Annotated in this window: 49 protein-coding genes (1 of these 49 running past the window's edge); 24 read left to right on the top strand and 25 right to left on the bottom strand. The window is 67.3% G+C overall.

Annotation, left to right across the window (positions count from 1 at the left end):
* Window positions 1-747, bottom strand: the 5' portion of a protein-coding gene (locus BST13_RS21895) for a (Fe-S)-binding protein (protein ID WP_083166118.1). The gene continues 18 nt to the left of window position 1, outside the view; only the first 747 of its 765 coding nucleotides appear in the window; its start codon is at window positions 745-747; the stop codon falls past the left edge of the window.
* A 180-nt stretch (window positions 748-927) separates the two neighbouring features.
* Window positions 928-2,157, bottom strand: coding sequence for a non-homologous end-joining DNA ligase (gene ligD, locus BST13_RS21890; RefSeq protein ID WP_083166159.1), 1,230 nt, complete (start codon window positions 2,155-2,157; stop codon window positions 928-930).
* 56 nt (window positions 2,158-2,213) lie between these two features.
* Here ligD and fadD2 point away from each other — a divergent pair, with 56 nt between their 5' ends.
* Both fadD2 and BST13_RS21880 read left to right on the top strand, forming a co-directional pair.
* Window positions 2,214-3,893 carry a long-chain-fatty-acid--CoA ligase FadD2 gene (gene fadD2, locus BST13_RS21885; protein WP_083166117.1) on the top strand — a complete coding sequence of 560 codons (1,680 nt, stop codon included), beginning with the start codon at window positions 2,214-2,216 and terminating at the stop codon, window positions 3,891-3,893.
* 116 nt (window positions 3,894-4,009) lie between these two features.
* Window positions 4,010-4,792, top strand: coding sequence for an SDR family NAD(P)-dependent oxidoreductase (locus BST13_RS21880; RefSeq protein WP_083166116.1), 783 nt, complete (start codon window positions 4,010-4,012; stop codon window positions 4,790-4,792).
* 67 nt (window positions 4,793-4,859) lie between these two features.
* Here the strand turns inward: BST13_RS21880 and BST13_RS21875 are convergent, their stop codons facing one another.
* The 6 genes from BST13_RS21875 to BST13_RS21850 all read right to left on the bottom strand — a co-directional run bounded on the left by BST13_RS21875 (window position 4,860) and on the right by BST13_RS21850 (window position 10,619).
* Window positions 4,860-5,171, bottom strand: coding sequence for a hypothetical protein (locus tag BST13_RS21875; protein WP_083166115.1), 312 nt, complete (start codon window positions 5,169-5,171; stop codon window positions 4,860-4,862).
* A 5-nt stretch (window positions 5,172-5,176) separates the two neighbouring features.
* A complete protein-coding gene (locus tag BST13_RS21870; RefSeq protein ID WP_342744311.1) occupies window positions 5,177-5,455 on the bottom strand; it encodes a hypothetical protein in 279 nt (92 codons plus the stop codon).
* A 134-nt stretch (window positions 5,456-5,589) separates the two neighbouring features.
* A complete protein-coding gene (locus BST13_RS21865; RefSeq protein ID WP_083166113.1) occupies window positions 5,590-7,809 on the bottom strand; it encodes an acyl-CoA dehydrogenase family protein in 2,220 nt (739 codons plus the stop codon).
* An 85-nt stretch (window positions 7,810-7,894) separates the two neighbouring features.
* Entirely contained in the window at window positions 7,895-8,860 is a 966-nt protein-coding gene (locus tag BST13_RS21860) for a 2-hydroxyacid dehydrogenase (protein ID WP_083166112.1), read from the bottom strand.
* The gene (locus BST13_RS21855; protein ID WP_083166111.1) at window positions 8,851-9,993 is read right to left on the bottom strand and encodes an alpha/beta hydrolase; all 1,143 of its coding nucleotides are present in this window, start codon (window positions 9,991-9,993) and stop codon (window positions 8,851-8,853) included. Before BST13_RS21855 ends, BST13_RS21860 begins: the two co-directional genes overlap by 10 nt.
* Window positions 9,990-10,619, bottom strand: a complete 630-nt coding sequence (locus tag BST13_RS21850; RefSeq protein ID WP_083166110.1) for a TetR/AcrR family transcriptional regulator — start codon at window positions 10,617-10,619, stop codon at window positions 9,990-9,992. The genes BST13_RS21855 and BST13_RS21850 overlap by 4 nt, the downstream gene beginning before the upstream one ends.
* A gap of 101 nt (window positions 10,620-10,720) precedes the next feature.
* On the opposite strand from BST13_RS21850, the gene BST13_RS21845 reads away from it, so the two are divergent.
* The gene (locus BST13_RS21845) at window positions 10,721-11,314 is read left to right on the top strand and encodes a VOC family protein (RefSeq protein ID WP_083166109.1); all 594 of its coding nucleotides are present in this window, start codon (window positions 10,721-10,723) and stop codon (window positions 11,312-11,314) included.
* Here the strand turns inward: BST13_RS21845 and BST13_RS21840 are convergent.
* From BST13_RS21840 to BST13_RS21795, 9 genes are all read right to left on the bottom strand, one after another.
* Complete coding sequence (locus BST13_RS21840) at window positions 11,284-12,108, bottom strand: SAM-dependent methyltransferase (protein ID WP_083166158.1); 825 nt, start codon at window positions 12,106-12,108, stop codon at window positions 11,284-11,286. The two genes, BST13_RS21845 and BST13_RS21840, sit on opposite strands and share 31 nt — an antisense overlap.
* Window positions 12,109-12,383: 275 nt before the next feature.
* The gene (gene guaD / locus BST13_RS21835) at window positions 12,384-13,667 is read right to left on the bottom strand and encodes a guanine deaminase (protein ID WP_083166108.1); all 1,284 of its coding nucleotides are present in this window, start codon (window positions 13,665-13,667) and stop codon (window positions 12,384-12,386) included.
* The gene (gene xdhC / locus BST13_RS21830) at window positions 13,664-14,569 is read right to left on the bottom strand and encodes a xanthine dehydrogenase accessory protein XdhC (protein WP_245839765.1); all 906 of its coding nucleotides are present in this window, start codon (window positions 14,567-14,569) and stop codon (window positions 13,664-13,666) included. The genes guaD and xdhC overlap by 4 nt, the downstream gene beginning before the upstream one ends.
* Before the next feature lie 11 nt (window positions 14,570-14,580).
* Window positions 14,581-16,971: a xanthine dehydrogenase molybdopterin binding subunit gene (gene xdhB / locus BST13_RS21825; RefSeq protein WP_083166106.1), complete on the bottom strand. Its 2,391-nt coding sequence runs from the start codon at window positions 16,969-16,971 to the stop codon at window positions 14,581-14,583.
* The gene (locus BST13_RS21820) at window positions 16,968-18,428 is read right to left on the bottom strand and encodes a xanthine dehydrogenase small subunit (protein WP_083166105.1); all 1,461 of its coding nucleotides are present in this window, start codon (window positions 18,426-18,428) and stop codon (window positions 16,968-16,970) included. Before BST13_RS21820 ends, xdhB begins: the two co-directional genes overlap by 4 nt.
* A complete protein-coding gene (locus tag BST13_RS21815; protein WP_083166104.1) occupies window positions 18,425-19,840 on the bottom strand; it encodes an 8-oxoguanine deaminase in 1,416 nt (471 codons plus the stop codon). The genes BST13_RS21820 and BST13_RS21815 overlap by 4 nt, the downstream gene beginning before the upstream one ends.
* Window positions 19,841-19,881: 41 nt before the next feature.
* Window positions 19,882-21,816, bottom strand: a complete 1,935-nt coding sequence (uraD, locus tag BST13_RS21810) for a 2-oxo-4-hydroxy-4-carboxy-5-ureidoimidazoline decarboxylase (RefSeq protein WP_083166103.1) — start codon at window positions 21,814-21,816, stop codon at window positions 19,882-19,884.
* A gap of 570 nt (window positions 21,817-22,386) precedes the next feature.
* Window positions 22,387-23,193, bottom strand: a complete 807-nt coding sequence (locus BST13_RS21800; protein ID WP_083166101.1) for a helix-turn-helix domain-containing protein — start codon at window positions 23,191-23,193, stop codon at window positions 22,387-22,389.
* Window positions 23,190-23,837 (bottom strand): TetR/AcrR family transcriptional regulator, encoded by a 648-nt coding sequence (locus BST13_RS21795; protein ID WP_245839764.1) that lies wholly within the window; start codon window positions 23,835-23,837, stop codon window positions 23,190-23,192. Before BST13_RS21795 ends, BST13_RS21800 begins: the two co-directional genes overlap by 4 nt.
* Before the next feature lie 69 nt (window positions 23,838-23,906).
* Here BST13_RS21795 and BST13_RS21790 point away from each other — a divergent pair, with 69 nt between their 5' ends.
* From BST13_RS21790 to BST13_RS21715, 16 genes are all read left to right on the top strand, one after another.
* Window positions 23,907-24,809, top strand: a complete 903-nt coding sequence (locus tag BST13_RS21790; protein WP_083166156.1) for an oxygenase MpaB family protein — start codon at window positions 23,907-23,909, stop codon at window positions 24,807-24,809.
* Window positions 24,810-24,844: 35 nt separating this feature from the next.
* Window positions 24,845-25,744 carry a class I SAM-dependent methyltransferase gene (locus tag BST13_RS21785; protein WP_083166100.1) on the top strand — a complete coding sequence of 300 codons (900 nt, stop codon included), beginning with the start codon at window positions 24,845-24,847 and terminating at the stop codon, window positions 25,742-25,744.
* 188 nt (window positions 25,745-25,932) lie between these two features.
* Window positions 25,933-27,702, top strand: coding sequence for a type VII secretion AAA-ATPase EccA (gene eccA, locus BST13_RS21780; protein ID WP_083166155.1), 1,770 nt, complete (start codon window positions 25,933-25,935; stop codon window positions 27,700-27,702).
* On the top strand, window positions 27,699-29,249 hold the full coding sequence (gene eccB, locus BST13_RS21775) for a type VII secretion protein EccB (protein WP_083166099.1): 1,551 nt from the start codon (window positions 27,699-27,701) through the stop codon (window positions 29,247-29,249). Before eccA ends, eccB begins: the two co-directional genes overlap by 4 nt.
* Entirely contained in the window at window positions 29,246-33,223 is a 3,978-nt protein-coding gene (eccCa, locus tag BST13_RS21770; RefSeq protein WP_083166098.1) for a type VII secretion protein EccCa, read from the top strand. The genes eccB and eccCa overlap by 4 nt, the downstream gene beginning before the upstream one ends.
* Complete coding sequence (locus BST13_RS21765) at window positions 33,220-33,531, top strand: PE family protein (protein WP_083166097.1); 312 nt, start codon at window positions 33,220-33,222, stop codon at window positions 33,529-33,531. The genes eccCa and BST13_RS21765 overlap by 4 nt, the downstream gene beginning before the upstream one ends.
* 1 nt (window position 33,532) lies before the next feature.
* Window positions 33,533-35,101 carry a PPE family protein gene (locus BST13_RS21760; protein ID WP_083166096.1) on the top strand — a complete coding sequence of 523 codons (1,569 nt, stop codon included), beginning with the start codon at window positions 33,533-33,535 and terminating at the stop codon, window positions 35,099-35,101.
* A gap of 55 nt (window positions 35,102-35,156) precedes the next feature.
* On the top strand, window positions 35,157-35,450 hold the full coding sequence (gene esxG, locus BST13_RS21755; RefSeq protein WP_029373989.1) for a type VII secretion system protein EsxG: 294 nt from the start codon (window positions 35,157-35,159) through the stop codon (window positions 35,448-35,450).
* 31 nt (window positions 35,451-35,481) lie between these two features.
* Window positions 35,482-35,769 (top strand): WXG100 family type VII secretion target, encoded by a 288-nt coding sequence (locus BST13_RS21750; protein WP_083166095.1) that lies wholly within the window; start codon window positions 35,482-35,484, stop codon window positions 35,767-35,769.
* A gap of 24 nt (window positions 35,770-35,793) precedes the next feature.
* Complete coding sequence (locus tag BST13_RS21745; RefSeq protein ID WP_083166094.1) at window positions 35,794-36,678, top strand: ESX secretion-associated protein EspG; 885 nt, start codon at window positions 35,794-35,796, stop codon at window positions 36,676-36,678.
* On the top strand, window positions 36,660-38,069 hold the full coding sequence (gene eccD, locus BST13_RS21740) for a type VII secretion integral membrane protein EccD (protein WP_083166093.1): 1,410 nt from the start codon (window positions 36,660-36,662) through the stop codon (window positions 38,067-38,069). Before BST13_RS21745 ends, eccD begins: the two co-directional genes overlap by 19 nt.
* Before the next feature lie 4 nt (window positions 38,070-38,073).
* Window positions 38,074-39,447, top strand: coding sequence for a type VII secretion-associated serine protease mycosin (gene mycP, locus BST13_RS21735; RefSeq protein ID WP_083166092.1), 1,374 nt, complete (start codon window positions 38,074-38,076; stop codon window positions 39,445-39,447).
* Window positions 39,444-40,373: a type VII secretion protein EccE gene (gene eccE, locus BST13_RS21730; RefSeq protein WP_083166091.1), complete on the top strand. Its 930-nt coding sequence runs from the start codon at window positions 39,444-39,446 to the stop codon at window positions 40,371-40,373. The genes mycP and eccE overlap by 4 nt, the downstream gene beginning before the upstream one ends.
* Before the next feature lie 648 nt (window positions 40,374-41,021).
* Complete coding sequence (locus tag BST13_RS21725) at window positions 41,022-41,459, top strand: universal stress protein (RefSeq protein WP_083166154.1); 438 nt, start codon at window positions 41,022-41,024, stop codon at window positions 41,457-41,459.
* Window positions 41,460-41,998: 539 nt separating this feature from the next.
* Window positions 41,999-43,531 carry an APC family permease gene (locus BST13_RS21720; RefSeq protein ID WP_083166090.1) on the top strand — a complete coding sequence of 511 codons (1,533 nt, stop codon included), beginning with the start codon at window positions 41,999-42,001 and terminating at the stop codon, window positions 43,529-43,531.
* Between the two features lie 47 nt (window positions 43,532-43,578).
* Window positions 43,579-44,031 (top strand): universal stress protein, encoded by a 453-nt coding sequence (locus tag BST13_RS21715; RefSeq protein WP_158087179.1) that lies wholly within the window; start codon window positions 43,579-43,581, stop codon window positions 44,029-44,031.
* Window positions 44,032-44,122: 91 nt separating this feature from the next.
* Here BST13_RS21715 and BST13_RS21710 read toward each other — a convergent pair whose 3' ends face one another.
* The gene (locus BST13_RS21710) at window positions 44,123-45,001 is read right to left on the bottom strand and encodes an amidohydrolase family protein (protein WP_083166088.1); all 879 of its coding nucleotides are present in this window, start codon (window positions 44,999-45,001) and stop codon (window positions 44,123-44,125) included.
* A gap of 99 nt (window positions 45,002-45,100) precedes the next feature.
* On the opposite strand from BST13_RS21710, the gene BST13_RS21705 reads away from it, so the two are divergent.
* Window positions 45,101-45,865 carry a trans-aconitate 2-methyltransferase gene (locus tag BST13_RS21705; protein ID WP_083166087.1) on the top strand — a complete coding sequence of 255 codons (765 nt, stop codon included), beginning with the start codon at window positions 45,101-45,103 and terminating at the stop codon, window positions 45,863-45,865.
* Window positions 45,866-45,915: 50 nt separating this feature from the next.
* Window positions 45,916-46,779: an alpha/beta fold hydrolase gene (locus BST13_RS21700; protein WP_083166086.1), complete on the top strand. Its 864-nt coding sequence runs from the start codon at window positions 45,916-45,918 to the stop codon at window positions 46,777-46,779.
* Here the strand turns inward: BST13_RS21700 and cysC are convergent.
* The 5 genes from cysC to BST13_RS21675 all read right to left on the bottom strand — a co-directional run bounded on the left by cysC (window position 46,746) and on the right by BST13_RS21675 (window position 52,643).
* Complete coding sequence (gene cysC, locus BST13_RS21695; protein ID WP_083166085.1) at window positions 46,746-48,605, bottom strand: adenylyl-sulfate kinase; 1,860 nt, start codon at window positions 48,603-48,605, stop codon at window positions 46,746-46,748. The genes BST13_RS21700 and cysC overlap by 34 nt on opposite strands.
* Before the next feature lie 43 nt (window positions 48,606-48,648).
* The gene (cysD, locus tag BST13_RS21690; protein ID WP_083166084.1) at window positions 48,649-49,569 is read right to left on the bottom strand and encodes a sulfate adenylyltransferase subunit CysD; all 921 of its coding nucleotides are present in this window, start codon (window positions 49,567-49,569) and stop codon (window positions 48,649-48,651) included.
* Window positions 49,566-50,369: a trehalose 2-sulfotransferase gene (gene stf0, locus BST13_RS21685; protein ID WP_083166083.1), complete on the bottom strand. Its 804-nt coding sequence runs from the start codon at window positions 50,367-50,369 to the stop codon at window positions 49,566-49,568. Before stf0 ends, cysD begins: the two co-directional genes overlap by 4 nt.
* A 78-nt stretch (window positions 50,370-50,447) precedes the next feature.
* A complete protein-coding gene (locus BST13_RS21680) occupies window positions 50,448-51,851 on the bottom strand; it encodes a sulfatase family protein (RefSeq protein ID WP_083166082.1) in 1,404 nt (467 codons plus the stop codon).
* Window positions 51,852-51,923: 72 nt separating this feature from the next.
* A complete protein-coding gene (locus BST13_RS21675; RefSeq protein WP_083166153.1) occupies window positions 51,924-52,643 on the bottom strand; it encodes an NUDIX hydrolase in 720 nt (239 codons plus the stop codon).
* Window positions 52,644-52,698: 55 nt separating this feature from the next.
* Here BST13_RS21675 and BST13_RS21670 point away from each other — a divergent pair, with 55 nt between their 5' ends.
* Window positions 52,699-53,370 (top strand): phosphatase PAP2 family protein, encoded by a 672-nt coding sequence (locus BST13_RS21670; protein WP_095533654.1) that lies wholly within the window; start codon window positions 52,699-52,701, stop codon window positions 53,368-53,370.
* Here the strand turns inward: BST13_RS21670 and BST13_RS21665 are convergent.
* A complete protein-coding gene (locus BST13_RS21665; protein WP_083166081.1) occupies window positions 53,324-54,787 on the bottom strand; it encodes a bifunctional phosphatase PAP2/diacylglycerol kinase family protein in 1,464 nt (487 codons plus the stop codon). The genes BST13_RS21670 and BST13_RS21665 overlap by 47 nt on opposite strands.
* Window positions 54,788-54,869: 82 nt before the next feature.
* On the opposite strand from BST13_RS21665, the gene BST13_RS21660 reads away from it, so the two are divergent.
* Complete coding sequence (locus tag BST13_RS21660) at window positions 54,870-55,523, top strand: L,D-transpeptidase family protein (protein WP_211296154.1); 654 nt, start codon at window positions 54,870-54,872, stop codon at window positions 55,521-55,523.
* Window positions 55,524-55,526: 3 nt separating this feature from the next.
* Here the strand turns inward: BST13_RS21660 and BST13_RS21655 are convergent, their stop codons facing one another.
* Complete coding sequence (locus BST13_RS21655) at window positions 55,527-55,994, bottom strand: nuclear transport factor 2 family protein (protein ID WP_211296153.1); 468 nt, start codon at window positions 55,992-55,994, stop codon at window positions 55,527-55,529.
* Between the two features lie 214 nt (window positions 55,995-56,208).
* Between BST13_RS21655 and BST13_RS21650 the strand changes: the two genes are divergently transcribed.
* A partial coding sequence (locus BST13_RS21650; RefSeq protein WP_083166079.1) for an Hsp70 family protein occupies window positions 56,209-57,671 on the top strand: 1,463 nt, incomplete at its 3' end.

Raw genomic sequence — 57,671 nt, 5'->3', positions numbered from 1 at the left:
CGCGTCGCTGCGCTCGTCCCGCGCCGCCAGGATCTCCGCCAGATGCACGGTGCGCACCCCGCTGCGCAACCGGCTGAGGCCGCCGCCGATGTGCATCAGGCACGACGAATCGCCGGCGCTGCATGCCTCGGCGCCGGTTTCGAGGATGTTGGTCATCTTGTCGGTGAGCATGGCCGTGGAGGTGTCGGAATTCTTCAGAGCGAAGGTTCCGCCGAAACCGCAACAGGATTCGGCTTCGGGTAGCTCCAGCAGGGTCAGGCCGCGGACATGGCGCAGCAGGCGCAGCGGCTTGTCGCCTACGCCAAGCATGCGCAGCGAGTGGCATGTCGGGTGATAGGTGACCCGGTGCGGGTAGTAAGCGCCGACATCTTCGACACCGAGCACATCGATGAGGAATTCCGACAGTTCGTAGGTGCGCGCCGCGATCGCCTCGGCGCGGGTGGCCAGTTCCTCGTCGCCTGCTCGGCGTGCGACCATGGCGTGCTGGTGACGCACCGACCCCACGCAGGACCCGGATGGCGCGACGACGGCGTCGCAGTCCGCAGCGTCGAACACCTGCACGTGGTTGCGTACCACGGCGGTGGCCTCTCTGAGGTATCCGGTGTTGACATGCATTTGGCCACAACAGGTTTGGCCGGGTGGAAACACGACTTCGTGCCCGAGTCGCTCCAGCAACTCGACCGTCGCGATGGCGGCAGGCGGGAACAGGGCGTCAGCCAGGCAGGTCGCGAACAGCGCGATTCGCATGACGCCTCAGGCTACCGGCGGCGCCGCGCCCGCGGCTGCAAACTCGTGGGACCACAGGGTCATGCCGGAGGCCTCCCACGATCGTTGAAACGTTTCAATCATCTGTGACGAACGTAGTGTGACGGCAGTCAGGTGTCAACGTGGGACCCGCGTTCGACACACGCCGGGACAACGGCACGATCAGCCCTGCCGCCACTGCTTGCCCGAATAGTTCTCCCACGGGCTGTAATCGGCGATCAGCTCCTCTTGCGGCGGGCGCTCGGCCTCCGGCACGTGCTGCAGATTGATCCGGATGCGGTACCAGATGGAGCTGGGGCCGCGCATGCCGTCGACCAGGATGTCCACTGGTTCAAGCCGTTGAGCGACAGCCGGATACCGCTCGCGCCACACGTCCAGCGCCGCCATCGCCTCGTCACGGGTCTTGGTGCGGGCGATCTCGATGAGCGGCATCGTCGAAACCCGCCGCCCGTCGCGGGATGCGCCCGTGGGGGCTTTCTCGGCGGGGCCGAGTTTCTCGGCCAACTCCAGCAGCGCGTCCAGGCTGCCTGGTGCGTCGTCCATGCCTTCCCACGGATCGCCGATGTCGGCGAACCGGGCAGGCACCGTGGAGATCGTGAATCGTTCGGGCCGGCAATCCGGCACCTCGTCCCACCGCAATGGCGTGGACACCCGTGCATCGGCCGTAGCGCGCACCGAGTAGGCCGAGGCGACGGTACGGTCCTTGGCGTTCTGGTTGAAATCGACGAAGACGCCTTCGCGCTCCTCTTTCCACCAGTGCGCCGTCGCCAGCTCCGGAGCGCGTCGCTCCACCTCCCGCGCCACGGTCTGGGCGGCGAGGCGAACCTGCTTGAACGGCCAGCGGGGGTGGATGCGGGCGTAGATGTGAAAGCCCCGCGAGCCCGATGTCTTCGGCCACGAGGTCAGGCCGTGATCTTGCAGCACGTCGCGCGCTATGAGTGCCACCTCGACGATCTGGCGCCAGTCGACGCCCGGCATCGGGTCCAGATCGACGCGCAGTTCGTCGGGGTGGTCGAGATCTGTCGCCAGCACGGGGTGCGGGTTGAGGTCGACGCAGCCGAGGTTCACCGCCCACACCAGCCCGGCGGCGTTGTCGATGACGGCTTCCTTGGCCGATGTGCCCGACCGGTATTTGAGCTCGGCGACATCGATGTAGTCCGGGCGTTTCTCTGGCGCGCGCTTCTGAAAAATCGCCTCGGCGGTGATGCCCTTGACGAACCGTTTGAGAATCATCGGACGCCCGGAAACCCCGCGCAGCGCACCGTCGGCAACCGCGAGGTAGTAGTCGATCAGATCCCGTTTGGTGACGCCGGCGTCAGGGAAAATCACCTTGTCCGGGTTGCTGACCGACACCTGCAGACCATCCACATCCAGTGTCACACCACCGGCCATCAGCTCATGGTAGCCATCCCACCCGACTGCGACCCGCGTCACATATTGTGGGCCCCATGCCAAGTCTTTCTGACCTGCCGGCGCAGGTCGCGGGGAAAGCCCAGCGATACCTTGACCGCGGTGCCGCGGAGTTGCACTACGCACGCAAGATGTTCGAGGCAGGCGCGTTACGCCTGGAACCGCCGCAGAACATGGCGGCGATGCTGGCCGACATCGTGCGCTGGGGCGAGTTCGGCATGATTCCCGCGCTCAACGCGCGTCGTCACCCCAACCGCACCGCGGTCATCGACGACGACGGCGAGCTGACCTTCGGCGAACTCGACCAGGCCGCCCATGCGGTTGCCAACGGCTTGCTGACCATGGGGATCACGGGCGGAGACGGCGTCGCGATCCTCGCTCGCAACCATCGGTGGTTCCTGATCGCGGTGTACGGCGCTGCCCGCGCAGGCGCCCGGATCATCCTGCTCAACAGCGAGTTCTCCGGGCCGCAGATCAAGGAGGTCGCCGAGCGCGAAGGCGCCAAGGTGATCATCTACGACGACGAGTACACCGCGGCGGTCGCGCAGGCCGAACCAGAGCTGGGCAAGCTGCGCGCCCTGGGCAAGAACCCGGATAAGGAGGAACCGTCGGGCAGCACCGACGAGACCTTGGCCGATCTCATCGCCCGCAGCAGCGGCAACCCCGCGCCCAAGGTCACCAAGCATTCGTCGATCATCATCCTGACCAGCGGCACCACTGGCACGCCGAAGGGCGCCAACCGCAGCACTCCGCCGTCGCTCGCACCGATCGGCGGCGTCCTGTCGCACGTTCCGTTCAAGGCCGGCGAGGTGACCTCGCTGCCCGCCCCGATGTTCCACGCGCTGGGCTTCCTGCACGGCACCATCGCGATGATGCTCGGCACCACGCTGGTGCTGCGCCGCCGCTTCAAACCGGCCACGGTGCTCGCGGACATCGAGAAGCACAAGGTGACGGCCATGGTGGTGGTGCCGGTCATGCTGTCGCGCATCCTCGACGCCCTCGACCAGACCTCGCCCAAACCAAATCTGTCGTCGCTGCGCATCGTGTTCGTCTCCGGTTCGCAGCTGGGTGCCGAGCTGGCGACGCGCGCGCTCAAGGATCTCGGGCCGGTCGTCTACAACCTGTACGGCTCCACCGAGATCGCGTTCGCGACCATCGCGCGGCCCAAGGATCTCTCGATCAACCCCGCGACGGTCGGTCCCGTGGTCAAGGGCGTGCGGGTGAAGATCTTCGACGACAACGGCAACGAGGTGCCGCAGGGTGAGGTCGGGCGGATCTTCGTCGGCAACACCTTCCCGTTCGAGGGCTACACCGGCGGAGGCGGCAAGCAGATCATCGACGGCATGCTGTCTTCGGGCGACGTCGGCTACTTCGACGAACACGGCCTGCTCTACGTGAGCGGCCGCGACGACGAGATGATCGTCTCCGGCGGCGAGAACGTGTTCCCGGCCGAGGTCGAGGACCTGATCAGCGGGCATCCCGAGGTCGTCGAGGCCACGGCGCTCGGTGTCGAGGACAAGGACTGGGGTGCGCGGCTGCGTGCCTTCGTGGTCAAGGCCGAGGGCGCCACCATCGACGAGGACGCCATCAAGACCTACGTCAAAGACCACCTCGCCCGGTACAAGGTGCCCCGCGAAGTGGTGTTCCTCGACGAGCTGCCCCGCAATCCGACCGGCAAGATCCTCAAACGCGAGCTGCGGGACATCGAGCTGGACTGACTTTCTCCGGCGAGCAGACACTGCGGTGCCCGACACGCCGTCGTTCGAGTACCGCCACGTCTGCTCGCCGTGAGCATCGGGGAATAGCCGGGACCGCCGAGAGGTAGTACTGCGACGTGAACATCGACCTCACGGGAAAGACCGCACTCGTCACCGGCTCGACGCAGGGCATCGGGCTGGCCATCGCAGAACACCTCGCCCGCAGCGGCGCCCGCGTCGCCGTCAACGGCCGCACCGCGGAGCGGGTCGACGAGGCCGTGTCCAAACTGGCGGGCCTCGACGTGATCGGCGTGGCCGCCGACGTGTCCACCGAGGAGGGGACGGCCGAACTGCTGCGGCAGCTGCCCGCCGTCGACGTCCTGGTGAACAACCTCGGCATCTTCGGCGCGGTGCCGCCCATGGAGATTACCGACGAACAGTGGCGCACCTACTTCGACGTGAATGTCCTTGTCTCGGTACGACTCATCCGCAGCTACCTGCCCGGGATGATCGAGCGGGGGTGGGGCCGGGCGATCCAGATCGCCAGTGACTCGGCGATCGTGATCCCTGCCGAGATGATCCACTACGGCGTGTCGAAAACTGCACTGCTGGCGGTATCGCGTGGTTTCGCCAAGGAGGCCGCCGGTACCGGCGTGACGGTCAACTCGGTGATCGCCGGGCCGACGCACACCGCGGGTGTCGAGGATTTCGTCTATCAGCTCGTCGACAAGTCGCTCCCGTGGGATGCGGCGCAGCGGGAGTTCATGATCAAGTACCGGCCGCAGTCGCTGCTGCAGCGGTTGATCGAGCCGGAAGAGATCGCGAACATGGTGGCCTATCTGGCGTCGCCGCTGGCCTCCGCGACCACGGGCGGCGCGTTGAGGGTCGACGGCGGTTACGTCGACTCGATTCTGCCCTAGGCCCAATGGCCAGTTGTTGCACGGATTTTCGTGGATTGCGTGCCACAACTGGCCGCTGGGCACTGTCCTACGACGACAGTATCGCTGAACCCGGCACGGCCAGGCAGACGAGCGAGAGGGCCAAGAGGAACCAGCCTGCGCCATGCCAGATGGGCCACGTCCCGCCGGCTTTCCACACCTGATACGTGCGCACGAATGCGCCCACACCGCCGACGAACAGCACAGTGGGGACCAGAACGGCGGACAGTATCGAGTGGTCGCCGATGAGTGCGTACGACGCAAGAGCCACGCCTGCCACGGCCACGACACACACCACGTACGTGACGGCCGACCGGAACATCTGTGGGTCGTGCCAACGCTTTTCGACGTCGTTGGTCATCGTTCTCACGGCCCGTTCACGTACCACGACAGGCATCCCGGCTTGCCGCGGCACGCGATGATGGCTCCGGCGTCGGGAGCCGCGCCGCGCACCCGCGGCATCCTGGGCTGTAGGTTACAGTTCACGATGTAGGGGTTCCACGGAATGACGCCGTCTACACATGGGTCGGCACGAGTTTCGGTGGGCCCTGGAGAGATCTGCTGAATCACCGCCGTCGGTGCGATCACAACCGACAGCGCTGCGGCGCCCACGAACACCGGGCGCAGTACACGTTGCCTGAACATCTTCATCACCAATGCCAACCGTCTGTGACGTCCGCCTATTTCGACGGTAGCACCGGATATGCCCGGCGAGCAGACACAGAATCGCACTCTGGAGGCACTCAAAGTGCGATTCTGCGACTGCTCGCGGGAAAAGATTAGGGATCGCGGGGCAGGCCCAGCAACCGTTCGGCGATGATGTTGAGCTGCACCTCCGAGGTGCCGCCGTAGATGGTGGTGGCCCGGCTGGCCAGCAGGTAGTCGGCCCACCGGCCGGGTTCGCCGGTGCCGATCGCACCCTCGGTGCCGAAAGAGGCCACGGCGAATTCGGCATAGCCCTGACCGGTTTTCATCGACAACAGCTTGGAGATCGCGGCGGCGGGCATCGCGTCGCCACCGGCCAGCGTGAGCAGGGTCGAACGGAGGTTGAGCACCTTGGCCGCGTGCCCTTCGGCGATCAACTGGCCTGCCCGGTTCTGCTCGATCTGGTCGAACTGGCCGTCTCGCACAAACTCCACGAACTGGTCCAGGTTGGCCAAGAAGGGCGGTTCGCTGCTGCCGATCGACACCCGTTCGTTGGTGAGGGTGTTGCGGCTGACCTCCCAGCCACGGTTCACCTCGCCCAGCACCATGCTGTCGGGTACGAACACGTCGTCGATGAACACCGTGTTGAACATCGCGTTGCCGGTCAGCTCGCGCAGCGGCTTGACCTCGATACCCGGCGACTTCATGTCGAGCAGGAAGTAGGTGATGCCTTGGTGTTTTGGAGCGCTTGGGTTCGTTCTGGCCAGCAGCGCGCCCCACGCCGAGTACTGCGCACCCGTCGTCCAGATCTTCTGCCCGGTGATGCGCCAGCCGCCGTCGACCTTGGTGGCCTTGGTGGTCAGGCTCGCCAGGTCCGATCCCGCGCCCGGCTCGGAAAACAGCTGGCACCAGATTATTTCGCCGCGGAAGGTGGGCGGCAGGAACCGTTGCTTCTGCTCGTCGGTGCCGAACGCCACGATGGACGGGATGATCCAGGCGGCGATGCCCATCTGTGGCCGCTTCACCCGGCCCGCGGAGAACTCCTGGGCGATGATGATCTGTTCGATCGGTTCGGCGGCGCGGCCCCATGGCTTGGGCAGATGCGGCTGCACCCAGCCGCCCTCGGCGATGGCGATGTTGCGTTCCTCGCGCGGAATCGCTTTGAGGGCATCGACTTCCGCGCGGATCTCCGCCCGCAGTTTCTCGGTATCGGGGTCGAGGTCGATGTCGACGGGGCGCATCCCGGTGGTGGTCGCGGTGTCGACCACGCGCTGGGGGTATTCGGCGGCCCGGCCGAAAGAGGCCGCCAGCACCAGTGCGCGGCGGTAGTAGACGTTGGCGTCGTGTTCCCAGGTGAAGCCGATGCCACCATGCACCTGGATGCAGTCTTGCGTGCAGTGCTGTGCCGCGGCAGGGGCGAGCGTGGCAGCGACGGCTGCGGCGAATTCGAAATGCGCCTCCGCTGAATCGTTCTCGCGCAGGTCGTGCGCCTCGTCCAGGGCTCGCGCGGCGTCCCAGACCGCCGCGGTGGCCCGCTCGGTCTCGGCGATCATCCCGGCGCACTTGTGTTTGATGGCCTGGAACTGACCGATCGGCCTGCCGAACTGCTCACGGATCTTGGCGTACGCCGCGGCGGTATCGGTGGCCCAGCGCGCCACACCGATGGCCTCGGCGGCGAGCAGGGTGGATATCACTGCGTGGGCCAGTGGCCGGCTGAGGTGCGTGAGGACGCGGGTGGCTTCGTCGTCGGAGCTCAGTTCGACCGCGTTGGCCCGCACGTGGGCCAACGGACGCAGTGGGTCGACGCTCTTGACCGGCTCGATCTCCAGCCTGTCGGCGTCAAGGACCACCCACTCCTCGCCGGAGTCGATCGCGACCGGAAGCACCAGGACCGAGGCCTGTGCGGCGGCGGGCACCGCCCGCACTTCGCCGCGGATCACGAGTCCGTCGCCGTGCCGCGTCGCGGTCAGCCCGGAATCGATGGCGTATGCCGCGATCGCGTCTCCGGAGGCGAGCCCGGCCAGCACGTTGGCCACCGGATCGTGCGCTGCGATCAGGGCGCTGGCTATCGCCGACGAGACGAACGGCCCAGGCACCGCGCCGTAGCCGAACTCGGCCAGCACGATGGCCAACTCGAGGATTCCAAATCCTTGTCCACCAACGAATTCCGACAAGTGCACGCCCTGCAGGCCTTGCTCGGCCGCGGCCTTCCAGAACGGCGGGGGATTGGGGATCGGGTTTACCCAGTCGGCGTCCAACGCCTCGTGCAGCACCTCGGACGGTGCCACGCGGGCCACGAACGATCGGACCGAATCGGCGAGGTCGGTGTGCTCAGACGTGATGGCAATGGGCATGCGGTTCCTCCGTTGGCGGCATTTCCCGATTAACCGGTGGGTCGGGTTCGAGGGTACGCCGGGGTGATCGGCGCCACGCCGGGGCCTAGGTCACCTTGTTCACTACGTTGACCAACGGCTGTCCATCGTGGATGCGCCGGCAGTTGTCCACTGCCGCCTTCAGATAGCGCCGCATGGTGTCGACGGTGTACCAGGCCACGTGTGGCGTGAGCACCACGTTCTCCAAACCCAGCAACGGGTGCCCTGGCGGAATCGGCTCGACTTCGAACACGTCGAGCCCGGCTGCGGCGATCTGTCCGGTGCCCAGGGCTTCGAGCAGGGCGGTCTCGTCGATGATGGGACCGCGCGCGGTGTTGACGATGACCGAGCCAGGCTTCATCGACGCCAGCGCGTCGGCGTCGAGCAACCCGCGGGTGGCGTCGGTCAGCGGCACATGCAGAGACACGATGTCGCTGGTGGACAACAACTCTGGAAGATTGCGCCAGCGGGGATGGCCGGTGTTGCGGGTGCTGGTGTGCAATACATCGGCGTCCATGGCCGTGACGATCCGCTCGACCCGGTGCGCGACATTGCCGTAGCCGATCAGCCCGACCGTGCAGCCGCCGATGTCGCGGACCGTCTCACCCAGGGTCGGATCGGTCGGCCAGCCGTCGCCCTCGCGGGTGTACTGGTCGAGTTCGATCAGCCGCCGCAGCGCGGCCAGCATCAGCAGTACCGTGCCCTCGGCGACGGAGGCCGCGTTGGCGCCGGGCATGTTGGCCACCAGGATCCCCAATTGCGTGGCGGTGTCCACGTCGATGGTGTTCACCCCGGCGCCCATCTTGTGCACGAGTCGCAGCCGCAAAGCGCGGTTCAGATCATCGCCGGTGATCGGCCGCAGCACGTGCCAGAGCACCTCGGCCTCGGGCAGCTCCCGGTAGAACGTCGCGTCGTCGTCCTCGGCGCAGAACCGGACGTCGAGCCAATCAAGATGGGGCGCAAGGAAATCCAGTACCTTCTCGCCTGGCTCGAAGTGTGCGAGGACCCGGATCGGGCCCGGATTCACCGCCATCTCTTGCCGATCCAGCGTGCGATGGTGTCGGCTTGCTCGCTGCGGGCACCCGGCGTGGTGAAGTAGTGGTCGGTGTTGATCGAGCACTGCGTCTTGTCGGTGCTTGCGAGCGCGCCGTAGATGCGCTGCGCATCGGAGGGGTAAACCCCCGTGTCCTGGTCGGCGTTGATCACCAACGCGGGACAGTGGATGCGGGCCAGGTGCGGTTCGGCCCTGGTCTGGGCGTGGCGCAGGCTCCACATCCCGAGCCAGTTCCGCAGCGTGGTGGCCGCGGCGATGCCCCGCGCCGAGCGGTTGGCCTTGACCGGAACCCCGGCGTAGCACAGGTTGGCCTGCCGTGCCGTCGGCTCGATGGTCGGGTCGACCATCCTGGGGTCGGCCCACGTGCGCAGCACTGTGAACGGGCGGTCCGAAAATCCGGCGGCCTGGACGTGTTCGAGTTCCTGCTCGACCCAGTCGGTGATGGCGTCGTTGCGGGCGATCTGGGCGGTCCGGTAGCGGGCGACGAACTCGGGTGCGAAGGGTGGGCCGTTGCGCTGGTCGAACAGATCCAGTGCGGGATCGCTGGCCACCGCGTCGTTCTCGTCGATCACCGACGCGTCCATCCACGCCGTGAGCACGTCGGGGCGTCCCGGGTGGGCGGCGCTGGCGATGTATCCGTCGGCCGGTGGCAGATCGCCGACGCCTGCCGCCGGGCGCATGCCCTCGAGCGGCGTGATGTGCCGGTCGACTGCCTGGGCCTGGTAGGCGGCCATCAGCGAGCCGCCGCCCGAATTGCCGAGCAGCACCACGGTTTCGATGCCCTGGACCTCACGCAGCCAGCGCACCCCGACGCCGATGTCCACCAGTGCGTGGTCGAGCATGAAACTGCTCTCGAAGCCGCGGAAGCGGGTGTTCCACCCGAGGAAGCCGATGCCTCGGGTGGCCATGTAATCGGCGAGATAGTGCTCGGAGAAGTCGATCTGGTAGTGGGTGGCGATCATTGCCACCTTGGGTTTGCGGCCGACGCCGCGGTAGTAGATGCCCTGACACGGGTGTCCGCCTGCGCCGGCGCGACGTGCGGTGGGGGACTCCAGTCCGACGAACTCACGGACCACACCCGCAGCCACCGATGCCCCGGAGGTTCTGCTCATGGACGCGCGCTCTCCTTGTAGTAGATGGTCCGGTAGAAGATGTTGGCCAGGGTGGTCACGCAGGCCTGGTCATCGACATCGGCCGCGTTGCCTCCCGATAGCTGCGTGTAGCAGAACTGGTTGAGTGTCGACACCAGTGCGACGGCGGTCAGGTGTGGATCGTCGTCCGGGCAGAAGCCCTGGCGCTGAGCATGTTTGACCATATCGGTGATCAACCCTATGGGCAGTTCGCAGATCTCGGCCCAGTACCGGGCGAAATCCTCGTTGACCATGGCGAGCTGGTACACGCTGATGATCTCGGCGAGCCGGTGCCGGTAGGTCTGCCAGTGGGCGGCCGCGGCTTCGTACGAGCGTTCCCAGCCGGACAACCCGGGCTTGGCGCCGGCACGCGCGCGGTCGCGGGCCTCGTCGCGGAAGCGCAGAGCCCATTCGCGGACCATGGCCTCCTTGGAGTCGTAATAGTTGTAGAACGATGCCGTGGACCGGCCCGCTTCCGAGGCGATATCGGCGATGGTCGTGGCCAGAATGCCCTTGCGGGCGATCACTTCCCGCGCGGCCGCATCGATGGCGGCCTGGGTCTGCCTGCCGCGTGCGGTCGGCAGTTGCTCACGGGGGCTGACGGTCACAGGACTCCTTGTTCGAGCGTTGATCCAATCTGAATCTGATGTTAGATTCAGATTGGGAGCCACGCCAGTGCTCGGCGGGTTCGCAGCGGAGGAGTCGCGACGTGATCAAGCCCAACTATCCCAATTCCGAGTTCGAGCTCGGCGGCATCAACCATGTGGCACTGGTGTGTTCGGACATGGAACGGACCGTCGACTTCTACACCAATGTGCTGGGCATGCCCCTGGTGAAATCGCTGGATCTGCCCGGCGCCATGGGGCAGCACTTCTTCTTCGACGCGGGCAATGGTGACTGCGTCGCGTTCTTCTGGTTCCGTGACGCGCCTGACGGCGTACCCGGGGTGTCGGCGCCTGCCGCGATCCCCGGTATCGGCGAGATCGTCAGTGCCACCGGCTCGATGAACCACCTGGCGCTGCATGTGCCCGCCGAGAAGTTCGATGAGTACCGGCAGAAGCTCAAGGACAAAGGCGTGCGGGTGGGCCCGGTGCTCAACCATGACACCAGCGCCATGCAGGTCTCGCCGACCGTGCATCCGGGTGTGTACGTGCGCTCGTTCTACTTCTTCGACCCGGACGGCATCACGCTCGAATTTGCCTGCTGGACCAAGGAATTCAGCGACGAAGACGCCCACGTGCCACCGAAGACGGCGGCGGACCGCCAGCCGGCTCAGGCGCCTTTGGCTGCCTCGACGAAGTAGCCGCGCGGTACGTTCGGCACGTCCAGCGGCACCGCGGGCGCGAACCACCGGTTCCAGCGGTTGCCGGGTTCGGCGACGTCCGTGACGACGGCCGACCAGCCCAGCCGTTCGCTCAGCTCGCCGGGCTCATCGGTGCCGAACAGCCATGGCGCGCTGTTGCGCGCCATGTGCTCGCGGACCGCCGTCAGCATCACGTTGTCCAGCAGGGTCTTGCCGACCACGTCGTACAGCAGCACCGATCCCGGTGCCGAGACCGCATCGATCCGCTCGAACAGGGTGCGCACCGCGGACTCGTCGAGGTACTGCAGCAGCCCTTCGATCAGCCAGACCGCCGGGCGCTGGGGATCGAAGCCGTCCGCCTGCAGTGCGGCGGGCCAGTCCTCGGCCAGGTCGATGCCGATGGCGACGCGGCGGCAGCGCGGCTGCTCACTGCCCAGTGCCTCGGCCTTGGCGGCGATCACCGCAGGTTGGTCCAGTTCGTAGACCGTGGTGTTGTCGGGCCACGGCAGGCGATAGGCCCGGGCGTCCATCCCGGCGGCGAGGATCACCACCTGATCCACCGTCGCGACCGCGCGGAGCAGGGCCTCGTCCCAGAAGCGGGTACGCACCACGATCTGCAGCGTGCTCTTGTCGCCTGCGGTGGCGATGGCCTCCTCGAGCAGGCGTTGCCCGGATTCACCGGCGAGCTTCTCGGCGAACGGATCGGTGAACAGTCGGTCGTCGCGGCGGGATTCCTCGGCGCGGATGGCGGCCACCATCAGCCCGGTGTCGGCCACGCCTTGTCCAGAACTCATGACGCCATCATGCGGCTCTGTTCGGCGAGCGTCTTGGATATTTTTGCCGTACGGCGCAAGCTGATCGGCGCTGCCCCGAACGGTGGCCGTGGTGCCCAGGCCGTAGAGAACGCCCGTAAGTAGTTCGAGCAGAGTCGGATTCGAGACTTCGTGCCACTCCTGGTGGAGCGATGCGTCCACGTCGGCGGCCAGGCGCATGCGTCGAGCGACCGTGCTTGTCGCACAAAGCGGTCACCGTGTTCGAGGATGAGATCGCGGCGGCGCTGGGTGCGGTGTCAGCGGAGCCGGTCGCCGCTGACCCAGACCCCACGCACGTCGGACGGCCCGGCCAGCGCGAAAACTTTGGCGAGGGCGTCGTCAGAATCGGCGGCGTGCGCCAGCACCAGGCCCAGGGTGCTGCCGGGGTCCGGATCGACCCACACCGCGTCGAATTGTTTGCCCACCGACAGATCGCCGATCTCGCTGTCCATCTCGAGCGCGGCTGCTCCAGCCGCGGTGGCCAGGTACAGCATGTGCGCTGCGGTGAGCGGCAGGCCGTCCGCCCCGAGCAGGGCCTGCATGAAGTAGGACTGGAGGCCCTCGCGCAGCAGTGAAAAGCTGGTGCCCGCGCCCACGTCGGTGCCCAGCGCCACCCGCACCCCGCGTTCGACGTGCCGGCGCAGCGGGAACAGCCCGCTGCCCAATGCACTGTTCGACGACGGGCAGTGCGCCACGCTCGCTCCCGCCGCGGCCAACTGGTCCAGTTCGGCATCGTCAGGGTGCACGTTGTGCGCCAGCACGCTGCGCCGCCCGAGCAACCGGTGGCGGCCGTAGGTGTCCACGTAGGAGTCGCATGTTGGGAACAGCCCGCGCACGGTGTCGACCTCCGCGGTGTTCTCATTGACGTGCGAGGTGAACAGTGCGCCGTCGACGTCGCTCAGCAGCTCCGCGCAGGACTCCAACATCGCGTCACTGGTCGAGAGCGAGAACCGGGGCGTGACGGCATAGCGCAGTCGGTCCTTTCGATGCCAGCGACCGGCCAGCGCCAACCCGTCCGCGTGCGCCTGCTCCGGGGTGGTCAGCAGCTCAGGGCGCAGCAGCCGGTCGCTGACCACCAGCCCGGCGCTGACCCGCAGCCCTCCCGCTGCGGCCTGCTCGAACAGGCAGTCCACCGCGGGCGCGAAGTGTGCCCCGAACACCAGTGCGGTCGTGGTACCGGCGCGGATCAGCCCGTCGACGAACTCGGCCGCCACCGTGCGCGCGTAGTCGGCGTCGGCCATCTTGGCCTCCTCCGGCAGCGCGCACCGGTCCAGCCAGTCCAGCAGCGGCATGCCGAGCGCGCCGATCACCCGCACTTGGGGGAAGTGGACGTGGGTGTCCACCAGACCGGGCAGCACCACGCCGCCGGTCATTTCGACCACCTCGGCATCCGGGTTGGCCGCACGGACTTGGGCGAACGGTCCCCGGTGGGTGATCACACCGTCGGTCACCGCGATCCCGGCGTCGGCCTCGACCCGCAGAACCCCGCCGGTGAACGGCGATTCGGGGGTGTCCAGTACGGTCCCGCGGTAGATCGTCATCGGGTCACCTCCGCTTCCTCGGAGCTCACCTCGGCGCTCACCTCGGTATCTCGTCCTCCTCGCGTGCGGTCGGTATCTCGTCCTCCTCGCGTGCGGTCGGTACTCGCCGGACGTTCGCGCTGGAACCGCAACAACAGGTCGGCGGCCACGCTCACCGCGATGGTCGCCGGCTCCTTACCGGTGATCTCCGGAAGCCCGATCGGTGTGGTGATGCGAGCCAGCGCCGCCTCGCCGTGGCCTTCCTCAGACAGCCGCTTGGCGAACCGGCGCCACTTCACCGAAGACCCGATCAGACCGATCGAGCCCAGATGTCCGCAGCACAAGGCGGCGTCGCAGAGCGCGATGTCCTCGGCGTGGTCGTGGGTCATGAGCAGCACGTGGCAGCCGGCCGGCAGCTCGCCGAGCACCAGCTCCGGCACCACCGCGTGGTGGGTGTGCACCCGGGCCTCGGCATCGACGGTGAGCGCGGCCAACCGCTCCGGCTCGACGTGCCGCGCGCGGGAGTCCACCAGGTGCAGCTCGATGTCGTGGCGGGCCAGGATCCGGGCCAGCTCACAGCCGACGTGACCCATCCCGAAGATCGCCACCGCAGGTACCGGGTGCAGCGGCTCGAACAGCACGCTCACCTCACCGCCGCAGCACTGGACGCCGTGCTTGGCCGGAGCCCGTTCGGTGAGGCCCCAGGTCTGGGTCTCCGGCTCCCGGCGGCCCGCGGTCAGCAACTCGCGCGCCGCGAGCAGCGCGGACTGCTCGAGGTTGCCGCCCCCGATGCTGCCCCAGCACTCGTGTGCGGATACGAGCATCTTCGCGCCGGCCTCCCGGGGCGCATGCCCGCGCACGGCCGAAACGGTGACCAGCACCGCCGGCACCCGCTGCTCACGCAGCCGCGCCATCGCGCTCATCCAGTGCATGGTTAGGCGCCGCCTCCGGCGACCTGGACGGCGGGTGCATCCTTGGGCCGCATGGGGGCCTCCGGGGAGCGGGCACGCTGGATGGCCCAGAACACCTGCTCCGGGGTGGACGGGCAGCCCAGCTCGACGCAGTGCCCGACCGGGCCGAACGCGGCGACCGCCTCGCGCAGTGCCTCCCGCACGCTGAAGGCCAGCATCAGGGGCGGCTCGCCGACCGCCTTCGACCCGTAGACGGCGCCGTCTTCGTGCGCCTTCTCCAGCAGCGTGACGTTGAACTCCTGGGGCATCTCCGAGAAGCTCGGCAGCTTGTAGGTGCTCGCGGCCTGGGTGGCCAGTCGGCCGCGGGACGGCCCGTCGCCGGTGTCCCATCGCAGGTCCTCCAGGGTCAGCCAGCCGGCGCCCTGCACGAAGCCGCCCTCCACCTGGCCGAGGTCGATCAGCGGGGACAGGCTGTCACCGACGTCGTGCACGATGTCCACTCGGCGCAGCCGGTAGGCCCCGGTGAACCCGTCCACCTCCACCTCGCTGGCGGCCACCCCGTAGGCGAAGTACTTGAACGGCGAACCCTGCATCCGCTTGCCGTCCCAGTACAGCCCCGCGGTGCGGTAGAAACCGGCCGCCCACAGCTGCACCCGCTGGTGGTAGGCGAGGTTCACCAGCTCGGCGAAATCGAGAACGCGGTCGGTTTCCGCCAGCCCCGTCACCTTGCCGTCGGCGAACCGGACGTCGGCCGGGTGCACGCCGCCGAGCTCTTCGGCGGCCACCTCGGCCAGCCGCGCCTTGATCTGCTCGCAGGCGTTCTTCACCGCGCCGCCGTTGAGGTCGGCGCCCGAACTGGCCGCGGTGGCCGACGTGTTGGGCACCTTGTCGGTACGGGTCGGCGCCAGCCGTACGCTGGACAGCGGCACCCCGAGGGCGGTCGCTGCGACCTGCAGCATCTTGGTGTGCAGGCCCTGGCCCATCTCGGTGCCGCCGTGGTTGATCAGCACCGAGCCGTCCTTGTACACGTGCACCAGCGCGCCGGCCTGGTTGAACGCGGTCAGGTTGAACGAGATGCCGAACTTGACCGGGGTGATTGCCAGCCCCCGCTTGGTGTGTTCGTGGGTGGCGTTGAACGCCTCGATCTCGACCAGCCGCCGATCGACGTCGCCGCTCTCCAGCACCTGGTTCCAGGCCCGCTCGATGCGCTCCGGATGGCGTACTTCCTGCCCGTACGGGGTGGTCTGCCCCGCAGTGTAGAAGTTGCGGCGGCGCAGCTCGCGGGCGCTCAGGCCGAGCGCGGGTGCACACTCGCCGAGGATGTTCTCGATCACGAGCATTCCTTGCGGACCGCCGAACCCGCGGAACGCGGTCTGCGACGTCTTGTTCGTCTTGGAGATCCGCCCGTGCACCTCGATGTTCGGAATCCAGTAGGCGTTGTCGATATGGCACAGTGCGCGGCCCTGCACCGGCTCAGACAGGTCCAGGCTCCAGCCGCCGTCCGCCGTCAGCGTGGCGATCAACGCCTGGATCGTGCCGTCCTCGGCGAAGCCGCATTTCCACACCGAGTGGAAGCCGTGCCGCTTGCCGGAGATGGTGATGTCCTGCGTTCGGTTGAATCGGACCCGCACCGGACGTCCGGTGATCACGGCACCCAGCGCCGCGACAGCCGCGTAGCCGTGCGGCTGCATCTCCTTGCCGCCGAAGCCCCCACCCATGCGCAGGCACTGCACGGTGACTTCGTGATTCGCCTTGCCCAGCACGTGCGACACGATGTCCTGAGTCTCGGTCGGGTGCTGCGTCGAGGACTGGACGAAGATCTGCCCGTTCTCGTCGATGCTGGCCAGCGCCGCGTGGGTCTCCAAATAGAAGTGTTCCTGCCCGGCAAACTCGAACTCGCCTTCGAAGACGTGCGCGCAGCCTGCGAAGGCCGCATCCGGGTCGCCGCGGCGCAGCACGGGCCGAGCACCCTGATAGCTCTCCGCGGCAATGGCCTCCTTGATCGTGATCAACGATGGCAGCGGTTCGTATTCGACGGCGACCTTGGTTGCGCCGATCCTGGCTGCTTCCAGGGTCTCGGCGAGCACCCAGCACACCGGGTGCCCGTAGTACATGACCTCGCTGGGGAACAGGGGCTCGTCGTGCTTGACCCCGGCGTCGTTCACCCCGGGCACATCGGCCACGGTGAGCACGTACACCACCCCGGGCACTGCCAGCGCCGGTGCGGTGTCCAGCGCGCGCACCCGGGCGTGCGCGTGCGGGGCTTGCACCGGGTAGGCGTGCAGCGTGCCCGGGTAGCGGCTGACCAGGTCGTCTGTGTAGAGGGCCAACCCAGTGACGTGCAGGTCCGCGGCCTCGTGGGGCATCTCGATGCCGACGACCGGCTGCGGTGGGCGGGTGCTGAGATCACTCATGACGCTTTCCCCTCTGGTACTGCAGATTCGGCGTGGAACTTGAGCAGCGACTGCTCGAGCATCGCCGCGCGGAATGCGGCACTGGCCCGGTGGTCGTCGATGGGGGTGCCCTCGCGGCCGAGCACGGCGGCGGCCTCCCGTGCGATGTCAGCGGTCCACGGGCGACCGCGCAGCGCGTCCTCGGTGGCGGTGGCCCGAATCGGGGTCGCCGCCACCCCGCCGAGGCCGATGGCGACGCGTTCGACGACACCTTCGGCGACCTCAAGGGCGAACGCGATGGCCACGCTGGAAATGTCGTCGAACCGTCGCTTGGCGATCTTGTGGAAGGCAACCATCGAGGCCAACGGCAGCGGGATGCGTACCGCCCGGATCAGCTCGGCGGGCTGTTTCGCCGTCTGTCGGTAGCCGGTGAAGTAGTCGGCCAGCGCGACCTCGCGCTCGCCGCCTGGTCCGGCCAGGACCAGCGTCGCCTCCAGGGCCAGGAGCGCAGGCGGGGCGTCACCGACGGGCGAGGCGGTGCCCAGGTTGCCGCCAAGGGTCGCGCCGTTGCGGATCAGCCGGGACGCGAACTGCGGCCACAGCTGGTCCAACAGCGGGATCCGCCCTGCCAGCAGCCGCTCGGCTTCGGACAGGGTGAGCGCCGCACCGAGCTCGATTTCGGAAGGGCCGACCTCGAAGGTGCGCAACTCAGGGAGCCGGTCGACGGCCACCGCGAACGGGGCACGGGTGCCTCGCAGGTTGACCTCGACGCCCCAGTCGGTGCAGCCGGCGATCACGGTGGCGTCCGGCCGCTCGGCCAGCAGCGCGACCGCCGCGGCCAGGTCGGCGGGTCGGACGAATTCGGTGTCGCCGACCCGCACCCGGGTGGCAGGCGCGGTAGGCGCCGGCGTCGCGCAGCGCTGCACGAACGGGTCGTCAGCGGCCGGAACGTCCAACGCATAGGCGGCATCCCGGATCGGGCGGTATCCGGTGCACCGGCACAGGTTTCCGCTCAGCGCGTGCAGATCGAACCCGTTCGGCCCGTGCTCGTGATCGGCTGCCTGATGGCCGTTGCTGCTGGGGTCGGTCGGGGCGCGGTCCGGCCGGTAGTACTCGGCGGCCATCGAGCAGATGAAGCCGGGCGTGCAGTAGCCACATTGGGAGCCGCCGCGATGCGCCATCTCCTCCTGCACCGGGTGCAGAGCACCCGGCTTGCCGAGACCCTCGGCCGTCACCACCTCCTGGCCGTCCAACAGCAGCACCGGCACCAGGCACGCGTTGAGCGCGGTCCACCGGGTGCGGCCATCCCCGTCGGGCCGGGTCACCATGATTGAGCAGGCGCCGCACTCGCCTTCGGCGCAGCCCTCTTTGGCGCCCGTCAGCCCTTGATCGCGCAGCCAGTCCAATGCGGTGACGTACGGCTCGATATCGACGACCGGGCGCTTTTCACCGTTGACCGTGACACTGGGTGTCGTCATGACGCCGTTCCTTCCTTGCAGGTCACGGTACTCGCGCGAGCCAGGAGCGTGCGGTGTGCGCGGACCGCGGATTGGGTGAGTGCGTGCTCGTCGACGGTGACCACGCGGTCCCGCTCGACCACTGTTCGGCCGCCGACCATGAGCAGTTCAAGTGGCGGGGCCGCGCCCAACACCAGGGCGGCGACCGGGTCCACAACGTCGGCGTGCCCGAGACCGTCGACCCGCCACACCGCGATGTCGGCCAGCTTGCCCGGCTCGAGCGATCCGATCTGGTCATCCCAGCCGAGCAGCCGGGCCCCGCCGATGGTGGCCAGCTCGAGCGCGTCCCGCACCGCCAGCGCCTGCGGGCCGCCGCGGGCGCGGGCGAACAGCAGGGCGTGCCGGACCTCCTCGATCAGCGAGCAGGCCTCATTGCTGGCCGCGCCGTCCACGCCGAGGCCGACCGGAACCCCGGCCGCGCGGAGGTCGGCGGTGCGCGCGATGCCGGCGCCGAGCCGGGCGTTGGACGACGGGCAGTGCGCGACGCCGGTCCCGGCGGCCGCCAGCTTCTTGATGGCCGGGTCGTCGAAGTGGATGCCGTGGGCCAGCCAGACGTCGTCACCCAGCCAGTCCAGCGTCTCCATGTACTCGACCGGGGTGCGACCGAACCGCTCCCGGCAAAAGTCCTCCTCGTCGATGGTCTCCGCGAGATGGGTGTGCAGACGCACCCCCTTGTCCCGGGCGAGAGCTGCGGATTGCCGCAGCAGGTCCCCGGTCACCGAGAACGGCGAGCACGGCGCGAGCCCGATGCGCAGCATCGAGTCGGGGCCCGGGTCGTGGTGCGTGTCGATCGCGGCGACGCTCGCGGCCAGGATGGTGTCGATGTCCTCGACGACGTGGTCGGGCGGCAATCCTCCGTCGCGGCGACCGAGATCCATCGAACCGCGCGTAGGCATGAAGCGCAGACCGACCCGGCGGGCCGCGTGAATCTCCGCACCGAGTACGTCCCCGCCGTCGGCTGGGAACACATAGTGGTGATCAGTCGAGGTGGTGCAGCCCGTGCGGGCCAGCCAGGTCAGGCCGGCGGCTGCCGCGGCCCCGACGATGTCCTCGTCGATGCCGCCCCAGACCGGGTACAGCGTGGTCAGCCAGCCGAACAGGCCGTCGTCGACGGCCAGCCCCCGGGTCACCCATTGGTAGAGATGGTGGTGGGTATTCACCAGACCCGGAGTGACCAGGCAGCCGGTCACGTCGATGCGCGTGCCGTCCAGCTCCGCCGGAGCCCGACCCGACCCGACCGCCACGATCCGGCCGTTCTCGATCACCACGTGCCCGGTCGGGTGCTCGGTCCGTGCGCCGTCCATGGTCACCACGGCGGCACCGTCGAGGATGGTGCGGGCAGGTGGCACGGTAGATCCCGCAGCCGATGTCATCCTGTTGCCTTCCAATGTGTCTCAGTGTCGACGTCGACGGGTCAGGTGTCGAGACGCCGGGACCGGGCGGAGTGGATCGGGTTCGCGTCGGCCACCAGCCGGTCGAATCGGTAGGTGGCGATCTTCGCGATCTCGATCAGCGCGGCCGCGTGTTCCTGGGTCGGCGAGTTGTTCAGTCGCTCCCAGCCGTGGCTCAGCAGTTGGTCGATATTCGCGTTGTCGCGCACGGCCATGATCAGTGTGAAGCCGAATCGGTCCCGGTAGGCCTTTGTCAGCGCCGCCAACTCCTGGTGCTCCGCCTCGGCGAGCCGGGTCAGCCCCAGCACCGACTGGTCGGCCTGGGAAGCGTCACCCTCCACGCCCATGGCCACCGACACCGCCCCGAGATCGGGGTAGGAATTGATGAGCTGCGCCTGCTCCTCCGGCGTGGCCGCGAACAGCGCCTCCTGGAACGACCGGCGCAGGTGGTTGGTGTCGCTGAACGGGCGCCGGGCGTAGGCCCGCTCAACCACCCAGTCCGGGCCCTGGAACAACTTCGAGAAGGTGCGCACGAACTCCTCGGATGACATGTTGTTCACTTCGGACAGCCGTACCAGGTTCTCGCCGGGTGTGCCGGCCACGGCCGGGCCACGACCCTTGCCGATGTGGTGGAACACCACGTTGAGCACGATCGCGGTGATGCTGCCCAGGGTGATCCCGCTGCCCAGGATGATCTGTGCCCACTGTGGCACTGCCTTGGCAACGTCGGGCTGGACGGTCACGTACATGGCCAGGCCAACGCTGGTGGCCACGATGACCACGTTGCGGTGGTCATGGAAGTCCACCCTGGACAGTGTCTGGAAGCCGACCACGGCCACCGTGGCAAACATGGCCAGCGCGGCCCCACCGAGCACTGGGTGCGGGATGCCGGCCACGATTGCCGCCGCCTTTGGCAGCAGGCCGAGGACGATCATGATCAACCCGGCCGAGGCCACCACGTAACGGCTCTTGATCCGGGTCAGCCGAACCAATCCGACGTTCTCGGCAAAGCAGGTGTACGGGAACGAGTTCAGGACGCCGCCGATCATGGTGGACAGGCCGTCGGCGCGCAGCGCGCGGGCGATGTCCTCGCGCACGATCCGCTTCTCCACGATCTCGCCGGTGGCGAACACGTCACCGGTGGTCTCGACGGCGGTGATCAGCATCACCACGATCATCGAGACGACGGCGGCCAGCGCGAACTTCGGCCAACCGAAGTAGAACGGCGTGGTCACGCCGAACCAGGACGAGATGGCCACGTCGCTGAAGTGGGCGTCGCCCAGGATCCAGGCCACCACGGTCCCGACGACCAGGCCGGTCAGCACCGCGACCGTGGCCATGAACCCCTTGAACACGCGCTGGATGATGACGATCAGAGCCAGCGTGCCCATCGCGTATGCCATGTTCTTGGCGCTGGTCGGCTCAAGGGTTGGCCCGGCCCCGCCAGCCGCGTCCGCCGCGGCCACCGGCAGCAGCGCGATACCGATGATGGTGATCACCGAGCCTGTCACGACCGGCGGGAAGAAGCGGATCAGCTTGGAGAAGAACGGGGCGATCAGGAAGGTGAACAGCCCGGCCACAATGACTGCACCGTAGATCACCAGCAGCCCGTCGACGCCGCCGCCTGCGGCCATGCCGATGGCGATCATCGGTGAGACCGCGGTGAAGGTGACTCCCTGCAGCAGCGGTAGCCGCACGCCGACCTTCCAGAACCCGACAGACTGGATGATCGAGGCGATGCCACAGGTGAACAGATCCGCGTTGATCAGATGGATGAGCTGGGTGGTGGTCAGCCCTATCGAATTTGCCAGGAGGATCGGGACGATGACCGCGCCGGCATAGAACGCCAGCACGTGTTGAAAGCCGTACACCGCAAGTTTCGGGACCGGCAGGATCTCATCGACTGGGTGCTTCTGCGGGCGCTTTACATCAACGCTCGCGGCACTGGATTTAGTCATGGTAATTACCGTCGCCGTCCTCAGCAGAAACCGGGCGTGCAAAGGCGCGCCACCCGGTTTTCCACCTTCCCGTACTGATTTGGTCCGAGCGTGATGCGCAAAGCTGCTCCCTTGCTGTGGCGTCGATCACTTTTTCGTATCGCGGAAAATTATCTCCGTTCATCGAAAATCGTAAGTGTGGTGTGGGGCATGGTCAAGTGGTATTTGTGATCCCCAACACATTCCGTGTTCGGCCTGCATCGCACTACGGATGCGCTCGTCTCGCCGAGGTGAGACTCACGGCGCAGAGACTTCGGCGCGTGTACGAGGAGCGGTTCCGGCACATGGATGCCATTGGTCGTCAAATCGACTCGTCACGAAACCGACTGACGCAAAACCGTTGCCGCGCAACGTACGTACGGGCCTCACGGGAAAGTAGGCACCTGCCCGGCACCAGTGCCGAGGGCCGATTCGCCTGCCTGGACACCGAATTCGACCAGGGCACGGTGATCGAGATCAGTGGTATCAGTGGCTCCAAGGGCCAGGTGTTCTCCTGCGCCCGAGAACGCGGCGCGATGAACGAGGCGACCGCTACGACGGGTTACTGAGCCCGACGTGGCTGGGCAGCCACATGCGCCGGTGCGCGTACTGCTTGGGCGTCATCGCGGTGAATTCCCGGAATTCCCTAGCGAAATGGGCTTGATCGAAGTAACCGAGGAGCGCGGCGACGTCAGCGCCGCGGGTCGCGCCACCGTCGAGTAGGCGCAACGAGGCTTGCAGTCGCCGCACCCGCAGGTACGCCTTGGGCGGTAATCCCACCTCGCTGCGGAACAGCGCGATCAGGCGCTTCGGCGAAAGTCCGGTCAGCGCAACGGCTTGCGCGACACGCATCGACGGGTCGCGTTCAGCGGCGGCGAGCACCGCGCTCACCTCGGCATGCCGTGGCCGGATCCTGGGTAACAGAAACTGTTCCACGAGTGCGATGCGGGACGTAGGCGATGATGCGTCGAGCAGCCGCGCGTGCAGGCCGGCTCCGGCCGAACCCCAGACGTCGGTCAGCGCCACACAGCTGTTCTCCAAGTCGCTCAGCTCAGCGGCGAATATCACCCCGGGCCGGAAGTGGATCGTCAAAACGGTTTGGGCAGTGTCGATCTGGGTGACATACGAGATGCTGCCCGCTCCTGCGATGAAGGCGGGCGGTACGTCGAGGCGCGTGGTGCCGTCGGCGGCGTAGAAATCGACCTGCTGGCGCGGGCTGAGGTCGATGATCACCGTGGCCGCCCCGCGGGGCAGTGCCCGGCTGCGATGCGTCGGCCCGCGGGCGCGATCCCAGTAGCCGAAGAAGTCGACGTGCGACGCCAGCGCTGCGCTGGGCCGGAACAGCTGGGGGCCGCTCACGGCACCTTTCGCTGCGACTCGATGCCCGCCAGTCCGTCGAGCATCAACCGTAGTTGCTCAACGAGTTGCTCGGGGCTCAGCCGCAGCTCGCCCGCCAGCCATGCGCTGATGGTCTGGGCCACCCCGCCGACGGCGAAATGCGCTGTGGCTCTGAGATGTTCGTTTTCTTCGAGGTTCAGCGCCGCCTCGGCGTGCTGGCCGAGCAGCATGGCGAAGAACGTGGTGGATTCGACCCGCTTGCGGGCCAGCATCTCGTTGGCGAGTTCGCTGCTGAACAAGAGCCTGCCCACCCGCGGGTCCTCTGCGATGGTTCGCACGATGTTGCGCATCGCGGCGCCGGTCTGTTCGGCCAGCGGTGCCGCCGCCACGACGGCCTGGGTGGAGGTGGCGATGTCGCCGATGACCCAGTCGTAGACGGCCGCGACGAAGTGGTCTTTGTCAGTGAAGCTCTCGTAGAAGTACCTCGCGGCCAGTCCGGCCTGGCCGCAGACTGCGCGCACCGTCAAGTCGGTGGCCTCGGCTCCTTCGGCGCCGAGCAGATCGAGCCCCGCCGTCAGCAACTGACGACGCCGCTGGGCGAGGCGAGCGGTTGCTTCGATGCCGCGGTAGGGCCGGACCGGTGTCACGCAGATATCGTGACACATCTTGACACCTGTCAGGCGCCCCGCCAATATCAGGAAACACACGTTCTCAACTTTGCCTCAGGGGTGATCATGACGGTGGATGAGCCGATCCTGCATGTCGAGCGGGCCATGGGTGAGCCGCCGCACCCGAAGCTCACGGCCAGGCGACGCAGGCGCGGCGCCACCATCGACGACGGGCTGATGGGTGTCGCCCTGCTGGCCGGCCCGGCGAACGTGATCATGCAGCTCGCGCGGCCCGGAGTCGGCTACGGCGTGATGGAGAGCCGGGTCGAGAGCGGACGCGTCGACCGGCATCCGATCAAGCGGGCACGTACCACCTTCACCTACCTCGCGGTGGCGACCCGGGGCACCGACCAGCAAAAGGCTGCGTTCCGGCGGGCGGTGAACAAGGCGCACGCGCAGGTGTACTCGACCGAGGACAGCCCGGTGCAGTACAACGCGTTCGACAAGGGGCTGCAGCTGTGGGTGGCCGCGTGCCTCTACAAGGGGGCCGTGGACGTGTACCGGATGTTCGTGGGAGAGATGGACGAGGAGACCGCCGACCGGCACTACCGGGAAGGCGTCACGCTGGGGACGACGCTGCAGGTGCCGCAGGAGATGTGGCCGGCCGACCGGGCGGCGTTCGATCGGTACTGGCAGGAGTCGCTGGAGCAGGTGCACATCGACGACGCTGTGCGGGAGTACCTGTACCCGATCGCGGTCGCCCGGCTGCGCGGGGTGACCCTGCCGGGCCCGCTGCGGCGGGCCTCGGAGGGCACGGCCAAGTTGATCACCACCGGCTTTCTGCCGCAACGGTTCCGCGACGAGATGAAGTTGCCGTGGGATGCGCACAGGCAACGCCGGTTCAACCGGCTCATCGCTGTCCTGCGTGCCGTCAACCACGTGCTGCCGCCGGTGGTGCGGCAGTTCCCGTTCAATGTGCTACTGCTGGAACTGAACTGGCGTATCCGCACGGGACGGCCGCTGGTGTAGGAGGCCTGTCAGCTTCGGCGCGTACTCTCGCGGCCGTGAGCAGCCGTACCGATAAAGACACTTGGGACATCTCCACCAGCGTCGGCCAGACCGCGTTGTTCGTCGCCGCGGCAAGGGCTTTGGAGGCGCAGAAACCTGATCCGCTGGCCATCGACCGCTACGCCGAGGTGTTCTGCCGCGCTGTCGGCGGCGATGCGGCCGCGGCACTCGACGACGCCGACGCGGACTTCCCGCTGCGCACCGAGTGGGGTGGACACTTCGTCAACTTCCAGGGTGCCCGCACGCGGTACTTCGACGACTACTTTCAGCGCGTCGCGCAGGCCGGTGTGCAGCAGGTCGTGCTGCTGGCGGCGGGCCTGGATTCCCGGGCCTATCGGCTGACCTGGCCGGCGGGCACCGTCGTCTACGAACTCGACCAGCCGCGGGTGCTGCAATTCAAGCGCGAGACGATGCAGAGCCACGGTGACGCTCCGACGGCCGAGCGCCGTGAGATCGCCATCGATTTGCGCGACGACTGGCCGCAGGCATTGCGCAGCCATGGTTTCGACCCGTCGAAGCCGTCGGCGTGGATTGCCGAGGGTCTGCTGATCTATTTGCCTGCTACCGCCCAAGAGCAGTTGTTCGCCGGTATCGACGCCCTGGCGGCCCCCGGCAGCTTCGTCGCGGTCGAAGAGGCCATGCCCATGGACCGCGAGGTGTTCGAGGCCAAGCGGGCGGAGGGCCGCGTCTCCGGGCAGGAGACCGAGTTCTTCTCGCTGGTCTACAACGAACAGCACGCACCCGCCGAACAGTGGTTCTCCGAACATGGCTGGACTGCGGCCACTACCGGCCTGTCGGACTACATCCGCCAGCTGGGCCGAGAACTCCCTGCTCCCGGCACTGATGCTCGGCACATGCTCGATTCCAACAGCCTGGTCACCGCCCGCAAGACGTGAGGCGGCTCACGGCTCTTCCCGATACCGTGCGTCTCGACACTTAAGTTATGCAATGCTAACTTCAGCCGAAAGTTAGCTTAGGCATACATAAGGGAGAGAGACGGGGGCGGATGTCGCTTCCGTGCACGCATATGGGTAGTGACACGCTCGCCGCTCCGGTTCAGGGAGCACCCAGGCTCGACCGCGATGTGGTCAGCCGCTTTGCCACGTGCTGTCGAGCGCTCGGCCTGACGGTCAACGACCGGCAGCGCCCGGCCGATCTGGCCGCCGCCAGGTCCGGGTTTGCCGGGCTGGTGCACATCGCGCACGACCACTGTGACGCCTGGATCGGGCTCGCCGCCGCGGGCGACGTATCGGCTCCGGTCATCGACTCGGTGTGGCGCACGGTGGCGAGCGCGGGACAGCTGCAGCGTGAGATCGACCTCGCCGCGGGCGACCTCGGATTCACCTACGACACCGGGCTGTACCTGGCATTCCGGGCCACCGACGCGGACGACTTCCAGCTTGCGTACGCAGCGCGGCGATGCGAGGCCGGGGAACTGGCCGAGGCCGACGCACTGGTCGACGAAGTCCTGACGCGACGGCCGGGCTGGTTCAGCGCGCGCTGGCTGCGGGTCGCGATCAACCACCGCGCGCAACGCTGGTCAGACGTCGTGCGGCTGCTCACCCCCGTGGTGACCGACGAGTCCCTCGACGACGTGACCGCGCACGCGGCCAAGACCACCCTGGGGATCGCGCTGGCCCGGCTCGGTATGTTCGCACCCGCCCTCTCGTACCTGGAAGAACCGTCCGGACCGATCGCGGTGGCCGCCGTCGACGGCGCGCTGGCCAAGGCCCTGACCCTGCGCGGCCAGGGCGAGGACGAGGAAGCCAACGATGTCCTGCAGGATCTGTTCGCCGCGCACCCGGAGAACACGCAGGTCGAAGAGGCGCTGCTGGACCCGACATTCGGGCTGGTCACCACCACGTCGGCGCGCATCGAGGCTCGCAGCGATCCGTGGGATCCGGCGACCGAGCCGACCGAGGACGAGTTCGTCGACCCCGGCGCCAAGGAACGCAAGGCGCACCTGCTGATCGAGGCCGAGGCGGAGCTCGCCGAGTTCATCGGTCTGGAAGAAGTGAAGTTTCAGGTGGCCCGGCTCAAGAGCTCGGTGGCCATGGCCATCCGGCGTCAGGAACGCGGCCTGGCCGTCGCGCAACGCACCAACCACCTGGTGTTCGCCGGACCGCCCGGAACCGGTAAGACCACCATTGCCCGTGTCGTCGCCAAAATCTATTGCGGTCTCGGCCTTTTGAAGAAGGAGACGGTCCGCGAAGTGCACCGCGCCGATCTGATCGGCCAGCACATCGGGGAGACCGAGGCCAAGACCAATGCCATCATCGACAGTGCCCTGGACGGCGTGCTGTTCCTCGATGAGGCGTACGCGTTGGTTTCCACGGGCGCCAAGAACGACTTCGGTCTGGTCGCCATCGACACGCTGCTGGCCCGGATGGAGAACGACCGCGACCGCCTCGTGGTGATCGTCGCGGGCTACCGCAAGGATCTGGACAACTTCCTGGACACCAACGAGGGTCTGCGGTCGCGCTTCACGCGCAGCATCGACTTCCCGTCCTACAGCTCGTCGGAACTGGTGGAGATCGCCGTCCGGATGGCCGAGAAGCGCGACAGCCTCTTCGAGACCGCGGCCCACGACGACATGGAAAAGCTGTTCGGCCACCTGGCCGAGGCCACCATGCCCGACGCCAACGGCGTGCCACGGCGCAGCCTCGACATCGCCGGTAACGGCCGCTTCGTCCGCAACCTGGTCGAACGCTCCGAGGAGGAACGCGAATACCGGCTGGACCACTTGGAATCCGATGACTTCACCGACGAGGAGATGATGACGATCACGGCCGGTGACGTCCGTAACTCGGCCGCCCCGCTGCTGCGTGGCCTCGGTTTGACGGTGCCCGAATGACCGGGCCCGGCCCCGACCGGAGGTCGTTCAGCTCGCGCACGCCGGTCAACGAGAACCCCGACCGGGTGCAGTACCGCCGCGGCTTCGTCACCCGGCACCAGGTGACCGGATGGCGATTCATCATGCGCCGCATCGCATCCGGAGTCGCCCTGCACGACACCCGCATGCTCGTCGACCCGTTGCGTACTCAGAGCCGGGCCGTCGTGACCGGCGCGCTGATCGTCGTGACGGGCCTGATCGGCTGCTTCGTCTTCTCGCTCATCCGTCCCGGCGGAGTCGCGGGCCACGACAAGGTGCTCGCCGACCGGTCTACCGCAGCGCTCTATGTGCTCGTCGGCGAGCAGTTGCATCCCGTGCTGAACCTGACCTCGGCCCGGCTGATCGCCGGCGCGGCGGACAATCCCACCACCGTCAAGACCAGCGAGATCGACAAGTATCCGCGGGGCAACCTGCTCGGCATCCCAGGGGCGCCCGAGCGGATGGTGCAGGCCACCGCCACAGACGCGGACTGGACTGTGTGCGAATCGGTTTCGGGTCCCAACACCGGCGTGACGGTGCTCGTCGGCCGCCCCGGCGCCGGCGGTGAACGCGCGGTGTCGCTGCCTGCCGATCGGGGCGTGCTGGTGCACAACAGCTCCGGTCCGAACCCGGGGGACTGGCTGCTGTGGGACAGCAAGCGCAGCCCTATCGATGTGAGCAACCGCGCCGTGACCGAGGCACTCGGCCTCGGACCCGACGTCGCGGCATCCCGCCCCATCGCGGCCGGGCTGTTCAATGCGATCCGCGAGGCGCCGGCGCTGGCCGCGCCCGCCATCGCCGATGCCGGTGCGGCCCCGCACTTCGAACTGCCGATCCCGGTGCCGGTCGGCGCCGTGGTGACCGCGTTCGCCGCGGACAACAGCCTGCGGTACTACGCGGTGCTGGCCGATGGCCTGCAGCCGGTGTCGCCGGTACTGGCCGCGATCCTGCGCAACACCGACTCCTACGGTCTCGAACAGCCGCCGCGGCTGGGCGCTGACGTGGTCGCCGCGGCGCCGGTCTCCCGCGCCATCGACACCGCCGCCTTCCCCGAGCAGCCGATCCATCTGGTGCAGCCCTCGGCCGATCCGGTCACGTGCGCCGAGTGGACGAAACCCAGTGGGGCCACGGAGAGTTCGCTGACCCTGCTGTCGGGTGCGACGCTGCCGCTGCCCGACGGGCTGCACACCGTCGACCTGGTCGGCGCAGGACGGGGCGGTGCGGCCAACCGCGTCGCGCTCACGCCGGGCACCGGCTACTTCGTCCAGACCGTGGGCGCCGAACCCGGCTCGCCGACGGCGGGTTCGTTGTTCTGGGTGAGTGACACCGGTGTGCGGTACGGCATCGAAACCGCCGGCGACGACAAAATCGTCGGGGCACTGGGCCTGCACAACCCTGCCCTGCCCATCCCATGGTCGGTGCTGGCCCAGTTCGCGGCCGGCCCCACCCTGTCCCGAGGCGACGCGCTGGTGGCGCACGACGCCCTGTCGGCTGATGCGGGCCCGGCCCGGTTGGAGGCCCATTCATGAGCAGGTTGATCTTCGAACACCGGCGCCGCATCGCGCCGCCGACCACCCGCAAGGGCACCATCACCATCGAACCGCCACCGGAACTGCCGCGGGTGGTTCCGCCGTCGCTGCTGCGCCGGGTGCTGCCGTACCTGATCGTCATCCTGATCGTCGGCATCATCGTGGCGCTGGTGGCCACGGGCATGCGGCTGATCTCGCCGACCATCCTGTTCTTCCCGTTCGTGATGCTGCTGGCCGCGACCGCGCTGTACCGCGGCGGCGGCGACAAGATGCGCACCGAGGAGGTGGACGCCGAGCGCGCCGACTACCTGCGCTACCTGTCGGTGGTTCGCGACAACGTCCGCGCGCATGCAGCCCAACAGCGTGCGGCACTGGAGTGGTCGCACCCCGCGCCCGAGGTGCTGGCCACCATCCCCGGCACCCGCAGGCAGTGGGAGCGCGACCCCCGCGACCGCGATTTCCTGGTGCTGCGCGCCGGATTGCACGACGTCCCATTGGATGCCGCGATGCGGGTCAAGGACACCGTCGACGAGATCGATCTGGAACCGGTGTCGCACAGCACCCTTCGTGGCCTGCTCGACGTGCAGCGCACCGTGCGCGACGCGCCGACCGGCATCGACGTCACCAAGCTGGCCCGCATCACCGTCCTGGGCGATGACGACGAGGTGCGCGCGGCGGTGCGAGCTTGGATCGCCCAGGCGGTCACCTGGCACGACCCCACCGTGCTCGGCGTCGCGCTGGCCTCGGCCGGCGTCGACTCCGATGACTGGTCGTGGCTCAAATGGCTTCCGCATGTCGACATCCCGGGACAGGCCGATGGTGTCGGCCCGGCCCGTTACCTCGCCGACAACGTGGGCGAGCTGCGCGCCCTGCTGCAACCGGCATTCGGTGACCGGCCGCCGTTCCCGGGGGAGGCGGACCTGGCCGCCAAGCATCTGCTGGTGATCCTCGACGATCCCGACGCGGATCCCGACGACATCGTGCGGCGACCCGGCCTCGCGGGCGTCACGGTGATCCATCGATCATCCAATCTGCCCAACCGCGAACAGTATCCGGACCCCGAGCGGCCCGTCCTGCGGATCGCCGACGGCCATATCGAGCGCTGGCAGAGCAACGGGTGGCAGCCGTATGTCGCCCGTGCTGACGAGATGTCGGCCGCCGAAGCCGCGCACATCGCCCGCCGGCTCTCACGCTGGGACTCCAACCCGGGTTATGTACGGTCCACCTCGACCGGCGGCGCCACGTTCACCACACTGCTCGACATCCCCGACGCTTCCGCGTTGGACGTGGCGGGCCTGTGGGCACCCCGGCCTCGCGACGAAGAGTTGCGAGTCCCCATCGGCGTCACCGCAACCGGCGAGCCGTTGTACTTCGACCTCAAGGACGAAGCCGAGGGTGGGATGGGCCCGCACGGCCTGATGATCGGTATGACGGGCTCCGGCAAGTCGCAGACCCTGATGTCGATCTTGTTGGCGCTGTTGACAACCCACCCCGCAGATCGGTTGATCGTGATCTATGCCGACTTCAAGGGTGAGGCCGGGGCCGACATCTTCCGTAACTTCCCCCAGGTCGTCGCGGTGATCTCGAACATGGCCGAGAAGCGGTCGCTGGCCGAGCGGTTCGCCGACACGCTGCGCGGTGAGGTGGCCCGCCGCGAGCAGATCCTCAAGGAGACCGGTCGACGCGTGCAGGGCAGCGCCTTCAACTCGGTGACCGAGTACGAGGCCGCGATCGCGGCGGGCCATGATCTGCCGCCCATGCCGACGCTGTTCGTGGTGGCCGACGAGTTCACCCTCATGCTCGCCGATCACCCCGAATACGCCGAGCTGTTCGACTATGTTGCGCGCAAGGGTCGTTCGTTCCGCATCCACATCCTGTTCGCGTCGCAGACGCTGGACGTGGGGCGGATCAAGGACATCGACAAGAACACCTCCTATCGCATCGGTCTGAAGGTCGCCAGCCCGAGCATCTCGCGGCAGATCATCGGGGTCGAGGACGCCTACCACATCGAGTCGGGCCGCGACCACAAGGGCGAAGGCTTCCTGGTGCCCGCGCCCGGTGCGGTGCCGATCAAGTTCCGCAGCACCTACGTCGACGGCATCTACGATCCGCCGAAGGTCGAGAAATCGATTGTGGTGCGGGCACTTCCGCAGCCTCAGTTGTTCACCGCGAGCCGCGTCGAGCCGGAGCCCGACACCGTCGTCGTGACAGGCGGCGACGACGACGAGTTCGCCGCGTTGCCACCGCGCAAGCTGATCACCACCATCGGCGAGCAGCTCGCGCAGTACGGTCCGCACGCACCGGCGCTGTGGCTGCCGCCACTCGACGAGGCCATCCCGCTCGACGATGTGTTGGCCCGCACCGGGATCGAAGCCGGTCAGCTGCGCTGGCCGCTCGGCGAGATCGACAAGCCGTTCGAGATGCGGCGTGACGCACTGGTCTTCGACGCCAACTCGTCGGCGGCGAATGTTCTGATCCACGGCGGACCCAGGTCGGGCAAATCGACTGCGCTGCAGACGTTCGTCCTCTCGGCAGCCGCGCTGCACACGCCTCGTGAGGTGACGTTCTACTGCCTGGACTACGGCGGCGGTCAGCTGAGCGGACTGCAGGACCTGGCTCATGTCGGAAGCGTCGCGACGCCGTTGGAGCCCGAGCGGATCAGGCGGACCTTCGGCGAGCTCGAGCAGCTGCTACGCGCCCGGCAGAAGCAGGCTTCGGTCAGCAGGCAACGCACCTATTCCGATGGCTACGGTGCCGTATTCCTGGTCATCGACAACCTGTACGCGTTCAGTCGCGACAACACCGACACGTTCAACACCCGTAACCCGTTGCTGGCCAAGGTCACCGAACTCGTCAACACCGGTCTGGCCTACGGCATCCACGTCATCATCACCACGCCGAACTGGCTGGAGGTGCCGCTGGCGATGCGTGACGGCCTGGGTCTGCGGCTCGAACTCAAACTGCACGACGCACACGACAGCATCGTTCGGGTGGTGGGCGCCCTGCGTCGACCCGCCGAGTCGGTCCCCGCCGACCAGCCCGGTCGCGGTCTGACCATGGCGGCCGAGCACTTCCTGTTCGCGCGGCCGTCGCTCAGTGACATCGCTGTCATCAACGCCCGCCACCCGGGTGTCAGTGCACCGCCGGTGCGGCTGCTGCCCGCCGAGCTGTCTCCGGCGGCGGTGGCCCCGCTGTACCCGGCGCCCGAGACGGTGGTCATCGGCCAGCGGGAAGAGGATCTGGCGCCTGTCGCCATCGACTTCGCGAACAACCCACTGCTGACGGTGTTCGGCGACTCCAAGTCGGGCAAGACGACGCTGCTGCGGCACATCATCCGGACCATCCGGGAGAACTCGCAACCGGACGAGGTCGCGTTCACGGTGATCGACCGCAGGCTGCACCTGGTCGACGAACCGCTGTTCGCCGACAACGAGTACACCGCGAACATCGACCGCGTGTTGCCCGCCATGCTGGGGCTTTCGGCGCTCATCGAAAAGCGCCGTCCGCCCGCCGGTTTGAGTCCGCAAGAGCTCAGCGGATGGGGTAACACCGGGCACACGCACTATCTGATCGTCGACGATGTGGACCAGATTCCCGACGGTCCGGCCGTCAGTGGCCCGTTCGCGGGGCAACGGCCGTGGACCACCATCGTGGGTCTGCTGGCCGAGGCGTCGGACCTCGGGCTGAGGGTCATCGTGACGGCCAGGGCCACGGGATCGGCGCACGCGGTGATGACGGCGCCGCTGCTGCGCCGGCTCAACGACCTGCAGGCGACGACGTTGATGCTGTCGGGCAATCCGGCTGACAGCGGCAAGATCCGTGGCCACCGGTTCGCCCGGTTCCCCGCGGGACGCGGCATGTTGCTCGGCGACGGCGATGCCCCCGAATTCGTGCAACTGGTCAATCCGTTCGGCGCCGACTCGGCGCTGTCGGCGAACAACGGAACCAACACCACAGGAAAGGAATACCGATGACATTGCGGGTAATCCCGGAAGGGTTGACCGCGGCCGGTTCGGCCGTGGAGGCACTGACCGCGCGGCTGGCCGCTGCCCACGCCGCCGCCGCACCGGTGGTCTCCGCGGTGGTTCCGCCTGCCGCCGACCCCGTCTCACTCTTGACCGCAACAGGTTTCAGCGCCCACGGCGCCCAGCACAACGCGGTCGCGGCCCACGGTGTCGAGGAGCTCGGCCGCTCCGGTGTCGGTGTCGGCGAGTCCGGTGCGAGCTATGCGACCGGTGACGCGATGGCGGCGTCGTCCTACCTGATCGCCCGCGGTATCTGAGATGACAGCCCCCGTGTGGATGGCCCTGCCACCCGAGGCCCACTCGGCGCTGCTTTCCAGCGGTCCTGGTCCCGGGCCGTTGCTGGCCGCCGCGGGGGCATGGCAGGCGCTGAGCGCTGAATATGCCTCTGCAGCAGCTGAACTCACCAGTGTGCTGAGCGCCGTGCAGGCCGGCGCATGGGAGGGGCCGAGCTCCGAGCAGTATGCCGCCGCGCACGGGCCGTATCTGGCATGGCTGGCGCAGCAGAGCGCGAACAGCGCCGCCGTTGCGGTGCAGCACGAGACAGCCGCCGCGGCGTACACCACCGCGTTGGCGGCCATGCCGACCCTGCCCGAACTGGCACTCAACCACGTGGTCCACGGCGTGCTGATCGCGACGAACTTCTTCGGTATCAACACGATTCCCATCGCCGTCAACGAGGCGGACTACGCCAGGATGTGGATCCAGGCCGCCACCACCATGAGTACCTACGAGGCGGTGTTGGGTGCCGCGGTCGCGGCCGTGCCGACCAGTACGCCGGCACCGGTGCTCTTGGCACCGGGGGTGGGGGAGGCCGGTGATGCCGCCGCGACGGCACAGCAGTTGGCCACCCAGGCCCAGGCCGGCGATTCCGGTTCGTCCCTGAGCATTTCCGACTGGCTGTCCGATCTGCTCGAGCAGTACCTCAAGAATGTTCCGGGCCTGCAGGAGATCATCGACTTCCTCAAAGACCCCATCGGCAACCTCGGGAAACTCATCACCGATTTCCTGACCAACCCGTCGGGTGCTCTGACCACCTGGGGGCCGTTCCTGTTCGCGGTCGCCTACCAGGTGTTCTTCAACCTGGTGGGCTGGCCGACATGGGGCATGATCCTGGCGTCGCCGTTCCTGATCCCGGCGCTGGCGGCGCTCGGGATCACCGGGCTGGTGCTGCTGATCGATCACGTCATGCAGCCGGAACCAGAGGTCGCGCCCGAGGAGGCGCCGCAAGACGCGACCCAGCCCCGAGCGGAACAGCCGAACGTGTACAGCCTGGCCGGTGTGCCGTCCGGTGGCGGTGCCGCCACCGGCGCCGCCGGTGCACCAGGCGGTGCCGCGTCGGCCGCAAGCGCTCCGGCGGCTCCCGCGGGTGCGGCCGCGCCGCCGGCGATGTACGCCGTGGCCGGTGGTGACCCGGGTGAAGGATTCACCCCGACGTTGCGCGACAAGACCAGCGCCCAGGCACCGGCGTCGGGCATCCCGGCCGCCGCCTCAGGAGTCGCCGCTTCGGTGGCGGCACGGCGTAAGCGTCGGCGCAAGCGGGCCGCGGAACTCGAGGACTTCGGCTACGCGGACGCCTACATGGACTACGAGGAGCCGGGCCCGGGTCCAGAACCGCGGCGCGAGCCGTCGGTGAGTGCCTCAACGCGAGGCGCAGGACAGATGGGATTCACCGGCACCGCAACGAGATCCGATGCCGTCGCCGGCGGGCTGACCACGCTGGCCTCCGACGCTTCGGGGCTCGGCGACGGACCCGTCGCGCCCATGCTGCCGGGCAGCTGGGAGCCCGGCGACGCCCCGGACACCCCGGAGGGAGGTCCGCGCCCCTGAGCACACCGCACTCGCACGTACTGACCCACCACTCACCATCACGAAAGGATTCTCAATGAGTCTGTTGGACGCTCACATTCCCCAGCTGGTCGCCTCCGAGGCCGCCTTCGGTGCCAAAGCCGCGCTGATGCGCACCACCATGGCCCAGGCCGAGCAGGCGGCCATGTCCGCCCAGGCATTTCACATGGGTGAGGCATCGGCGGCGTTCCAGGCCGCGCATGCCCGGTTCGTCGAGGTCTCCGCCAAGGTCAACGCCCTGCTGGATGTCGCACAGCTGAACCTCGGCGATGCCGCGAGCACCTACGTTGCGCAGGACGCCGCGGCCGCGAGCACCTACACCTCCGTCTGATCACCCAAGCCGAAGAGACACAGGAGTTTTCATGTCGCAGATCATGTACAACTACCCGGCGATGCTCGCGCACTCCAGCGAGATGACCGGCTACTCGGGCGCCCTGCACGCCGTCGGTGCCGACATCGCCAGCGAGCAGGCCGCTTTGGCCAGCGCCTGGCAGGGCGACACCGGGATGACCTACCAGGCCTGGCAGGCCCAGTGGAATCAGGCCATGGAGGAGCTGGTTCATGCCTACCGGTCGATGGCCAGCACCCACGAGATGAACACCATGTCGATGAGTGCACGCGATCAGGCCGAGGGCGCCAAGTGGGGCTGATGCCCGGCCACCGGTGCATGTCCAGTGGTCGCTAACGCCGTCGAACTGACCACCGATCAGGCCTGGTATCTCGCCGACGCGCTCGGCGCCGGGGCGTACCCCTGGGTATTGGCGATCACGCCGCCCTACAGCGACCCGGCGCAGCGCGCGGCCTTCGTCGCCGAGCGGACCGCCGAGCTGACCCGGATGGGTGTGCTGAGTGTCGGTGGCGAGATCAGAACCGAAGTGGCCGAATGGGTTCGGTTGGCCTGTCGGCCGGTCCAGTGGCTCGAGCTGAGGTTCGTCTCCGGTCCGGGTGACCTGCTGCGCGGTATCGTCGCAAGGCGCGACGGTCGCAGTGTCGTGGTGCTGCGCAACGCGCAGCTGGTCACCTTCACCGAGCTCGACATCAGCCATCCGCACGCGTTGGTGCCGGTGCTGACCGCCGGACTGTCACACCGCAAACCGGCGATCTTCGATGAGTTCGCGATGCCTGTCGCAGCGGGTGCCCGTGCCGACGAGCAGATCCGCTCCGGTACGCCGCTGGCCGAGGTGCTGGGATTCCTGGGGATCCCAGCCTCGGCGCACGCCGTGGTCCAGGCGGTGTTCGAAGGCCGACGTACCTATGCAGAGATCGTCGCGGGTGAGCACCGCGACGGCCACCGAGTGACCACCGACGTGGGGGTGAGCATCGTCGACAGCAGCGCCGGCCGTATCCTCGTTGCTCCGACCAAAGCATTTGATGGGGAATGGATTTCGACGTTCACCGCGGGCAGCGCCGATGCGATCGCGGTGGCGGTCGAACGGCTGACCGCGGCGCTGCCCAGCGGGCGCTGGTTCCCCGACCATCCGCTGACCCGCGACTTCGACGAAGCCGCGCCAACCTATCGAGAAAGACCCAGAGAGAACGAATGCCCGACAACACTGTGATGCCGATTGTCCGGGTGGCCGTGCTGGCCTCCGGAGACGACGGTGGTCGGCTGACCGAGATGGCGCTGCCGTCGGAGCTGCCGCTGCGCGAAATTCTGCCCGCGGTCCAACGGATCGTCCTGCCCGCGAGCGAGGATGCTGAGGTTCCGGAACCGGTGCGCCTGAGCTTGGCTCCGGTGGGCGGGGCGCCCTTCAGTCTCGACGCCACCCTCGACACGGTCGGCGTCGCCGATGGCGATCTGCTTGCGCTGCAATCGGTTCCCGCCGGGCCGCCGGCGCCGCGCATCGTCGAGGACATCGCAGACGCCGCGGTCATCTTCTCCGAATCGCGCCGACGGCCCTGGGGCCCTGCACATATCGCGCGCGGCGCGATGCTGGCAGTGATCGGGCTGATCCTGGTCGGAACGGGTCTGGCTGTGGCCCAACGCATCGGCACCGGGCAGTGGCTTGGCCTGGCCGTGGTGGCGGGCATCGCCGTGGGCACCGTGCTGGCTGCGCTGTTCACCCGCGGTCACGCACCGGTGCTTTCGACCGTCCTGTCGGTGACCGCGCTGCTTCCCGTCGGCGCTGCCCTGGCTCTTGCGGTACCGGGCGGCTTCGGCGCACCCAGTGTGGTTCTGGCCGCTGCCGGTGTCGCCGCATGGGCGCTCGTCAGCATGGCGGGCTCGCCCGACGATCGCGGTATCGCGGTGTTCACGGCCGTCGCGGTCACCGGGGTTGGTGTGCTGCTGGCCGCGGGTGCGGCGTCGTTGTGGGAACTTTCACCCACTCTTCTCGGCTGTGCGCTGGTGCTCGTCGGCCTTGTGGTGACAGTGCAGGCTCCGCAGCTGTCGGCCATGTGGGCACGGTTCCCGCTTCCGGTTATTCCGGCGCCCGGTGACCCCACTCCCTCGGCATTGCCGGTGTCGGTGCTGGCCGACCTGCCGCGTCGGGTCCGGGTGAGCCAGTCGCACCAGACCGGCGTTGTCGCCGCGGGCGTGTTGCTCGGCGTGACCGGATCCCTGTCTCTTGTGGCAGCACCGTCGGCGTCGCCGTGGGCCTGGTACGTCGTCGGTGCGGCTGCGGTCGGGGCCGCGCTGCGAGCCCGCATCTGGGATTCCGCGGGATGCAAGGCCTGGCTGCTCGGGCACTCGTACCTGCTGGCCGTTGTGTTGTTGGCGGCCTTCGCGGTCCAGGGCCGGCACCAGGCGGCGTGGTGGGCGCTCGCAGCGCTTGCCGGGCTCGTGCTGGCCTGGGCGGTGGCCGCGGTCAGTCCACGCGTCGTGTCGCCGGACACGTACTCGCTGCCGATGCGCAGACTGGTCGGATTCTTGGCCACCGGTGTCGATGCCTCGCTGATCCCGGTGATGGCGTATCTGGTCGGGCTGTTCAGCCTGGTACTCGACAGGTGACGCAGTGATCCGCAAGAACTTCGGCGTCACAGCGGTTGCCGCACTGGTGGCGCTGGGCGGGTGCCCGTCCGCGGGCGCCATCAGCCCGCCGGTGGTCGATCCGCAGGCCGGCCCACCACCGGGCAGCACCGGTCCGCTGCAACCGATGATGCAGCGCACCGCATGCACCACGACCGCGGTGTTGCCCGGCAGTGATCCGGGCGCGGTCAGCGCAAACCAATTGGCGCTCAATCTTTCCGGGGCCTGGCAGCACAGCCGCGGTGAGGGGCAGACCGTCGCCGTGATCGACACCGGGGTGCAGCCGGGGCCACGGCTGCCCAACGTCGAACCCGGCGGCGACTACGTGGAGTCGACGGACGGGCTCACCGACTGTGACGGGCACGGTACGGCGGTGGCCGGCCTGATCGCCGGACAGCCTGGCGCCGACGGATTTTCGGGCGTGGCTCCGGCCGCGCGGCTGATCTCCATCCGGCAGAACTCACCACGGTTCGCTCCGCGCACGCCGGGCACCGATGCCGTCGTCCGCGCATCGGCCGACGTCGCGAGCCTCGCACGGGCCGTGGTGCGGGCGGCCGATCTGGGCGCCCGCGTCATCAACATCTCGGTGGTCACCTGCCTGCCCGCCGACAAGCCCATCGATCAAACAGAACTCGGTGCGGCACTGCGGTATGCGGCCGTCGAGAAGGACGTAGTGATCGTCGCCGCCGCGGGCAACAACCGCGGCGGGGTGAGCACCGGGTCTGCGTGCGAATCGAACCCGCTGTCGACTGCGGGCACCGGCGACCCCAGGAACTGGGGTGCGGTGGGGTCGGTTTCGATACCGTCCTGGTGGCAGCCATACGTGTTGTCGGTCGGATCGCTCACGACGGGTGGCCAGCCGTCCGGCTTCACCATGGCCGGCCCGTGGGTGGGTATCGCAGCGCCGGGGGAGAACGTGGTCTCGGTGAGCAATGCGCCAGGAGGCGGACTGGCCAATGCCGTGCACACCGAACAGGACAAGCTGAACCCGTTGAGCGGCACCAGCTATGCGAGCGCCTATGTCTCGGGGGTCGCCGCGCTTGTGCGCAGCAGGTACCCGGGTTTGACCGCTCGCCAGGTGGTACATCGTCTGACCGCCACCGCGCAAGGTGCCGCCCGGTCGCCGTCGAACCTGACCGGTGCCGGTGGCGTCGACCCGGTGGCCGCGCTCACCTGGGACGTCGCTGACCTCCCGGCCGACGGGCCTGCGGCTCCGGTCCCCAAATCCATTGCCGCGCCGACAGAACCCCCACCGCGGGACAACACTCCCCGCACCGTCGCCTTCGCAGGCACTGCGGTACTGGCAATCGCAGCTCTGGTCGCGCTGGTGGCGCGCCGACGGAAGGACAACATCACATGACCGCCCGACTCGCGTTGGCGTCCCTGTTCGTCGTGGCAGCCGTGTTGGCCCGCCCCTGGCAGAGCCCGGTGGAACGGTGGGTGCTCGGCGTCTCGGTCGCCGCGGTCCTGGTGCTGATCGCCTGGTGGGGCGGGTTGTTCCTGACCACCAGGATCGGTCGACAGCTGGCGATGCTGTGGCGCAACCTGTCGAAGGACAAGGGAGACAGCGGGTTTGCTGCCGCAGTGGAGACCATCGTGCTACGGGTCGACCCCGCCGCCGAGGCGCAGCTGCCGATCGTGGTCAGTTACCTGAACCGCTACGGCATCCGGTGCGACAAGGTGCGGATCACCCATCGTGACGGCGGCGGCACCCGGCGTAGTTGGATCAGCCTGACCGTGGCGGCGACCGACAACCTGGCCGCGCTGCAGGCGCGTTCATCGCGGATTCCGTTGCGCGACACCGCTGAAGTGGTGGGACGTCGGCTGGCTGACCATCTCCGCGAGAACGGCTGGACCGTCACCGCCGTCGACGGTGTGGACACCCCGCTGCCGGACCCGGCAAAAGAGACGTGGCGCGGGGTCAAGGACGAATCGGGATTCACCGCGGCCTATGGGGTCGCGGTCACCGACTCGCTGGCCGACACCCTCGCGGCGGTGCGCGGTCTGCCTGCGCGGCAGACCTGGACCGTGCTGGAGTTCACCGGAGACCCGTCTCAGCCGCAGCTCGTCGTCGGCTGCGCGGTGCGCACCGACGAGCGTCCCGCTGCCAAGGCCCCGGTGCCGGGACTCACCCCGCAGCGGGGACGGCACCGCCCCGCCCTGCGGGCGCTGAGTCCACTGTCATCGGATCGACTCTACGGCCGTCCGGTCGACGCGCTCGACGTGCTGTTCGAGGGTCCGGTGATCGAACCTGACATTCCACGGGAAGCGGCGCACCCGGCGTAGGTGGCGTGTTTGTTCACTGCTGTGAAACACCCGGGGGTATGCCCGGTACTTCCGGTAAAGGGAAAGGCCGCGATCTGAGGATCGCGGCCTTTGCCGTTGCTGTGCCGGTACCCCCCCAGCGACAGCTTCATCTTCGATGCCGGTGTCCACTGCGGGTGTGCAGACCCTCGGGACGGAGGCGTTTGTCATGCTAGGAGGCTCGGAGACGCTCGGTCAAGAAGCAAACGCCAAGCAAACTCACAGGAAAATTGCAGGTGGGGTTGAACGCACGTCTCTGTCCGAATCGCTGTGCGTAGCAAACAGTCGTGAGTGGGTGTGGTGGTTCGTACGGTGATGTTGGGCGCCGGCGGATGTCGGGTCGTCATGAGCCGCGCCCGTCACCGCAACATCGTCCGCCATGGTCCCTTCGTCTGCCGGTCATGCCGTCGTGTCGGAAACAACCCATCGCACAGCGGATTACGCCGATGTGAGTCGGTGTGGCCACCCGGAAGGGTAGGTGCGCGACTGTCTCTTTCCAGGGCGCGCGCCGAAATCCCGCTTTTTCCAAGGCAACTGGATTGCTCTGTTCTGAGCCGCGCCGACGCCCGTGCATGGCATGATCGACCTTGACGGACAACATGATTAGCCCCAGTCCGAGTGGAGTGCACCATGACAGATACTGATGCCAAGCCCGTTGTCGTTGTGGGCGTTGATGGTTCGCGGAGCAGCAAGGATGCGCTGCGATGGGCCGCGAACTACGCCGAATTGACCGGCGCCGAACTACGCGCAGTGACCTCCTACAAGACTGAGCTCTTGATCACCAATTCGCCCAATGCCGAGCTCGCCGCGCAGGCTCGCGAAACCGTCGAAGAGGCGATCGGCGATGTCCTCGGGGCAAAGCCGTCGGTGTCCGTTACCTCCGACGTGGTCGCGGGACACCCCGCCCAGGTGCTTGTCGAGGCGTCCCGCTCGGCCGACTTGCTGGTGGTCGGAAGCCGTGGGCACGGTGCCTTCGTCGGCATGTTTCTCGGATCGGTCAGCAACCACTGCGTCCACCACGCGAAGTGCCCGGTGCTGGTAATCCATCATGACGACGAGCACGCCTGAATAAAAAAGCTGGCGTGATCGGCTGCAGCGCGCCGCGTCACTCCCCGTGATGGGGCCGTCGTCGGTTTGACGTGCGTGTTCGGGGAAGATCGCTGTCCGCGTTGCTCAAATCGCCGGCGCGGTGTTGTAAAACGTGTTCCATCGGCGGGCGCTGGGCCTGGGCTTTCAGGTATTTCCCAGACTGCGGCATCACGCGGTGGGCGCCGCTGAGGACGGAGATGGGTCGGGCTGGCAGTATCCGGAGACGAACACCGGGGTGCCTGAGCGGGCCGGATGGCGGCTCGGGTCAGAAACGCCGACCAGCGGCCGGCGTAGCCTGAAAGTCGTTGTGCGACAAGCAGGATACGCTGCTTGCGGCGACCAACCCGGTATACCTCGACAAGCTTCGTGAGGCCACCGAGATCGGTAAACGGCCGCCGCTATTGACACACCAATAAGAAACGTTGTTTCCTTAGAGGAACCTTGCCGTGACCTGTGCCACAGCCAAGGTAGGGGGGTGAGAAGACTCTCTCTCACAGAAAGCTGGAAGAAGGATCGAGTTGAGCAACAACGACGTAGCTACAAACGATTTCCTGGACTATGAACACGGGAATCTGCAATCCGGGACGAACTGGTGGGGCGCCTTCGTCATCGGTCTCGCCGGCACAATCCTGGTCACGGGTGCGGCGCCCGCGTTTCTGACCGTTTTTGGCGCCTCTTACATCCCCTTCATCACCTTCTTCACCCTCACCGGTGTGGTGCTCTGTCTGCTGCTGGCCGAGCTGTCCGCCATGATGCCTGGCCGTACCGGTGGATCGCCGTCCTACGCCTATCCGGCGTTCAAGATGCGATTTCCGCGACTGGCACCGCATGTCAACGGCATGACGGCCTGGATGTACTGGGTGGGGTGGATGCCCGTCGCACCTCTGAACATGATCCTGGCCTCCTTCTACATCACCCACCTTCTCGGTCTCGACGCCACCAAGGGCTTCACCCCGATCAGCACCTTCATTCCGTGGTGGACGCTGGTGATCACGATCGTCGGCCTGCTCATCTTGTCGATTCCGGCCTATCTGGGCATTCGGTTCGGAACCTCGATGGCGACGATTCTCGCGGTGTTGTCGATGATTCCGCTGACCTTCCTGTCCATCGGCTTCATCTTCAATCCGAGCAAGACGAATTGGCACGAGCTCGCCGGGTTCCCGCATCTCGATGGTTCAAGCTTCGCCAGCCCGATCCAAGGCCACTCCGCCTGGGTCATGTACATCGCCTACGCCTTCCCGCTGCTGTGGACGGTCATCGCCTACGAAGCGGCTGCCTGCTACATCGGTGAGTGCAAGAACCCGCATCGCGACGCCAAGATCGCGATGACCCTGGAAGGTGGATACGGGGTGTTCGTTTACACCCTGCTGCCGATCTCGTTCGTCATCGTTCTCGGCGCGGGTGCCCTCTCCAATCCGGACCTCGTCGACCCGAAGACGATGTTCGTCACGTTCGCCAGCACGATCTTCCCGGGTGTGGCCGGCGCAGTGATGGAATGGCTGATGGCAGGAATGCTGATCGTGGCGCTCGTGCTGTCGGCGCTGAATTCACTGATGGGCTGCTCGCGGTCGCTCTACCAGATGTCGCTGGACGGTCAGTTCCCGAAGTTCTACCAGCACCTCAACAAGCACCATGTGCCCGACCGCGCCATGATGACCAACGTCGTCGCCAGCATGCTCATCGCCTTCATGGGCGGCGCCATCGAGATCTACGCGTTCTCCAACGTCGGCTACCTCGGTTCGTTCGTCCCGGTACTGATCGGCTACTACCTGCTCCGCAAGGACCGGCCGAACCTGCCGCGTCCGTTCCGGTTGCCGGAGCCGTTCAAGTACCTGGCGCTCGGGCTGGCCGCGCTGTACTTCTTCGTGTGGCTGGTCGGCGGCATCATCTACTCCAACATCGGTGGCCAGGCCATCTACTACTACCTCGGCGTGGCGGCGATCTTCCTCTACCTTCCGCTTTACTGGTACCGCAAGCACGAGGATCGTAAGAGCATGGTGAACCAGCCCGTCGGACCGGATCAGACACCGGAACCGGAGATGGTGAAGTAGCTGTGTTTCGGAACCGCCAGAATCGCCCACGTCGCTCTCTGCCGCCTGTGGCGCCGGAGAATGCCGCTGAGATCCTGCTCGCCTCCGAGGGGCGTCCCTTTACCGAGGATGCTCTGAAACTGGCGGCGCGGATGTCTCTCGAGGGGCGTGGGCGGGCCATGGTGATCACCATCGCGCGGTTGCACGGCACGAGTTTCGGACTGCCCAACCCGGGTTTGCAGCCCAACCGGCGGGAGATGGCAGAGCAGGAGGAGATTGTCGAGAGCGCCATCGCCAAGCTCAAGAAGCTCGGCGTCCCCGCCGACGGGCACATCGCCATCACCCGCAGCCCCCGAAAGAGCATCCTCAAGGAGGCTCGGCGGTGCCACTGCTCGGCGATCGTGATGGGGGCTGATCCGAAGCGCAACCCCATTGTTTCCTCGCTGATGTGGAGCCAGGAACCGTATCGGGTTCGGAGACGGGCGGATATTCCGGTCCATCTCGTGGAGACGTCGCCGTAACCGTCCGGCCGTACCAACCACCACGATGCGGGGTGGTCTCAACTGAGAATGTTGAGACCACCCCGCATCGTCATGTCCGCGGCTTACCGGATCAGTTCACCCCGAACAGGCGCGCCGCGTTGTCGTGCAGCACGTTGCGCAGCCACGCGTCGTCGATGCCGGGCAGATCGGTCAGGGTGCGGATGGCGTCGACGTAGCTGTAGGGGATGTTCGGGAAATCGCTGCCGAACAGGATCCGGTCACCCATGGCCCGCAACCGGTCGGCATCCGCGCGCGGGAACGGCATGGTGGATTCGACGAATGGCGTGAACGCCATGGTGGTGTCGAGCCGTACGTTCTCGAAACGTTCGGTGATGTCCAGGAATTCGCTGTACTCGGGCATACCCATGTGCGCGACGATCAGCGCCAGTCGGGGGTGGCGAGCCAACAACTTCTCGATCCGCAGCGGGCCGGTGAACTCGCCTGGCACCGGTCCGGACCCGCAGTGGATGATCACCGGCACCCCGGCGTCCTCGATGGCTCCCCATACGTCGGTGAGCAGAGGATCGTTCGGGTCGTAGCGGCCAACCTGAATGTGGGCCTTGAACACCTGCGTGCCAGCCGCGATCGCGTGCGCAACGTAGTCGGCGGCACCGGGCTCGGGGTAGAAGGTCCCGGTGGCGAGGCAGTCCGGAGTCTCGGCGGCGAAACCGGCCGCCCATTGGTTGAGCCAGGCCGCCATGTCGGGCTTGTGCGGGTACACCAGCGACGAGAATCGCCGCACCCCGAACGAGCGCAGCGTGGCGACGCGCTCGGCTTCCTCGGCCCGATAGGTGATGGGCCATTCGCGGCCGATCATCGGGCCCTGCGCGTCGAAGTACTGCCAGACCTTGTCCATCACGTTCTTCGGCATGAAATGGGTGTGGACGTCGATCATGCCGGGCAGGCCCAGAGATTCCCAGATCTGACGTACTGACTCTGACTCGCTCATCGTCTGGGACGATATAACGCCCGCACGGGGGGAGGACGATTAGCATCCCGCGCGCGAGGAGGACCATTGGCTGCAGCACGCGAGGAGGATCTATAACCGATGTGGAACCCCGATGTCTACCTGGCCTTCGCCGATTATCGCGGGCGACCGTTCTTCGACCTGGTCGGGCGGGTAGGCGCGGACAATCCCCGTCGTGTCGTCGATCTGGGCTGCGGGCCGGGCAATCTCACCGTCACGATTGCGCAGCGCTGGCCGGGCGCGGTGATCGAGGCCTGGGACAGCTCGCCGGAGATGGTGGCCGCGGCGCAGGAACGGGGCCTCGACGCCCGCGTCGGCGGCATCGAAGGGTGGTCGCCCGAACCGGACACCGACGTGGTGATCTCCAACGCCGCGCTGCAATGGGTGCCTGCGCACCGTCAACTGCTGGTGCGGTGGGCTGCGCAGTTGGCGTCGGGATCGTGGATCGCGTTCCAGGTGCCCGGCAACTTCGACTCACCCTCGCATCAGGCGGTGCGTGAGGTGGCGCGTCGTCCGCATTTCGCGGATGCGTTGCAGGACATGCCGTTCCGCGAGACCGATGTGGTCGATGCGCCCGAGCGGTACGCGGGTCTGCTGACCGACGTGGGATGCGTGGTCGATGCCTGGGAGACCACCTACACCCACCAATTGACCGGCGAGACACCGGTATTGGACTGGATCACCGGAACTGCCCTGACCCAGGTCAAGGGCCGGCTCACCGAAGAGGGCTGGAAGCAGTACCGGGAGGAGATCATCCCGCTGCTCGCCGAGGCCTATCCGCGACGCGCCGACGGGATCACCTTCTTCCCGTTCCGGCGGGTGTTCGTGGTCGCGCAAGTGGGCTGATTACCTCCGACGTAATCGACAGGCATACGTACGCGTCCGACCATGGATGCATGCCGACACTATCGACCGCCGATCACACCGACATTCACTACACAGACACGGGAACCGGCCCGACCGTGGTGTTCACCCACTCGTGGGGGCTCAATTCCGGACAGTGGGAAGACGTCGCCGACCGCCTCGTACAGTCGGGGCTTCGCTGCGTGCGCTATGACCGGCGCGGCCACGGCACGTCCGGTAGGTGCAACGGTGAGTGGACGCTGGATCTCCTCGCCGACGACCTGGCCGCCCTGCTGACACATCTCGACGTGAAAGATGTGACCTTGGTGGGTCATTCGCTGGGTTGCGGGGAGATCGTGCGGTACCTCGGCCGACATGGCACCACCCGGGTGAGCGGCGCGGTGTTGGTCGCACCGCAGTTGCCGCTGCTGGTCAGGACCGCCGACAATCCGGATGGCGTCGACGAGGCCATGCTCGACGCGATGCTCGCGCAGCTGGAGGTCGACGTGCGGCAGTGGTGCATCGACAACGCGCCGCCGTTCTTCGGTGCGAATCACCCTGTGCCACAAGATGTTCTGGATGAGACCATCGAGGGGATCGTGGCGGTCCCGGTGCAGACCCTGGTCGCCACCCAACGGATGGGCGCCCGCACCGATTACCGTGCCGAACTCGTCGACCTGGATCTGCCTGTCCTGGTGATCCACGGCGACGCCGACGTCTCGGCACCCATCGAGCTCACCGGCAGGCGCACAGCAGCCCTGCTGCGACAGGCCGAGCTCATCGAGATACCCGGTGCCGCGCACGGGCTCTATGTCACCCACGCCGACGCGATTTGTGGAGTTTTAGCCGCGTTCGTCACGGGAAAAACTCCACAAATCACTGATCAGCGGCGGGAGTTCAGCAGCTCGACGACCTGAGTGACCAGGGCGTCGATATCGGCTTCGGTGGTGTCGACCACCAGGTCCGGGTTCTCCGGCGCCTCATACGGTGCGTCGACGCCGGTCAGCCCCCGAAGTTCGCCGGCGCGGGCCCGGGCGTAGAGCCCCTTGGGGTCGCGCCGTTCGCATTCGGCCAGCGAGGTCGCCACGTGGATCTCGATGAACGGCAGCTTCGCGGCATCGTTGAGCGCCCGCGCGGTGTCGCGATCGGACTTCAAGGGCGACACCAGCGAGGCCAACGCCACCACACCGGCATCGGCCAGCAGCCGGGTCAAATGCCCGACGCGACGGATGTTCTCGGTGCGGTCACCCGCGGAGAAGCCGAGATCGTCGGACAGACCATGGCGCAGGTTGTCCCCGTCGAGCAGGTAGGCGACCTGGCCGGCCTCGACCAGCGCCCGCTCCACGGCCACCGCCAGTGTCGACTTGCCCGACGCGGGCAGCCCGGTGAACCAGATGGTGGCGCCGCGCTGCCCGGTCTTGCCCCAGCGATAGGAACGGTCCAGTGACGACGGATGCCACTTGATGTCGGAGCGGTTGTGCCCGCTGGGCTTTACCTCACGCGCGTCGAGGATGATCCCGGCGCCGACGGTGTCGTTGGACACCTCGTCGATGAGGATGAACGCGCCGTTGTCGCGGTTCTCGGCGTAGGGGTCGGCGACGACGACAGAGCTGGTCCGCAGCGTCACCGAGCCGATGTCGTTGAGCGCCAACTCGACTGGACCGTCGACCTCGTCAAGGGTCTCGGGGTCCAGCTTGGTGTGCAGCTCCTGCACCGTCGCCCGCACAGTGCGCGTGCCCTGCTTGAGCGCCAACCTGTCACCGGCCCGCAGCGGCGCGTCGAAGAACCAGCACACCGTGGCGTCCAATTCGCGGGCCAGCACAGGCAATACGGCCTGTTCGGAGCCGCTGACGAACACGTCGCCACGCCCGACGTCGATGTCATCGGCCAGTTCGATCGAAACTGACAGCGGCGCAACACCTACCGATCGTTCGTCGTCGAGGGTGTCCAGGGCGGTCACCGTCGAGCGGTTCCCCGCGGGCAGGCTCACGACCGAGTCGCCGACACTCAGCGTGCCTGCCGACAGTCGCCCCGTGTAGCGCCGCCGCTGCTCGGAGGTGGGGCGGGAAACCCATTGCACCGCCAGGCGCAGGCTCGCCGGATCCGGGTGCGGCGCCGAGAGTTCGATGTCCTCGAGGTAGTCCAGCAGCGTCGGGCCCTCGTACCACGACGTGCGCTCGGAGCGGTGTACCACGTTGTCGCCGTGCTTGGCGGCGATGGGGATGACGGTCAGATCGGCGCCGCCGAGTCGGTCGGCGACCTGATGCAGTTCGCGCTCGACCTCGGCGAATCGTTCCTTGTCGAAGTCGACCAGGTCGATCTTGTTCACCGTGGCGACAAAGTGCTTGATGCCCAACAGTTTCGCGATGCGCGCGTGCCTTCGGGTCTGGCGCAGCACGCCGGCGCGGGCGTCGACCAGCAGGATCGCCACATGCGCGTTGGATGCACCGGTGAACATGTTGCGGGTATAGCGCTCGTGACCGGGGGTGTCGGCCAAGATGTAGCTGCGGGTCTCGGTCGAGAAGAACCGGTACGCCACGTCGATGGTGATGCCCTGCTCACGCTCGGCGCGCAGGCCGTCCGACAACGCAGCCAGATCGGCCACGCCCTCTTCGTCGGTGACGGCTTCGAGGTGATCCAGCGGAAGGCTGTCGGTGTCGTGCAACAACCGGCCGATCAGCGTGCTCTTGCCGTCGTCGACCGACCCGGCCGTGGTGATGCGCAGCAGTTGTCGAGTGGTCATGCTGTTTCTTCCGTCGCTCCGCTGCGCTCCGCTCGCCCAGTCATCAGAAGTACCCCTCCCGCTTGCGGTCCTCCATGGCCGCTACCGACGTCCTGTCGTCGGCACGGGTTTCGCCGCGTTCCGACACTGTGGCAGCAGAGATCTCGGTGATGACACCGTCGATCGTGGTCGCCCGCGAGCGCACCGCGCCCGTGATGGTCAGGTCACCCACGGTGCGGTACCGCACCCATTCCACGGCCGCCTTCTCACCGTCGGTCGGCTGCGCGTATTCCGACACCGCGAGCAGGATGCCGTCGCGTTCGAACACCTCACGTTCGTGCGCGAAGTAAATCGATGGCAGCTCAAGGTCTTCCAACTCGATGTATCGCCAGATGTCCAGCTCGGTCCAGTTGGACAGCGGAAACACCCGGACCTGCTCGCCCTTGCGGATTCGGCCGTTGTACAGCGACCAGGGCTCGGGCCGCTGGGCGCGGGGATCCCATTGACCGAACTCGTCGCGGAAACTCAGGATGCGTTCCTTGGCGCGGGCACGTTCTTCATCGCGACGGGCACCGCCGAACGCGGCGTCGAATCCGCCGGCCTCCAAGGCGTCCAACAGGGTTCGGGTCTGCTGCCGGTTACGGGAGGCGCCGGGGCCCGGGTCGGCGACCCGACCGCTGTCGATGGTCTCCTGTACCGATCCGATGATCAGCTTGTGCCCGACACCGGTGGTGCGGCGGTCACGGAACTCGATCACCTCGGGAAAGTTGTGGCCGGTGTCGACGTGCAACACCGGGAACGGCAGCGGTGAGGGCCGAAACGCCTTCTCCGCCAACCGGAGCAGCACGATCGAATCCTTGCCCGCCGAGAACAGCAGCACCGGGCGCTGCAACTCGGCGACCACCTCGCGGATGATGTGCACGGCTTCGGCTTCGAGGAGTCGCAGTTCGTCGACCTGGGTCAGGCCCGTAATGGTGCGCGTCATACGGGGAGCCCCTCCTTCTCGGCATCCGAGCGGTAGCGGTCCACCCACTCGTCGGAACGTTGATCGGCCTGACGCTCCAGGACAGGTGGGGGAGCGAGCCGGGGATCGAGGTTCAGCGCCTCCAGCACCGTGGCCACGACCTCGGTGAGGTTGCGCCACAGGTATGGATACGAGATGTCGATCGGTTTGATGTCTTCCTCGGCGAACCACGAGCGCCAGCCCTCCTCCTGTGCCCGCAGGAGGGTGACGACGTGTGCGATGGCGCCGGCGTGGTACTCGGCGCGGGCGTCACGCACCGGGTCGGGCCTGCCGCGCCACACGCGGGTCTGCACGGCCCGCCAGAACGACACGGCCTGGGACACCACGTCGGGGCGGTACACGTGGATGAGCACCGGGTCACTGCCGACGACATCGCGGATCGCCGACAACAGGCCGGACCCGGACCGGTCGGGCAATCCCTTGGCGCGGTCCAACAGCAGCGGCGTCTGGTTCCACATCAGCTTGCCGCCCCACACGCCGTTAGGGGTGCGGCCCACGGTCTGGATGTAGTCGCGCCAGATCGTCGCAGGCGCCAGATCGGGCTTGCCCTCGTCGAGTGGATCCAGCAGGCGCAGGATCGACTCGTCCTCCACTCCCGCGAACCACTGCCGCGGCTGGGGCGACTGGCTGGTGGTCGGCAGGTATTGGAAGAACTCCTGCGGTTCCCCGGCTACGCCGGTGGCGCGCAGGGATTCCACGAGCAGCGTGCTGCCGCTGCGCTGAGATGCGAGCACCAGGTAGGCGGTGGGATGGTCTGGCATGGGCGAAACTCTAATCCCATTTTGTTTGCGACGCCTATTGGAGACGGTGACTGATATTTATATTCACCGTGAACAAAACTATTGTTCTTCTTGTCGCGTTTCGGCGAGGTTGCGATCGGTCGCGATAGCCGATCTGCTGGTCGCGGGACGGCCGTGAATATGAAGATATGTCTCGGTATATCGCTCGGATATCCGGGTACCGGCGAACTCCGACGGAATGACGTCGTGGGTCTTTTGCCGCCAGTCGTTCAACTGGATGGCCAGCTCGTCGGCAATTGCCTCGTCCTTATCGGTGACACCGGGTCCGAGCAGGTTGTTCGACTCCGTTGGGTCATCGGTGAGGCGATAGAGTTCGCGGGCTGGGCGGGGAGCGCGGGTCAGAGGCTCGAGGATGCGTCCCGGAGGGCTGTCCGCGATATCCCACGGGAGATCCAACAACGGCCGTTGCGCGTAATTCTCGATATAACTGTATTCCTTCGTGCGGATCGCGCGAATGGGGTCGAAAGAATCGTGAAAAGTTTTTGTGGTGTACACCGCGCCGCGCACCTCGGTGCCGTCAGCTGAATTCTCCAGAAGATTGCTGGCATGGGACAGCCCGTCCACTTCTGCCGGAATCTCCACGCCGAGCAGATCCAGCAGGGTGGGCAGCAGGTCGACCCCGCTGAACAGGTCGTCGTAGCGGCGCGGTGCGATGCCCGAGCCGGCCGGCGGCCGCACGATGAGCGCAATCCCGGTGCCCGCGTCGTACAGCGTCGATTTGGCCCGCGGCAGTGCCGGGCCGTGATCGGTCATGAACACCACCCAGGTGTTGCGGTCGAGACCGCTCGCGGTCAGCGCGTCGAGCAGCTCACCCACCTTGGCGTCGGCCAGCGCGATCGAACCGTAGAACTCGGCGAGGTCCTCGCGCACCTCGCCGGCGTCGGGTAGATAGTCGGGGACGCTCACCCCGTCCGGATCGGCAGGGACGTAACGCTCGCGTGGGTAGGGGCGGTGCGTTTCGAAGAACCCCGTCGTGAGCAGGAACGGTTCTCGCGGGGGCTGGGCCAGCCATTCGGTGGCTTTCTCGGTGACGTACTCACAGAACGAGTTCGACACGTCGAACTGCTTGTAGCCGAGCGTCGTCGGATACGAGGTTTCGTGCTGCATACCGAACAGTGCTGTGTACCAACCGGATTCCGCCAGCAGATGAGGCAAGGTACGGACACCGGCGTGGTATTCCCAGCCGTGGTGGGCCAATCCGAGGATGCCGTTGCTCTGCGGGTAGCGTCCGCTGAACAACGAGCCCCGCGACGGCGAACACAGCGGCGCGGTGGCATGCGCGCGGGTGAACAGGATGCCCTCGGCGGCCAGCGCATCAAGTCGTGGGCTCGACACATCCGGATGTCCGTAGACACCGAGATAACGTCCGAGATCGTGCCAGTGCACGATCAGCACATTGCTCTTCGAGCTCACGTCCACCTCCTCATCCTTCGAGGCAACCATCCCACAGCGAGAATTTCATCTGTTGTTGGCTTTTGCTCACCACGATCGAAGCGCTGTACACCGCGCGACGGCTTACTTCCAGGCGAAGACGGGTTGTTCGAGGTCATCCACTCGGTCGTGGCGGCCTTCCAGGCACAGCCACCGCAATTGCAACAGCACGGCGCCCGTCGGAGCGTGGATCAGATCGTTGCCCAGCGGGATCTGCACGACCGGCTTGGGGCTCTCGGGGATGGTGATGTAGCGCGGCGAGTCCTCGCGTTGCAGCTGGTGCAGACCGACGCGGTAGGCCGCGACCACCTCGGCGGGGGATGGGCGCGGGTCCAGCCTGCCGCCACCCCAGATCACCACCGGCGTGATGACGTAGCCGGACCGGGTCGGGTAATCATCGAGCTGGCCCAGCACGGCGCTGCCGGGCAGTTCGATACCGACCTCCTCGTGAAGTTCGCGCAGCGCGGCGTCGACCGTCGTCTCTCCCGGATCCAGCCGCCCGCCGGGCAGTGCCCACTGGGCGGCGTGCGAGTTCATCCGGGTCGCCCTGCGGCACAACAGGAACGCCGCACCGCCCGAGACGTCGACCATGCGGCCGTCGAGGTTCGGCTCCGGCATAGGCCGTCCCCCGATCCAGTCGTCGACCGGTGCCGGGTCGACCCGGTCCTCACCGACGGACGAATCCACCAGCACCACTGCCACCGCCGCGTGCCTCTTCGTCGGGTCGGTCACGGTGTACCGCTCGTGACCGGCCAGGTTGGCCTGGATCTGCCGGCGCAGCGCCTCGTCGTAGCTGATGGTCATCGTCTGACCATAGGCGCCGTCAATCGGCGGCCCGGCGGCGCGCTTGAATGAAACGGTGACCACACGAACGGGATTGCTGATCGCGTCGGCAGTGACAGCTGTCGCGGTGTACGCGCTGATGTGGATCGGCTACGGGCTGCAGTGGGCCTGGCTGGCTGACTTCGACGACGCCGGGCTGAGTGTGCCGTACCGGTACGGCGCAGCTCATCCTGCCTGGGTTGCGGGCTGGGACGTGTTCTGCACGGTGCTGAGCCCGGTCACCTTCCGGATCGTGGCGCTGGTGATCATTGCCATCGCCGTGGTGCGGCGGCAGCTGCGGATCGTGCTGTTCCTGCTGTTCGCCGTCGAGTTGAGCGCTCTGCTCACCGAGGTGGCCAAGAACCTCGCCGACCGGCCCCGCCCGGCCACCGCGCTGGCCTACGCCCCTTCGACATCCTTCCCGTCCGGGCACGCGCTGGGCGTGATGGTCGGCGTGCTGGCGCTGCTGGCCGTGGCCTGGCCGCTGCTGCGGGCTCCGCTGCGCACGTGGCTGGCGGTGGTGGGCGCCATGGTCATTGTCCTGATCGGGGTGGGTCGGGTGGTGCTCAATGTGCACCACCCATCCGATGTGATCGCCGGTTGGGCGCTGGGGTACGCCTACTTCGTCATCTGCTGGCTGACGCTGCGGCCGTATCCGACGGTCACAGAAGCGGACGGAACACCGGCAGCGCCCGGTATCGCACGCTGAAATCGGCCTTCGTGCAGGACTCGCCGACCTCTCCGTCGTGCGCCAACACCGTGGGACCGTCCAGGGTGGTGAACCGAAACTCGGGCACCTGGAATTCGTGGTAGAGCGGGCTGCGCACGAGCCGGCCCAGCGCGATCGCCGTGGCGATCCGCAGGCCACTGAATCGCCTGCCGCTCTCCAGGATCCGCACATCGAGCAGCCCGTCGTCCATCCGCGGGCGTATCGACGGCGCGAACCCTGACGGCAGGTACGTCGAATTGCCCAGGAAGAACAGCGAAGTCTGCAACGTCTTGTCGTCGTAGGCGATGCGGACCGACCGATCGCGGCGCAACGTCAGATACGCCGCGTACGCCCCGGCCAGACGCTTGCCGATCTTGCCTTCGAGCTTCTCGCGCACCCGGACGTAGTTCGGATAGGCACCGATGCTCGCGGTGTTGATCACGGTCTTGTCGTCGTTGAGGCGGACCAGATCCACATATGCAGCGCTGCCGTCGCGAATGGCGTTGACCGTCTGTGCGACCGTGTCACACCCGATGTCCTTGGCGAAGTGGTTGAACGTGCCGCCGGGGAAGACCGCCAGCGGAACTCCGGCGTCGAATGCCACCCCGGCTGCGCAGGCGACGGTGCCGTCACCGCCACCGACAGCGAGCACCTCACCGCGGGCCGCGGCGTCGCGCATCACCTGCACGACGTCGTCCTCGCCATCGAGTTTGACGATCTCGATGTGCGGCAGGGCCTTTCGGACTTCATCGATGACGCGACCGCCGGTGCCCTCACCGGAGTCCGGGTTGATCACCAGGACCACGCCGTCCCCGTCCGGCCGGGGATCGGTGTGATGGCGCAGCGGCTCGGCCGTCGGGATCGCCGAGGTGGGGATGGTGGGCACGACCCTGGCGCCCAGGATGGCGATGGCTGCTCCGATGCCGAACCCGGCGAAGACGTCTCCGGGATAGTGCGCGCCGGTGGCCACGCGGGACAGCCCGACCAGGCCCGCGAGCAGGCCGAGCGCGAGCCCGACGGGCGGGCTCTCCAGGCCGACGCCCACCGCGAACGCCGCGGCGCTCGCAGAGTGGCCCGATGGCAGGGAATGCGAGGTGGGGATGCGTCGGGAGCGCCGCGCCAGGGGGATCAAGGTGTGGTCCGGCCGCGGCCGGTGCCACAGCCGCTTGGCGATCTGGTTGGTGACCAGGCTCGTGACAGCCAGGCTGGCCACGCCTCGGACGCTGCCGCGACGTACTGATGAGCCGCCGAACGCGCCCAATGCGGCCGCGATGGCCAGCCACAGCTTCGAGTGGTCGGCGGCGTTGGTCAGCCGCGGCATGGCTGTGTCGAGCAGTGGGCTGGGGGATTCTGCGACGGCTTCGAAGACTTCGCGGTCCAACGTCCCCAGGTCTCGGGCGATCTTTCGCACGTCCATCAACCCAACTTACCGACCGTCCGCGACCTGATCGTGTCCGAACCTTTACGGCGACGATAGCGTCGACAGCGACGATGGTTGGGTGCGACGACTGGTAGCCCTGCTGTGCGCCGCGGTGTCGGCTCTTGCGGGCGCGCCGGTGGCGGGCGCGGTCGAGCCGTGGTTCGGCAACTCGGTGGGTACCGCCACGCAGGTGATTTCGGTTGTCGGCGTTGGTGGTTCGAAGGCCATGATGGATGTCTATCAACGGGATGCCACCGGCTGGCAGGCCGTTGCCGCGGGCATCCCCGCCAGCATCGGCGCCAACGGCATGGCTGCCGAAACTCACGACGGCAACATGGCCACCCCGATGGGTGTCTTCTCGCTCGACTTCGCATTCGGCACCGCGCCCAATCCCGGCGGTGGGTTGCAGTACGTGCAGATCACCGACAACAACCACTGGTGGGACGGCGACGTCAAGAGCCCGACCTACAACACCATGCAGGTGTGCCAGAAGGCGCAGTGCCCGTTCAACACCGACCCCGCCAGCGGCACCGAGAACCTGAACATCTCGGCGTACAAGCACGCCGTCGTGATGGGTGTCAACAAGGCGCGGGTACCCGGCAACGGCGGTGCGTTCTTCGTGCACACCACCGATGGCGGCCCCACCGCGGGATGTGTCGCGATCGACGATGCCAAACTCGTGCAGATCATGCAGTGGTTGCGGCCCGGTGCGGTGATCGCCGTCGCGAAGTAGGCGTCAAATGTGCAGGGCGGTACCGGGTTTGAGGTTGAAGTTCAAGCCCTCCAGCGACATCGTGGCGTCGTAGGTGCGGTCGTATCCGGTGCTGCTGATCTTCCAGCCGTCATTCGTGCGGCGGTAGGTGTCGTGATAGAACGCCGCACCGATGAGCATGAAGTTGAAGGCCGGCGCGATCACCCGGTCCTGCAGATACCACGTCGCCGTGGCCTGGTCGCCGGTGACGGTGATCTCGGGGTGAGAGACGTGATGCTCGGTGATGGTCTCCGGGCCCAGTGACCGGCGCATGTAGTCCACCAGGGCGTCGCGGTCGGTGAAATGCAGCGACTCGCCGAGCGATTGCCCGTAGTCGGCGACGACGTCCTCGGTGAGTGTCTCGGCGAAGTCACTCCAGTTCTTGGTGTCCAGCGCGCGCAGATAGCGGTATTTGACCTGCTTGACGTCGTCGATGTCGCTCATGCCCGTCATTGCAACACAATCACCGGGGGCGGGTACAGAGCCGGCATTGTTAGGGTCGTCAGTGCGCAACGCGCGGGGCTATGCGGTATGTGGGCGTCGGTATAGAGCGCGCTGTGAATGGCATGTGGAGTCCAAAAGCGCGATGGCGGAACGTGTTCGATTCGATTACGAAAGTGTGTCAGGGGTCTGTGTGCGTGCCGAACCGACTACTGTGATTCCCGTTATGAGCGACCCGCTTGGGTTGTCGATCGGGACCACCAACCTGGTTGCGGCGCGCGTCGGCAATCAACCTGTGATACGGCGATCGGTATTGACCTTGTCGGCAGACCGCACGCCGCAGGTCGGCGTGCCTGCCGACGGGCACGGTGTGACGTTGGCCGGGTTCGTGGAACGGGTCGGCGACCCGGTACCGCTCGTGGCGCCCGACGGGGCGTCGTACCCCGCCGATGCCCTGCTGGTCGAGGCGCTCGACGCGATGGTGGACGCCGTGGGCGGCCCGTCGCCGCAGCTCGCGATCGCGGTTCCCGCGCACTGGGGTGCGCCGACGCTGCGCGCATTGCGCAGCGCCATGCGGACCAACCCGAACCTGTCCCACGACGGGATGCCCGCCCGGCTCGTATCCGATGCCGTGGCGTCGTTGACGGCGTTGCGGGCCAACCCGGGGCTCCCGCTGAGCGGCGTGGTGGCGCTGCTCGATTTCGGTGGTGGCGGCACCAGCATCACCTTGGCCGACGCCGGAGCGTCGTTCGAGCCGATCGACGAGACCACCCGATATCCCGACTTCTCGGGCGACCAGATCGACCAGGCCCTGCTGACCCATGTCCTCGACGGCGTTGCGCAAGCCGGCGGCATCGATCCCGCGGGCACCACGGCAGTGGGGTCGCTGGCCCTTTTACGGGAAGAGTGCCGACAGGCCAAGGAACGGTTGTCGGCGGAGACCGCCACCGACCTCATGGTCGAACTGCCGGGATACTCCGCGACCGTCCGGGTGACCCGTGCCGAGCTCGAGACGCTGATGCGGCAACCGCTGGCCGGTGCTTTGGCGGCGCTGGAAACAGCCCTGGAGCGCAACGGAATTGGCTGGCCCGCGGTGGCCGCGGTGGTCACCGTCGGCGGTGGTGCCAACATTCCGCTTGTCACCCAACAACTTTCGGAGCACTCGCAGGCCCAGGTGGTGACGACGCCGCAGCCGGCCCTGGACGCCGCGATCGGCGGCGCGCTTGCTGCGGCGTATTCGGCCGAGGCTGACGTGCAAACCGGGGTGGCTCCGACTCTCGAAGCCACTGCCGCGACCCCGATACCCGAAATGACGCCGCAGGAACCGGATTCGTCGACGTTCCGGGCGCTGGCCTGGTCTCAGGACGACACCGACGACGACGTGGTGCCCTACACCGGGCCGGATCTGGAGCCCTTCGGAACCCACACCGCCGCGCGCCCCACCGTGCACTACGTGCCGCGAACCGGTCCGATCGAGGAGCCCCGCTCCGCGTGGCGGAAGCTGCCGGTGGCAGTGTTCGGTGTCGCCGCAGCGCTGGTGATCGTCGCCATCGGCGGGGTGACCTACGCGCTGACCAGTGCCACCGACACCGCGACGACATCGGTAGCGCCGCCCCCGCCACCACAACCCGTGACTCAGAAGCAGGCGGCGCCGGTAGAGCCGCCTGCTTCTGAGGCACGGGTTGTGGT

Source organism: Mycobacterium aquaticum (genome assembly GCF_002086485.1).
In the GTDB taxonomy this organism is placed as follows: Bacteria; Actinomycetota; Actinomycetes; order Mycobacteriales; family Mycobacteriaceae; genus Mycobacterium; species Mycobacterium aquaticum.
Note: the sequence above shows the minus strand (reverse complement) of the source record. Positions and strands in the feature narration are given on the sequence as shown.

Coding starts and splice junctions, on each gene's coding strand:
- ligD (WP_083166159.1), bottom strand. CDS start 2,157: ATGGCCGGTGGTGTGACACTGGATGTGGATGGTCTGCAGGTGTCGGTC.
- fadD2 (WP_083166117.1), top strand. CDS start 2,214: ATGCCAAGTCTTTCTGACCTGCCGGCGCAGGTCGCGGGGAAAGCCCAG.
- BST13_RS21875 (WP_083166115.1), bottom strand. CDS start 5,171: ATGACCAACGACGTCGAAAAGCGTTGGCACGACCCACAGATGTTCCGG.
- BST13_RS21870 (WP_342744311.1), bottom strand. CDS start 5,455: ATGTTCAGGCAACGTGTACTGCGCCCGGTGTTCGTGGGCGCCGCAGCG.
- BST13_RS21865 (WP_083166113.1), bottom strand. CDS start 7,809: ATGCCCATTGCCATCACGTCTGAGCACACCGACCTCGCCGATTCGGTC.
- BST13_RS21860 (WP_083166112.1), bottom strand. CDS start 8,860: ATGGCGGTGAATCCGGGCCCGATCCGGGTCCTCGCACACTTCGAGCCA.
- BST13_RS21855 (WP_083166111.1), bottom strand. CDS start 9,993: ATGAGCAGAACCTCCGGGGCATCGGTGGCTGCGGGTGTGGTCCGTGAG.
- BST13_RS21840 (WP_083166158.1), bottom strand. CDS start 12,108: ATGAGTTCTGGACAAGGCGTGGCCGACACCGGGCTGATGGTGGCCGCC.
- guaD (WP_083166108.1), bottom strand. CDS start 13,667: ATGACGATCTACCGCGGGACCGTACTGGACACCCCCGAATCGCCGTTC.
- xdhC (WP_245839765.1), bottom strand. CDS start 14,569: ATGAGCGCGATGGCGCGGCTGCGTGAGCAGCGGGTGCCGGCGGTGCTG.
- xdhB (WP_083166106.1), bottom strand. CDS start 16,971: ATGAGTGATCTCAGCACCCGCCCACCGCAGCCGGTCGTCGGCATCGAG.
- BST13_RS21820 (WP_083166105.1), bottom strand. CDS start 18,428: ATGACGACACCCAGTGTCACGGTCAACGGTGAAAAGCGCCCGGTCGTC.
- BST13_RS21815 (WP_083166104.1), bottom strand. CDS start 19,840: ATGACATCGGCTGCGGGATCTACCGTGCCACCTGCCCGCACCATCCTC.
- uraD (WP_083166103.1), bottom strand. CDS start 21,816: ATGACTAAATCCAGTGCCGCGAGCGTTGATGTAAAGCGCCCGCAGAAG.
- BST13_RS21795 (WP_245839764.1), bottom strand. CDS start 23,837: ATGTGTCACGATATCTGCGTGACACCGGTCCGGCCCTACCGCGGCATC.
- BST13_RS21790 (WP_083166156.1), top strand. CDS start 23,907: ATGACGGTGGATGAGCCGATCCTGCATGTCGAGCGGGCCATGGGTGAG.
- eccB (WP_083166099.1), top strand. CDS start 27,699: ATGACCGGGCCCGGCCCCGACCGGAGGTCGTTCAGCTCGCGCACGCCG.
- eccCa (WP_083166098.1), top strand. CDS start 29,246: ATGAGCAGGTTGATCTTCGAACACCGGCGCCGCATCGCGCCGCCGACC.
- BST13_RS21765 (WP_083166097.1), top strand. CDS start 33,220: ATGACATTGCGGGTAATCCCGGAAGGGTTGACCGCGGCCGGTTCGGCC.
- BST13_RS21760 (WP_083166096.1), top strand. CDS start 33,533: ATGACAGCCCCCGTGTGGATGGCCCTGCCACCCGAGGCCCACTCGGCG.
- esxG (WP_029373989.1), top strand. CDS start 35,157: ATGAGTCTGTTGGACGCTCACATTCCCCAGCTGGTCGCCTCCGAGGCC.
- BST13_RS21750 (WP_083166095.1), top strand. CDS start 35,482: ATGTCGCAGATCATGTACAACTACCCGGCGATGCTCGCGCACTCCAGC.
- eccD (WP_083166093.1), top strand. CDS start 36,660: ATGCCCGACAACACTGTGATGCCGATTGTCCGGGTGGCCGTGCTGGCC.
- eccE (WP_083166091.1), top strand. CDS start 39,444: ATGACCGCCCGACTCGCGTTGGCGTCCCTGTTCGTCGTGGCAGCCGTG.
- BST13_RS21725 (WP_083166154.1), top strand. CDS start 41,022: ATGACAGATACTGATGCCAAGCCCGTTGTCGTTGTGGGCGTTGATGGT.
- BST13_RS21710 (WP_083166088.1), bottom strand. CDS start 45,001: ATGAGCGAGTCAGAGTCAGTACGTCAGATCTGGGAATCTCTGGGCCTG.
- BST13_RS21705 (WP_083166087.1), top strand. CDS start 45,101: ATGTGGAACCCCGATGTCTACCTGGCCTTCGCCGATTATCGCGGGCGA.
- BST13_RS21700 (WP_083166086.1), top strand. CDS start 45,916: ATGCCGACACTATCGACCGCCGATCACACCGACATTCACTACACAGAC.
- cysC (WP_083166085.1), bottom strand. CDS start 48,605: ATGACCACTCGACAACTGCTGCGCATCACCACGGCCGGGTCGGTCGAC.
- cysD (WP_083166084.1), bottom strand. CDS start 49,569: ATGACGCGCACCATTACGGGCCTGACCCAGGTCGACGAACTGCGACTC.
- stf0 (WP_083166083.1), bottom strand. CDS start 50,369: ATGCCAGACCATCCCACCGCCTACCTGGTGCTCGCATCTCAGCGCAGC.
- BST13_RS21680 (WP_083166082.1), bottom strand. CDS start 51,851: ATGGTTGCCTCGAAGGATGAGGAGGTGGACGTGAGCTCGAAGAGCAAT.
- BST13_RS21675 (WP_083166153.1), bottom strand. CDS start 52,643: ATGACCATCAGCTACGACGAGGCGCTGCGCCGGCAGATCCAGGCCAAC.
- BST13_RS21665 (WP_083166081.1), bottom strand. CDS start 54,787: ATGGACGTGCGAAAGATCGCCCGAGACCTGGGGACGTTGGACCGCGAA.
- BST13_RS21655 (WP_211296153.1), bottom strand. CDS start 55,994: ATGACGGGCATGAGCGACATCGACGACGTCAAGCAGGTCAAATACCGC.